General features: G+C 70.6%; 55 protein-coding genes (1 of these 55 only partly in view). 28 read left to right on the plus strand and 27 right to left on the minus strand.

Going from position 1 to position 56,247, the window contains the following annotated elements:
- The 3 genes from ACYVIP_RS36775 to ACYVIP_RS36785 all read left to right on the plus strand — a co-directional run.
- Positions 1-333: phosphopantetheine-binding protein (locus tag ACYVIP_RS36775; protein WP_460404988.1), on the plus strand; the 333-nt coding region annotated here is incomplete at its 5' end.
- Positions 330-2,225, plus strand: a complete 1,896-nt coding sequence (locus ACYVIP_RS36780) for a hypothetical protein (protein WP_460404990.1) — start codon at positions 330-332, stop codon at positions 2,223-2,225. The genes ACYVIP_RS36775 and ACYVIP_RS36780, both read left to right, overlap by 4 nt.
- A complete protein-coding gene (locus ACYVIP_RS36785; protein WP_460404992.1) occupies positions 2,222-3,733 on the plus strand; it encodes a PfaD family polyunsaturated fatty acid/polyketide biosynthesis protein in 1,512 nt (503 codons plus the stop codon). Before ACYVIP_RS36780 ends, ACYVIP_RS36785 begins: the two co-directional genes overlap by 4 nt.
- Before the next feature lie 6 nt (positions 3,734-3,739).
- Here the strand turns inward: ACYVIP_RS36785 and ACYVIP_RS36790 are convergent, their stop codons facing one another.
- Entirely contained in the window at positions 3,740-3,997 is a 258-nt protein-coding gene (locus ACYVIP_RS36790; protein WP_460404995.1) for a helix-turn-helix domain-containing protein, read from the minus strand.
- Positions 3,998-4,475: 478 nt separating this feature from the next.
- Here ACYVIP_RS36790 and ACYVIP_RS36795 point away from each other — a divergent pair, with 478 nt between their 5' ends.
- On the plus strand, positions 4,476-6,674 hold the full coding sequence (locus tag ACYVIP_RS36795) for an alpha-L-rhamnosidase C-terminal domain-containing protein (protein WP_460404997.1): 2,199 nt from the start codon (positions 4,476-4,478) through the stop codon (positions 6,672-6,674).
- On the opposite strand, the gene ACYVIP_RS36800 is transcribed toward ACYVIP_RS36795, so the two are convergent.
- The 8 genes from ACYVIP_RS36800 to ACYVIP_RS36835 form a co-directional block, all read right to left on the minus strand.
- A complete protein-coding gene (locus ACYVIP_RS36800; protein ID WP_460404999.1) occupies positions 6,671-7,267 on the minus strand; it encodes a TetR/AcrR family transcriptional regulator in 597 nt (198 codons plus the stop codon). The two genes, ACYVIP_RS36795 and ACYVIP_RS36800, sit on opposite strands and share 4 nt — an antisense overlap.
- A gap of 33 nt (positions 7,268-7,300) precedes the next feature.
- Entirely contained in the window at positions 7,301-8,497 is a 1,197-nt protein-coding gene (locus tag ACYVIP_RS36805; protein WP_460405001.1) for a baeRF11 domain-containing protein, read from the minus strand.
- A gap of 64 nt (positions 8,498-8,561) precedes the next feature.
- Positions 8,562-9,062, minus strand: coding sequence for an SRPBCC family protein (locus ACYVIP_RS36810; RefSeq protein WP_460405003.1), 501 nt, complete (start codon positions 9,060-9,062; stop codon positions 8,562-8,564).
- Entirely contained in the window at positions 9,059-9,421 is a 363-nt protein-coding gene (locus tag ACYVIP_RS36815; protein WP_460405004.1) for a metalloregulator ArsR/SmtB family transcription factor, read from the minus strand. The genes ACYVIP_RS36810 and ACYVIP_RS36815 overlap by 4 nt, the downstream gene beginning before the upstream one ends.
- A 41-nt stretch (positions 9,422-9,462) precedes the next feature.
- Positions 9,463-10,470: an LLM class F420-dependent oxidoreductase gene (locus ACYVIP_RS36820; protein ID WP_460405207.1), complete on the minus strand. Its 1,008-nt coding sequence runs from the start codon at positions 10,468-10,470 to the stop codon at positions 9,463-9,465.
- 79 nt (positions 10,471-10,549) lie between these two features.
- On the minus strand, positions 10,550-13,717 hold the full coding sequence (locus ACYVIP_RS36825; protein ID WP_460405006.1) for a S8 family serine peptidase: 3,168 nt from the start codon (positions 13,715-13,717) through the stop codon (positions 10,550-10,552).
- A gap of 123 nt (positions 13,718-13,840) precedes the next feature.
- A complete protein-coding gene (locus ACYVIP_RS36830; RefSeq protein WP_460405008.1) occupies positions 13,841-14,713 on the minus strand; it encodes a phosphotransferase in 873 nt (290 codons plus the stop codon).
- Positions 14,710-16,050 carry a helix-turn-helix transcriptional regulator gene (locus tag ACYVIP_RS36835; protein WP_460405010.1) on the minus strand — a complete coding sequence of 447 codons (1,341 nt, stop codon included), beginning with the start codon at positions 16,048-16,050 and terminating at the stop codon, positions 14,710-14,712. Before ACYVIP_RS36835 ends, ACYVIP_RS36830 begins: the two co-directional genes overlap by 4 nt.
- A gap of 188 nt (positions 16,051-16,238) precedes the next feature.
- Between ACYVIP_RS36835 and ACYVIP_RS36840 the strand changes: the two genes are divergently transcribed.
- Entirely contained in the window at positions 16,239-16,688 is a 450-nt protein-coding gene (locus ACYVIP_RS36840) for a hypothetical protein (protein WP_460405012.1), read from the plus strand.
- Positions 16,685-17,164 (plus strand): hypothetical protein, encoded by a 480-nt coding sequence (locus ACYVIP_RS36845; protein WP_460405014.1) that lies wholly within the window; start codon positions 16,685-16,687, stop codon positions 17,162-17,164. The genes ACYVIP_RS36840 and ACYVIP_RS36845 overlap by 4 nt, the downstream gene beginning before the upstream one ends.
- Before the next feature lie 296 nt (positions 17,165-17,460).
- Here the strand turns inward: ACYVIP_RS36845 and ACYVIP_RS36850 are convergent, their stop codons facing one another.
- Genes ACYVIP_RS36850 through ACYVIP_RS36865 form a run of 4 tightly spaced genes read right to left on the minus strand, consistent with a single transcriptional unit; the run spans position 17,461 to position 20,661 of the window.
- Complete coding sequence (locus ACYVIP_RS36850) at positions 17,461-18,213, minus strand: HpcH/HpaI aldolase family protein (protein WP_460405016.1); 753 nt, start codon at positions 18,211-18,213, stop codon at positions 17,461-17,463.
- Positions 18,210-19,052 (minus strand): ABC transporter permease, encoded by an 843-nt coding sequence (locus tag ACYVIP_RS36855; RefSeq protein WP_460405018.1) that lies wholly within the window; start codon positions 19,050-19,052, stop codon positions 18,210-18,212. Before ACYVIP_RS36855 ends, ACYVIP_RS36850 begins: the two co-directional genes overlap by 4 nt.
- A gap of 21 nt (positions 19,053-19,073) precedes the next feature.
- Positions 19,074-19,877 carry an ABC transporter ATP-binding protein gene (locus ACYVIP_RS36860; RefSeq protein WP_460405020.1) on the minus strand — a complete coding sequence of 268 codons (804 nt, stop codon included), beginning with the start codon at positions 19,875-19,877 and terminating at the stop codon, positions 19,074-19,076.
- A complete protein-coding gene (locus ACYVIP_RS36865) occupies positions 19,870-20,661 on the minus strand; it encodes an IclR family transcriptional regulator (RefSeq protein WP_460405022.1) in 792 nt (263 codons plus the stop codon). The genes ACYVIP_RS36860 and ACYVIP_RS36865 overlap by 8 nt, the downstream gene beginning before the upstream one ends.
- Positions 20,662-20,827: 166 nt before the next feature.
- Here ACYVIP_RS36865 and ACYVIP_RS36870 point away from each other — a divergent pair, with 166 nt between their 5' ends.
- Genes ACYVIP_RS36870 through ACYVIP_RS36900 form a run of 7 tightly spaced genes read left to right on the plus strand, consistent with a single transcriptional unit; the run spans position 20,828 to position 27,147 of the window.
- The gene (locus ACYVIP_RS36870; protein WP_460405024.1) at positions 20,828-21,718 is read left to right on the plus strand and encodes a DUF6282 family protein; all 891 of its coding nucleotides are present in this window, start codon (positions 20,828-20,830) and stop codon (positions 21,716-21,718) included.
- A gap of 38 nt (positions 21,719-21,756) precedes the next feature.
- Positions 21,757-22,659: a cupin domain-containing protein gene (locus tag ACYVIP_RS36875; RefSeq protein WP_460405026.1), complete on the plus strand. Its 903-nt coding sequence runs from the start codon at positions 21,757-21,759 to the stop codon at positions 22,657-22,659.
- A gap of 26 nt (positions 22,660-22,685) precedes the next feature.
- Positions 22,686-23,768 (plus strand): ABC transporter substrate-binding protein, encoded by a 1,083-nt coding sequence (locus tag ACYVIP_RS36880; RefSeq protein ID WP_460405028.1) that lies wholly within the window; start codon positions 22,686-22,688, stop codon positions 23,766-23,768.
- Positions 23,765-24,643 (plus strand): LLM class flavin-dependent oxidoreductase, encoded by an 879-nt coding sequence (locus ACYVIP_RS36885; protein WP_460405030.1) that lies wholly within the window; start codon positions 23,765-23,767, stop codon positions 24,641-24,643. The genes ACYVIP_RS36880 and ACYVIP_RS36885 overlap by 4 nt, the downstream gene beginning before the upstream one ends.
- A 13-nt stretch (positions 24,644-24,656) precedes the next feature.
- Positions 24,657-25,838 (plus strand): thiolase family protein, encoded by a 1,182-nt coding sequence (locus ACYVIP_RS36890; RefSeq protein WP_460405032.1) that lies wholly within the window; start codon positions 24,657-24,659, stop codon positions 25,836-25,838.
- Positions 25,838-26,497 carry a 3-oxoacid CoA-transferase subunit A gene (locus ACYVIP_RS36895; protein ID WP_460405034.1) on the plus strand — a complete coding sequence of 220 codons (660 nt, stop codon included), beginning with the start codon at positions 25,838-25,840 and terminating at the stop codon, positions 26,495-26,497. The genes ACYVIP_RS36890 and ACYVIP_RS36895 overlap by 1 nt, the downstream gene beginning before the upstream one ends.
- The gene (locus tag ACYVIP_RS36900; RefSeq protein WP_460405036.1) at positions 26,494-27,147 is read left to right on the plus strand and encodes a 3-oxoacid CoA-transferase subunit B; all 654 of its coding nucleotides are present in this window, start codon (positions 26,494-26,496) and stop codon (positions 27,145-27,147) included. Before ACYVIP_RS36895 ends, ACYVIP_RS36900 begins: the two co-directional genes overlap by 4 nt.
- 63 nt (positions 27,148-27,210) lie before the next feature.
- Here the strand turns inward: ACYVIP_RS36900 and ACYVIP_RS36905 are convergent, their stop codons facing one another.
- A complete protein-coding gene (locus tag ACYVIP_RS36905) occupies positions 27,211-28,767 on the minus strand; it encodes a FadD3 family acyl-CoA ligase (protein WP_460405038.1) in 1,557 nt (518 codons plus the stop codon).
- 96 nt (positions 28,768-28,863) lie between these two features.
- Here ACYVIP_RS36905 and ACYVIP_RS36910 point away from each other — a divergent pair, with 96 nt between their 5' ends.
- Positions 28,864-29,664 carry a FadR/GntR family transcriptional regulator gene (locus ACYVIP_RS36910; RefSeq protein WP_460405040.1) on the plus strand — a complete coding sequence of 267 codons (801 nt, stop codon included), beginning with the start codon at positions 28,864-28,866 and terminating at the stop codon, positions 29,662-29,664.
- A gap of 8 nt (positions 29,665-29,672) precedes the next feature.
- On the opposite strand, the gene ACYVIP_RS36915 is transcribed toward ACYVIP_RS36910, so the two are convergent.
- Both ACYVIP_RS36915 and ACYVIP_RS36920 read right to left on the minus strand, forming a co-directional pair.
- Positions 29,673-30,677, minus strand: coding sequence for an LLM class flavin-dependent oxidoreductase (locus tag ACYVIP_RS36915; RefSeq protein ID WP_460405042.1), 1,005 nt, complete (start codon positions 30,675-30,677; stop codon positions 29,673-29,675).
- Positions 30,678-30,704: 27 nt separating this feature from the next.
- Complete coding sequence (locus ACYVIP_RS36920) at positions 30,705-31,556, minus strand: SMP-30/gluconolactonase/LRE family protein (RefSeq protein ID WP_460405044.1); 852 nt, start codon at positions 31,554-31,556, stop codon at positions 30,705-30,707.
- Positions 31,557-31,605: 49 nt separating this feature from the next.
- Here ACYVIP_RS36920 and ACYVIP_RS36925 point away from each other — a divergent pair, with 49 nt between their 5' ends.
- The 3 genes from ACYVIP_RS36925 to ACYVIP_RS36935 are packed head-to-tail and all read left to right on the plus strand — an operon-like array spanning position 31,606 to position 35,320.
- Positions 31,606-33,183, plus strand: coding sequence for an AMP-binding protein (locus ACYVIP_RS36925; RefSeq protein WP_460405045.1), 1,578 nt, complete (start codon positions 31,606-31,608; stop codon positions 33,181-33,183).
- A gap of 47 nt (positions 33,184-33,230) precedes the next feature.
- On the plus strand, positions 33,231-34,238 hold the full coding sequence (locus ACYVIP_RS36930) for an acyl-CoA dehydrogenase family protein (RefSeq protein ID WP_460405047.1): 1,008 nt from the start codon (positions 33,231-33,233) through the stop codon (positions 34,236-34,238).
- On the plus strand, positions 34,235-35,320 hold the full coding sequence (locus tag ACYVIP_RS36935; protein ID WP_460405049.1) for an acyl-CoA dehydrogenase family protein: 1,086 nt from the start codon (positions 34,235-34,237) through the stop codon (positions 35,318-35,320). Before ACYVIP_RS36930 ends, ACYVIP_RS36935 begins: the two co-directional genes overlap by 4 nt.
- Positions 35,321-35,365: 45 nt before the next feature.
- Here ACYVIP_RS36935 and ACYVIP_RS36940 read toward each other — a convergent pair whose 3' ends face one another.
- Positions 35,366-36,061 carry a TetR/AcrR family transcriptional regulator gene (locus ACYVIP_RS36940; RefSeq protein WP_460405051.1) on the minus strand — a complete coding sequence of 232 codons (696 nt, stop codon included), beginning with the start codon at positions 36,059-36,061 and terminating at the stop codon, positions 35,366-35,368.
- A 261-nt stretch (positions 36,062-36,322) separates the two neighbouring features.
- Between ACYVIP_RS36940 and ACYVIP_RS36945 the strand changes: the two genes are divergently transcribed.
- The 8 genes from ACYVIP_RS36945 to ACYVIP_RS36980 all read left to right on the plus strand — a co-directional run bounded on the left by ACYVIP_RS36945 (position 36,323) and on the right by ACYVIP_RS36980 (position 43,696).
- Entirely contained in the window at positions 36,323-37,756 is a 1,434-nt protein-coding gene (locus tag ACYVIP_RS36945) for a hypothetical protein (protein ID WP_460405053.1), read from the plus strand.
- Positions 37,753-38,166 (plus strand): FixH family protein, encoded by a 414-nt coding sequence (locus tag ACYVIP_RS36950; protein WP_460405055.1) that lies wholly within the window; start codon positions 37,753-37,755, stop codon positions 38,164-38,166. The genes ACYVIP_RS36945 and ACYVIP_RS36950 overlap by 4 nt, the downstream gene beginning before the upstream one ends.
- 43 nt (positions 38,167-38,209) lie before the next feature.
- A complete protein-coding gene (locus tag ACYVIP_RS36955) occupies positions 38,210-39,340 on the plus strand; it encodes a hypothetical protein (protein WP_460405057.1) in 1,131 nt (376 codons plus the stop codon).
- Positions 39,337-39,873 (plus strand): hypothetical protein, encoded by a 537-nt coding sequence (locus ACYVIP_RS36960; RefSeq protein WP_460405059.1) that lies wholly within the window; start codon positions 39,337-39,339, stop codon positions 39,871-39,873. The genes ACYVIP_RS36955 and ACYVIP_RS36960 overlap by 4 nt, the downstream gene beginning before the upstream one ends.
- 78 nt (positions 39,874-39,951) lie before the next feature.
- Positions 39,952-40,743, plus strand: a complete 792-nt coding sequence (locus ACYVIP_RS36965; RefSeq protein ID WP_460405061.1) for an enoyl-CoA hydratase/isomerase family protein — start codon at positions 39,952-39,954, stop codon at positions 40,741-40,743.
- A 210-nt stretch (positions 40,744-40,953) separates the two neighbouring features.
- Positions 40,954-41,496: a hypothetical protein gene (locus ACYVIP_RS36970; RefSeq protein WP_460405063.1), complete on the plus strand. Its 543-nt coding sequence runs from the start codon at positions 40,954-40,956 to the stop codon at positions 41,494-41,496.
- Positions 41,480-43,036 carry a pentapeptide repeat-containing protein gene (locus tag ACYVIP_RS36975; RefSeq protein WP_460405065.1) on the plus strand — a complete coding sequence of 519 codons (1,557 nt, stop codon included), beginning with the start codon at positions 41,480-41,482 and terminating at the stop codon, positions 43,034-43,036. Before ACYVIP_RS36970 ends, ACYVIP_RS36975 begins: the two co-directional genes overlap by 17 nt.
- Positions 43,037-43,066: 30 nt before the next feature.
- Positions 43,067-43,696, plus strand: coding sequence for a DUF1345 domain-containing protein (locus ACYVIP_RS36980; RefSeq protein ID WP_460405067.1), 630 nt, complete (start codon positions 43,067-43,069; stop codon positions 43,694-43,696).
- Here ACYVIP_RS36980 and ACYVIP_RS36985 read toward each other — a convergent pair.
- Entirely contained in the window at positions 43,693-44,274 is a 582-nt protein-coding gene (locus ACYVIP_RS36985) for a hypothetical protein (protein WP_460405069.1), read from the minus strand. The genes ACYVIP_RS36980 and ACYVIP_RS36985 overlap by 4 nt on opposite strands.
- A 61-nt stretch (positions 44,275-44,335) precedes the next feature.
- Positions 44,336-44,731 (minus strand): PPOX class F420-dependent oxidoreductase, encoded by a 396-nt coding sequence (locus ACYVIP_RS36990; RefSeq protein ID WP_460405071.1) that lies wholly within the window; start codon positions 44,729-44,731, stop codon positions 44,336-44,338.
- Positions 44,732-44,808: 77 nt separating this feature from the next.
- On the opposite strand from ACYVIP_RS36990, the gene ACYVIP_RS36995 reads away from it, so the two are divergent.
- Together ACYVIP_RS36995 and ACYVIP_RS37000 are read left to right on the plus strand one after the other, a co-directional pair.
- Positions 44,809-45,171 carry a winged helix-turn-helix transcriptional regulator gene (locus tag ACYVIP_RS36995; RefSeq protein WP_460405073.1) on the plus strand — a complete coding sequence of 121 codons (363 nt, stop codon included), beginning with the start codon at positions 44,809-44,811 and terminating at the stop codon, positions 45,169-45,171.
- Between the two features lie 14 nt (positions 45,172-45,185).
- The gene (locus ACYVIP_RS37000) at positions 45,186-45,491 is read left to right on the plus strand and encodes an antibiotic biosynthesis monooxygenase family protein (RefSeq protein ID WP_460405075.1); all 306 of its coding nucleotides are present in this window, start codon (positions 45,186-45,188) and stop codon (positions 45,489-45,491) included.
- Here ACYVIP_RS37000 and ACYVIP_RS37005 read toward each other — a convergent pair whose 3' ends face one another.
- From ACYVIP_RS37005 to ACYVIP_RS37020, 4 genes are all read right to left on the minus strand, one after another.
- Positions 45,492-46,025: a YbaB/EbfC family nucleoid-associated protein gene (locus ACYVIP_RS37005; RefSeq protein WP_460405077.1), complete on the minus strand. Its 534-nt coding sequence runs from the start codon at positions 46,023-46,025 to the stop codon at positions 45,492-45,494.
- Between the two features lie 39 nt (positions 46,026-46,064).
- Positions 46,065-47,246 (minus strand): hypothetical protein, encoded by a 1,182-nt coding sequence (locus ACYVIP_RS37010; protein ID WP_460405079.1) that lies wholly within the window; start codon positions 47,244-47,246, stop codon positions 46,065-46,067.
- Positions 47,247-47,457: 211 nt separating this feature from the next.
- Positions 47,458-48,474 (minus strand): NAD(P)/FAD-dependent oxidoreductase, encoded by a 1,017-nt coding sequence (locus ACYVIP_RS37015; RefSeq protein ID WP_460405081.1) that lies wholly within the window; start codon positions 48,472-48,474, stop codon positions 47,458-47,460.
- A complete protein-coding gene (locus tag ACYVIP_RS37020; protein WP_460405083.1) occupies positions 48,474-49,265 on the minus strand; it encodes a methyltransferase domain-containing protein in 792 nt (263 codons plus the stop codon). The genes ACYVIP_RS37015 and ACYVIP_RS37020 overlap by 1 nt, the downstream gene beginning before the upstream one ends.
- A 41-nt stretch (positions 49,266-49,306) precedes the next feature.
- Here ACYVIP_RS37020 and ACYVIP_RS37025 point away from each other — a divergent pair, with 41 nt between their 5' ends.
- On the plus strand, positions 49,307-49,573 hold the full coding sequence (locus ACYVIP_RS37025) for a hypothetical protein (protein ID WP_460405085.1): 267 nt from the start codon (positions 49,307-49,309) through the stop codon (positions 49,571-49,573).
- Here the strand turns inward: ACYVIP_RS37025 and ACYVIP_RS37030 are convergent.
- The 4 genes from ACYVIP_RS37030 to ACYVIP_RS37045 form a co-directional block, all read right to left on the minus strand.
- A complete protein-coding gene (locus ACYVIP_RS37030) occupies positions 49,570-51,105 on the minus strand; it encodes an RICIN domain-containing protein (protein WP_460405087.1) in 1,536 nt (511 codons plus the stop codon). The genes ACYVIP_RS37025 and ACYVIP_RS37030 overlap by 4 nt on opposite strands.
- Positions 51,087-52,526: a pectinesterase family protein gene (locus tag ACYVIP_RS37035; RefSeq protein WP_460405089.1), complete on the minus strand. Its 1,440-nt coding sequence runs from the start codon at positions 52,524-52,526 to the stop codon at positions 51,087-51,089. Before ACYVIP_RS37035 ends, ACYVIP_RS37030 begins: the two co-directional genes overlap by 19 nt.
- A 37-nt stretch (positions 52,527-52,563) precedes the next feature.
- Positions 52,564-54,249, minus strand: a complete 1,686-nt coding sequence (locus ACYVIP_RS37040; RefSeq protein WP_460405091.1) for a glycoside hydrolase family 43 protein — start codon at positions 54,247-54,249, stop codon at positions 52,564-52,566.
- Positions 54,250-54,533: 284 nt separating this feature from the next.
- Positions 54,534-56,247 carry the 3' portion of a DUF6807 family protein gene (locus ACYVIP_RS37045; RefSeq protein WP_460405093.1) on the minus strand. 254 nt of this gene lie beyond the right edge of the window, so the window shows 1,714 of its 1,968 coding nt (coding positions 255-1,968); the start codon falls outside the window, past its right edge — the gene reads right to left on this strand; it ends in the stop codon at positions 54,534-54,536.

Here is a 56,247-nt window from a genome sequence, read left to right on the forward strand (position 1 = left end):
CTGGCCGGTCGGGACCGGCCGGCCGCCCCGGTGCCCGACGCCGCGCCGCGCCCGGTGCCACGCCCGGTGCCGCGCCCGGTGCCACGGCCGAGGACCGCGGGCGAGGTCGCCGTCGCGAGCGCGCTGTTGGAGATCGTGGCCGAGAAGACCGGGTACTCGCCCCATGCACTCGACCCGGCCATGGACCTGGAGACCGATCTCGGCATCGACTCGGTCAAGCGGGTGGAGATCGTGGCCGCGTTGCGGGAACGGTTCCCGGCCGCGCCGGACCTCGGGTCGGCCGCGGAGCTCCGCACGATCGGCCAGCTCACCACCCTGCTGGGCACCAGATGAGGATCATCGGGGTCGGCACCCGGCTGACCGACCTGCGGCACGCGCTGTGGACCGACTCGCCGCCGACCAGGAACCCCCTGTTCGACCCGGTGCTGGCGGCCATGACCGACGCCGGCGTGTCCACCGTGGACAAGATGCTGCCGGTCGACTGCCTGGACGAGGTGCCCGCCATGGTGGCCACCGGCGGCACCCTGGTGCTGCACGACGACGAGTCCGCGGTGGTGTTCAGCGCGGACGCGCCGGACGGGCACGCGGCACTCGGCGACGCCGAGGCCGACGAGGTCGAGCACACCGAACAGGGCGACTCGCTGACCGACCTGGTCACCGCCGTGATCCGGTTGCGCCACCGGATCCTGCCAGGCCCCCGGCCGTGGGTGACCCGAACGGCTGACCGCCGCCGGGTCGCCGCGGTCGGTCCGTTGACGCTGGTCGCCGACTCCGCCGCGGACGCGGGCGGCGCGGTGGCCTGGCATCCCGACCGGGACGCGCTGCTGGTCCCGTTGTCCGCCGACGACCCCGCCGGCCTGGCGGCGCGCGCCCGCGAGGTCGCCGAGCTGATCGACGCCGGCGGTCATCCTCGGGAGCTGCCCCGCTCCCCCGGCGCGGGCCGGCTGACCGCCGTGGTGGTCGGCCGCCACCTGCGGCAATTGCGCGCCGAGCTGGACACCGCGGCCCGTGACCTGCCCGCGCTGGCGTCCACCTGGTCCACTCCGGCCGGCAGCTACTGCACCGCGCGACCACTCGGCCGCACCGGGCGGGTCGCGTTCGTCTATCCGGGCGGCTTCTCCGCCTACCCGGGCGCCTGCGGCGACCTGTTCCGGCTGTTCCCGTTCCTGCAGGCGGGTTTCGAGGCCGAGACGGCCGCGCCCGCCGACCGGTTCCGGCTCGCGCAGCTGTATCCGATCACCCCCGACCGGGGTCGCACGCTGCGCGAGGACGCGGTCACGTTGCTGACCGCCGGCCTGAACTCCGCCGTGCTCGGCACCCGGCTGCTGCGTGACCTGCTCGGCATCCGGCCGGACGGCGCCATCGCCTACAGCTTCGGCGAGCTCACCTCGCTGTTCGCGCTCGACGTGCTCGACCTCGCCGACTGGTCCGACCGCGCGCTGCGCGACAGTCCGGTGTGGACAGACAGGCTCAGCGGCCGCCGGTCCGCTGCCCGCGACGCCTGGCGCAGGCCAGCCGGTCCGGTGTGGGCGACCCACGTCGTGCTCGCCGGCGAGCACGAGGTGCGGGCGGCGTCGCGCGGTCTGGACAAGGTCTTCCTCACCCACGTCAACACGCCGACCGAGACGGTGCTGGCTGGCGATCCCGCGCAGTGCGCCGAGGTGCTCGCGCGGATCGGCCGCCCGGCGGCGCCGTCGCCGGCCAACCACATCGTGCACTGCCCGCTGCTGGCCGACACGGTCGCCGACTTGGCCGCGCTGCACGACCACCCACGACGGCGGCCCTCGCCCGTCGAGCTGTTCTCCTCGGCACCGGCAGGCGAGCGGGTCGGCCACACGGTCGCCACCGCGCTGTCCGCGCCGCTGGACTTCCCCCGCATGGTGGAGGCCGCCTACCGGCGCGGGTTCCGGTACTTCGTGGAGGTCGGGCCGGCGGCCGGCTGCACCCGGTGGATCCGGGAGATCCTCGGCACCCGCGACCACCTTGCCCACTCGCTGGACCAGCGCGGGGCGTCGACCGACCGGACGCTGGTCCGGCTGCTCGCCGGACTGGTCAGTCACGGCGTGCCGGTCGACCTCGACCGGCTGTTCCCGCCCGCGCCGCTGCTGGTCGCCCAGGAGCTCGTGCTGGCCAACCGGGAGGTGGTGCGCGCCGCCACCGCCGCCCAGCGCGCGGCGCTCACCCGGCTGGCCGCGGCCAACCACGACCGGAACGGAACACCATGACCGAGCAGCCCACCGTGCTGGTGCCGGCACGCGCCGACCACACCGCGTTGGCCGCCCTGGAGCTGCCCTGCTACGCGGTCCGGCACAACGGCGTGATCCGGCTGACCAACCGCAGGCCGGCCGGCCGGGTGGTGGCCGAGGTGGCGCCGTTGCCGCCGGAACGGCTCGGCTCGGCGCGGTTCCGTCGCCGCCACCGGGTCCGGCTGGCCTACCACGCGGGCGCGATGGCCGCCGGCATCGCGTCCACCGACTTGGTCGGCGCGCTGGCTCGGGTCGGCTGTCTGGCCTCGTTCGGCGCGGCCGGGCTGCCGCCGGAGGCCGTCGAGGCCGCGCTGGGCCGGCTGGGCGCGGAGATCCCCGGGCTGCCGTTCGCCGGCAACCTGGTGCGTGGTCCGGCGGAGGCGCGGACGGTGGACCTGTACCTGCGGGCCGGGGTGCGCTGCGTGGAGGCGTCGGGCTTCCTGGAGGTGACCCCGGATCTGGTCCGCTACCGGCTCACCGGGCTGTACACCGACCACGACGGCCGGGTGGCGGCCGACAACCGGGTGATCGCCAAGGTGTCCCGGCCGGAGGTGGCCGCGCGGTTCTTCGCGCCGCCGCCGGCCGAGCTGGTGGCCGCGCTGGTGGACACCGGCCAGGTGACCGTGGCCCAGGCCCGGCTGGCGCGGCACGCGCCGCTGGCCGACGACGTGACCGTGGAGGCCGACTCCGGCGGGTACACCGACCGCAGGCCGCTGTCGGCGCTGTTGCCGGCCGTGCTCCGGCTGCGCAACGCGCTCGGGTCGGCGGTGGGGGTCGGCGCGGCGGGAGGCATCGGCACGCCGGACGCGGTGGCCGGCGCGTTCGCCACCGGGGCGGACTACGTGGTGACCGGCTCGGTGAACCAGTCCTGCCACGAGGCCGGCACCTCCCCGGCCGTGCGCCGGCTGCTCGCGCTGGCCGGGATCACCGACTTCGTCACCGCGCCCGCGGCCGACCGGTTCGAGCACGGCGCGGAGATCCAGGTGCTGCGCACGGGTTTCCCGGCCCGCGCGCGCCGGCTCTACGAGCTGTACCGGACCCATCCCGGCGTGGAGGCCATCCCCGCCGACGAACGGGCGGAGCTGGAGCGGGAGGTGCTTCGCCGGCCGGTCGAGCACGTGTGGCGGGACGTGGTCGCGTTCTTCGCCCGCCGCGACCAGCGGGTGCTCGACCAGGCGGCGCGGGACCCGAAGTTGCGGATGGCCCTGGTGTTCCGGTGGTATCTCGGCATGGCGACCCGCTGGGCGACCACCGGCGACCGCGACCGGGCCGATGACTACCAGGTGTGGTGCGGTCCGGCGGTCGGCGGCTTCAACGACTGGGCGCACGGGACGTACCTGGCCGATCCCGACCGGCGCGGCGTGGTCGACGTGGCCAACCACCTCATGGCGGGGGCGGCGTTCGCGACCAGGGTGTGGCAGTTTCAGTTGGCCGGCGTGGCGTTGCCGGCGGAATGCCGTGAGTACCGGCCGCGCGCGGCGGCCTGAGCGGGGTCACTCCTCGGAGAACGACCGGGGGTCCACCTCGAGGAGTTCGGCCAGCGCGATGATGTCGCGATGCCGGTTCAGCCTGCGCTTTCCGTTTTCCACCATCGAGAGAAAGCCCTGGGACAGGCCGACCAGTTCGGCGGCGGTCCGCTGGCTCAACCCCCGGCGGCGGCGACTGGCCCGCAACCGGCGGCCGAATTCGACAGAGCCCGGCAGGACGTCGTCGTCGTCCTGGTCCGACGGCAGCGCCAGCCGGTGGGACAACGTGCGACAACCTGAATTACCACATTGCGAACAGTACATCGAGGCCCCGTTGATCACAGGTCCACCCTTCCGTTCCCCGCGCCATGGTACCGACCTGACCACGGTATAGGCCGGACACCGAAATCACGGGGCGACCGGGGGTCGATTCACGCGGAAAACACCGACCAGTCACCCGGTCACGGGAAAACGGCACGACTATCGGTCACGTAATCGCGCGCGTGGGCGATCAACACTCCCCACAATTGCCAACTACCCAGTGTTCACCAGCAGCCCGAAGTGGTTAATTGGCGCATCGCGCCGAACAACAGAAACGCTATTCCGGCGAATCCCCAGACAATCCGCGACACCCGAGGGTAGGGCTGGCCCCACCGACAGCAGGGGGGCTAGCCCCGTTCTGCGCGCGGTGCCCGCGGCACGACTATTGGTCACCCAAACAGGTCACGTGACCAACTTGGTCGATGTGCTGGAGGAACACGGAATGACAGTGCGAAAATCCAACCGAACGCGGTGGCTGGCCGCGGCCTGCGTCGCCTGCGCGGTCGGCCTCGCGGTCGGGCTACCCGCGGGCGCCGAGGAGGCCGCCGACTGCCGGCACCCCGGGGCGGGGGCGCCTGCCCTGTCCTGCGAGCCGGTCGCGGCCGACCGCGGGTGGCGTGCTCGGCTGCTCAACCAGCCGGGCGAGTTCGCGCGCCCGGCGTCGGTGCGCGTCGACGGCGCCCACGCCCAGGTCAGCAATCCGCGCGGACTGCTCACCGAGGGCCAGGGCGCCGCGACGCTCACCACGACCGAGGACGACGACACCCGCCTGGTGATCGACTTCGGCGTGCCGGTGAGCGGCTACGTCGAGATCGGCGTGGACCAGGTGGCCGGGGCGCCGCTGCGCGCCTCCTACGCCGAGTACGCGGACTACCTCGGCCGCGAAGGCGACGCGTCCACCCAGCCGGACGACTTCTTCTACCTCGGTCGCACACTCGGTACCGACGACGATCCCGACAGCCGGGCCGACGTGTTCGCCGCGACCGCGAACAGGACCGTGCTGCGCAGCCCCGGGCTGCGGGGTTCGCAGCGGTACGTCGCGGTGACCCTCGACGGGCCGGGCACCGCGCGGATCGACTTCGTGCGGGTGCGGCAGACCAACTTCCCGGGCACCGCGGACGGGTACTTCCTGTCCAACGACGAGGCGCTCAACCGCGCCTGGTTCGCCAGCGCCTACGGGGTGGACCTGTCCACGGTCCGGGACACCCGGCGTAACCCGGACGGGCGGTGGGTCATCGTCGACGGCCCCAAGCGTGACCGGGTCGCCTACGCGGGCGACCTGCGGATCGCCGCGTTGTCGGCCTACCACCAGGGGTCCGGCTACCGCGACGTCGTGCGGGACACGATCAACCTGTTCGCCTGCCAGCAGGCGCCGGACGGCTCGTTCCCGGCGGCCAGCCTGGTCGACGTGCCGTGCGCGCCGGACGACCCGGGACCGCCGGACGGCTCCCCCGCCGGCTACGAGCCACCGGAGGAGGCCGGGCTCGCGCGGATCGACAGCTTCACCGCGTGGTGGGTGATCGACGTCGCCGACTACCTGCGCCACTCGGGTGACCGCGAGTTCGCCGAGGCGATGCTGCCGGTCGCGCGTCGGGCCGTGGCGTTCTTCACCGAGCGCACCCCGGACGGCGTGCTGTTCCGGACCGACGACTACCACGGCAAACCCGCCTACAACTGGCACCCGCCGGACCGGGCCGTCGGCGTCGACGCGTACACCAACGAGGCGTACTACGGCGCCCTGCGGTCACTTGCCCAGCTGGAACGGTCGGTCGGCGTCGCGCAACACGCCCCGGCGCTCGACGACCGGGCCGAGCGGGTGCGCACCGCACTGCTGGACACGCTGTGGGACCAGGACGCGGGCGCGATGCTGCTCAACCGCGACGACCCCAGGCGAGACCACTCGGCCGACGCCAACGCGGGCGCGCTGGTGTTCGGCCTGCTCGACGAGGACCAGGCACGGCGCGCGCGGGCGTTCCTCGACGACCGGCTCGCCACCCCGTGGGGCACGGCGACCAGCGAGTTCCCCGACAACCCGTACATGAGCCGGTACGTCTCGCCGTACCTGCTGGCCCAGGAGTCGCTCGGCCGCTTCCGGTACGGCGACGGCGCCGGGGCACTGCGGCTGATCCGGACCGCCTGGACATACATGCTGGACACCGGTTCGGGCGCGCCGTGGGAGGAGATCGGCGTGGACGGCACGCCGGCCAACCCCCGCCCCGGCACCCCGCTCGACGACGGCTCGTTCGTCGACCTGGTGCACGCGTGGAGCACCGCGGTGCCCGCGCTGTCGACCGGGGTGCTCGGCGTCTCCCCGACCGCCGACGGGTACCAGCGGTGGACGGTGGCGCCCGACCCGGTCGACCTGACCTGGGCACAGGGGGACGTGCCGGTGCCCGGTGGCACGATCTCCGTGCGGTGGCACCGGCCCGCCGGTTCCTTCGTGCTCACCGTGGGTGCGCCGAGGCACACCACCGGCAGCGTCGCGGTTCCGTTGCTCGGCGCGGAGCGGACCATCGCCATGGACGGCCGGATCGTGTGGCGGGACGGCCGCCCGGCCGGCGGGGCCGACGCGCACCGCGACGGTGACCGGGTCGTGTTCGACGGCGTGCGCGGCGAGCACACCTTCGCCTGGGCGCGCTAGCGCGGTAGGCACAGCAGGACGAGCGCGTCGGCCAGCAGGTCGGCCTGCCGCTGGCAGGCGCGCTCGTCCAGGCTGGCGGCGTACTCGACGATCATGCCGTCGAAGCGGTGGGTGATGAACCGGGAGATCTCGGCGACCGGGATCGCCGGGACCACCGGCTCGGCCTCGGCGGCCATGGTCAGGTTCCGGTTGAGCAGCTCGATGCCGAACCGGTCGTACATGGCGTACGCGCCGCCGGTGACGCCGTCGCGACGGATCCTGCGCATGCCGAGTTCGAGCAGTGCCAGCTGCAGGCCGATGTGCTGGCGGACCCATCGCCAGTACGCCGCGACGCTGTCCCGGATCGTGGCTTCCAGGCCACGGCCAGGGTCGATGTCGTCGAACGCGGCGAGGAAGGTGTTCGCGCCCCGTTCGGCGACCAGCTCGATCAGCTCGTCCTTGTCGCGGAAGCAGTAGTGCAACGCACCGAGTGGCGCGTTCGCGTGCTCGGCGATCCGGCGGGTGGTCGCGCCCGCCAGTCCCTCGGCGGCGATCACCTCCACCGCCGCGTCGATGATCGTGCGGCGGCGTTCATCGGCGGACAGGTACACCACGTCTGGAGAATGCCATGGTGGCGGGCCGGCTGGTCAGTCGGAGTGTCCGGTGGTCGCGAGCGTCGCGCGGCGGCGGTCAACGCGTCCCGACTCGTGCTCCCGGACCAGCCGATGGAGCCAGTTGGTGCCCCGCAACGCGGCGGGTGTGGCGCGCAGGATCGCGGCGGTCTCGCCGCCGCCGGGGATCTCCTCGCGGCGGACCGCGAAGATCCGCCCGTCGGTGAGCCAGACCCGGCGGCTGATCTCGTCGACCACGCCGTAGTCGGTCGCGTCGCCGGTCTCCCGGAACTCGATCGCGCCGGTCCGCTCGTCGATCAGGCCGGAGATCCTCGCGTCGATGTCGACGAACAACGTGTCGATCGCGCCCGCGGTGGCCAACCGCGCGATGTCGGCGAGGTCGGTGGCCGTGCGCGCCTGCGCGGTGCGCTGCTCGAACAGCCCCCAGGCGTCGCGGAGTTGTTCGACGTGCAGGTCGTCGAGGACCTGCCGGGCGCTGGTGACCAGCGCGATGTCGTCCGGGTCGGGGGCGATCGTGGTGGCCGCGAGGTGCGGATAGCTGCACACCGACCGGAAGATGCCGGCCAGCGGCTCGACGGCGGCGAGGATGAGCGGCAGGTCCTGGCCGGCGAGGATCGGCCGCATCGCCCGGTCGACCTGGCGGGCGTACTGGCGCTGCCGGAGCTTCTGGGCCTCGCTGCCCGGTGACCTGCGCGGCGCGCCAACCGCGCTGGCCAGGTCGGTCGGCATGGCGGGCACGGTCACCTCCATCGGGCGCAGTTCCGGCACGACCTCCAGCAACCGCACCGAACCCTGCGCGAGCTCCAGCACGAACGCCGTCTTGGTGAAGGTCAGCGAGCGCAGCAGCGGCGTGACGTGGAACCGGTCGGAGACCTCGACCATGCCGCTGAGCTGGTTGGGCAGCCGGAAGGTCATCAGCGCGGCCGGCGTGACGAACACCGCCAGCGTGCCGGCAAGGTAGCGCCAGAACTCGTCGTCCTCGGTCAGGTCGGCCAGTTGTTCCGCGACCGAGGCCACCATCTCGGGGTCGGTGCCGGCGTCGCGGAGTTGGCCGACCGCCGTCACGGTGAGGTCGGTCAGCGCGATCCGTTCCGCGTCACCGGCACTCACCGACCGGGTCGGCAGGTAGAGCGAGATCGCGACCGGTGATCTGGTCGTCAGCAGCCGGGTGATCTGTGCGCGGCTGGGGATGTCGGTGTGCAGGCTGGTCACGTAACGGCTCCTCCCGCTCACCGTCCAATGTAGAACCGATGCGCTGGTCCCGCCACGGCAGCGGTCACCGATCGGTGGTCGTGGCCAGTTCGTCGAAGTAGGGCTTCATCGCCGGGTAGTAGTCGTCGAAGTCCGGCCGCGGTGCGCCATCGCGGGCGGCGGTGAGCATGTCCAGGTAGTACTCCCAGCCGGGGCCGACCTCGCCGATCGTGTCCACTGTGTCCAGATGGTGCACGAGACGCAGTTCGGTCGAGCCCCGCTGTTCGGACAGCAGCAGCTCCAGCCCCCAGGTGCCGAACTCGTCGGCCATGGAGACGGCCAGCCGGTGTGGTGGTTCGCAGGCGTCGATCCGCAGGTCACACCATGGTGTCTGGTCCTCGAACGCCAGCTGCACCTGGATCGTCCGGCCGGGTGCCGCGTCGCCCTTCCACGGACCGAACCAGCGGGCGGTGCGCTCGGGTTCGGTGATGCTGGCCCACACGTCGGTCGCCGGTGCGCGGAAGGTGCGGGGCAGCACCAGGTCGGCGCCGATGGCGGTGCGCAACAGCCTGGCGGTGGGGGTCATGCGGTGTGTTCCTCTCGATGTTCGGCGGACTCACGGGCGCGGCGGTCGCGGCGCGTGCGCTGCACCTCGGTCTCCAAGGCGTCCAGGCGTTGTTGCCAGCCGGCGGGGCGGACGAACTGGGCCAGCCAGTCGACCAGTTCGGCGAACCGGTGGCTGTCGAGTACGTAGAACCGTTGCCGGCCAACGAGTTCGTCGTGCACCAGACCGCTGTCGCGCAGTACGCGCAGATGTCGGGAGACCGCCGGCCTGCTGATCGCGAAGCCGTCGGCGAGCTGCCCGGCGGAGAGCCGCTGCTGGCGCAACCTGACGAGGATTTCCCGGCGCACCGGGTCGGCTATCGCGCCCGCGATCTGATCCACCCGGGAAGGGTAACCATGTGGTTACGCGTAATGCAAGCGCGCTACTCGCCGACGAGGCGGGCGATGGTGGTCAGGGTGGCCTGGTCGCCGGAGACCAGCATGGTGGTCACCAGCGACTCCTCCCACACGGTCAACTCGTCGGCGATCTTGGACGGCGGGCCGACCAGCGCCACCCGCTCGACCATCGGCAGGGTCACCGCCGCGGCGGCGTCGGCCTCGCGGCCGGCCAGGTAGTGGTCCTGGACGCGCGCGCACTCGGCCGCGAAACCCATCCTGGCGAACACGTCACGGTGGGTGGTCGAGCCGAGCCCGCCGATGTGGCGGGCCAGCGCCGGTCGCACGCGGTCGGCGGCGACCTCCGGATCGTCGTCGATCGCCACGTGGACCCGGCAGGCGACCTCGAAGTCGAGGACCGAGCGTCGCGCACCCCGGCGGGAGAACCCCTCCGCGAGCGCCTCCCGGTAGGGCTCCTCGACCCAGGGCGAGTACATCATCGCCAGCCAGCCGTCGGCGATCTCCGCGGCCAGGGCCACGTTCTCGTGTCCTTCGGCCGCCAGGTAGATCGGCAGGTCGGCGCGCAGCGGGCGCAGGGTGGAGCGCAGCGGCCCGGTCCCGTCTGCGGCCGGCAGCTGGTAGTGCGCACCGGCGAACTCGGCGGTCTCGCGCCGGATGATCCGCCGCAGGATCTCGACGTACTCACGGGTGCGCGCGAGCGGCTGCGGATACGACTGGCCGTACCAGCCCTCGCCGACCTGCGGGCCGGAGGCACCGAGACCGAGCACGAATCGGCCGCCGGTGAGGTGGTCCATGGTCATCGCCGCCATCGCGGTGGCCGCGGGCGTGCGTGCGGACAGCTGCATGATCGAGGTGCCGAGCTTGATCCGGGACGTGCGGCTGCCGTGCCAGGCCAGCGGGGTCAGCGCGTCCGAGCCGAACGCCTCGGCCGCCCACACCGAGTCATAGCCGAGCACCTCGGCGACCCTGATCCGGGCGGCGAGGTCCGGCGGCGGGCCGGGACCCCAGTAACCATGTGCCAGGCCGAGCTTCAATGTCCTCACCCGTTCGCTTGCTTTCATATCTATCATACATAGTTTAGATACCCAGCGACGGGCGTGCGTAAACCTGGCATCACGTCAACTTGTAGGCCCGGATCATGGTCTGGTCGACCGTGTTGCCGTCCCGGTCGGCCGCCGACGCACGCAGGGACACCGAGGTCGCGCCCGCCGGATGCTCGAGTACGGCTACCTGGCGCGACGAAACCGGCACCCGGTGCCACGACGTGCCCTCGTCGTAGGAGGCCTCGACCGTGAGCCGCACCGGGTGATCGAGGACACCCCGCTCATCCCGTACCTGCACCGGGACGAGTGCCGGCCTCCCGGCCGGGGCCGCGCCGGCGGCGTCGAGCCGAGGCAGGAACCGCACCGTGTTCAACGGCAACGCCCGCTCACCGTCCACATGGGAGGATCGGAACGTCCACTCGGCACTGATCGAGGTGGTCAGGTCGAAGGCCGCGGCCCTGGTCGCCTCCGTGGTGAGCCGGTAGTCGCCATCGGCCGCCGGCAGGCCCGCGAAGACCCCGCCACCGGCCTGCGGTGACTCGCCGAGCAACTCCTCGCCACGGTACAGCTTCGTCGAGCCGGACTCGGTGTCGGTGAACCCGGCGTTGCCCGCGCCGTCGGTGAACAGCGGGATGTCGGCCACGACCTCGTCGGCCGAGCGGTAGGCCCACGGAGTCGACGCCGCTGGCAGACCGGGCCCGAACACCGGGTGGTTGAACCGGTCGCGATAGGTGCGGCCGGCCCGCAAAGCCCGCAGCGGCGCGGTGAAAGTGGCCACGGGGTAGTAGCCGTCGAGGTAGACCCACAGGCTCGGCTCCCAGCGCACACCCTCGGTGGTGACGTAGGTCGTGGTGGACTCGGGAAGTGTGATCTGGTTGCCGCTGACCCCCGCCCACAGCGAACCGGACGCCGGCTGGGGTTGCCAGTAGTGGATGGCGAAGTCGCTCAACGCGTTCGGACCGAGGTCCGCGTGCACCGTCGCCAACTCCTCCTGGCGCACCACCTTGGTGAATCCCGCCGGGTACCGGTCGAGGAACCAGATCAGGGCGTACAACTCGCCACCGGCGCCCCACCAGTCGCCGTTCAGCCATGCGGCGAACTCCTGATCCGGCAACGGATCCCCGAGCTGCGCGGTCCGCATGCCAGTCAGGTCACCGGACAGGAGTCCGCTGACCAGCGCGGTGTCACCACTGCCGTGCTGGTACATGATTTCGGCGAGGCCCAAGGTGACCCCCTGAGGCGGGGTGACGCTGATCGGCTTCGCGTCGGCGAAGTCGACCTCGATCGTCTGGTCGCGATCCAGCACGACTCCTGGTCGCACGATCTTCGCGTAACTCGTGCCGTCCTCGGTGAGCGCCTCGAAGTCGAGCAGGTACGGGCCAGCGGGCAGGCGAAGAGTGACCGAGCCGTCCACGACGACGGCCTGGTGCCAGGTGTACTCGGTCAACCCGACCGCGGTGACGAGATACAGGTCGGCCGGATTGGCCGGGTCCTCGGTGAAGTTCAGGGTGAGGTCGTAGCTCTCCTCCTCACGCGTGATCCCCACCGGGGTGCGGATGACCGCGTCGCCGGCGGTCGCCACGACCACGCCGGAGTACGCGCCGTCGGCCGGGCCGGAGCGGGGATCACCGGTGACCGTCACCTCGGCCGTGCCGCCGGCGGGGACGGTGATCTCGTTGGCGCTCAACGAGAACACGTCCGTCGGGTCGCCATTCGGATCCGTCGCCGCCAGGGAGAGCGTGTGCGTGCTGTCGGTGTCGCCGAGGTTGCGGTAGGTGAGGGTCCTGGTGACCGGCTCGTCGTCCTCGCGCGGCCACGGCTGGATGCCCAGGCTGAGGCTGGACGGCTCGGCGACCACGGTCGCGTCGATGGCTCGCGCCAGGTCGACCCGGCCGCTGCCCTGTTCGAACACCGTGAGCTCCGGTGTGGGGACGGCCGAGCCGGCCAGTGCGGCCTTGAGCCGCTGTCCCGGCCAGTCGGGGTGTTGCTGCGCGAGAAGCGCCGCGGCGCCGGCCACGTGCGGGGCGGCCATCGAGGTGCCGGACAACGCGGTGTAGCCCTCGTCCACGGGTGGGCCGATCGTGCCAGCGGCGTGCAGCGCGGCCACGATGTCCACGCCCGGCGCGGTGAGGTCCGGCTTGATGCCGGCATCCCCGACCGTCGGACCAGTCAGCGAGAACGGGGCCAGCAAGTCGTCCCGATCGACCGCGCCGACGGTCAGCGCCGCCGGAACGCTGCCAGGGGAGGCCACGGGATCGCTGTTCCGGGGCCCGTTACCGGCCGCGATCACGAACAGCACGTCATGTTCGGCGGTCAGCGACTCGACCGCCTGCTCCAGCGGGTCGACCTCGGGGGTGTCCCGGCCGCCGAGGCTCATGTTGATGATGTCGGCGTCCTGCTCGGCCGCCCACTCCATCCCGGCGATGATCTCCGAGTCGAGACCGAACCCCGTGTCGTCGAGCACCTTCCCGTCCAGGATCTCGGCGCCACTGGCGATCCCCCGGTACTTCGCACCGGTGCCGGCCACGATCGACGCGACGTGCGTACCGTGCCCGGCATTGTCGACGTTGTCGGGCGAGGCGCTGAAGTTCTGCTCGGCGATCTCCCGGTCGGCGAGGTCCGGGTGGGTCTGGTCGACACCGGTGTCAAGCACCGCGACCCGCACCCCCTCCCCGGTCAACCCGGACTCCCAGGCGGCGGGGGCACCGATCTGCGCCGCGCTGCGGTCCAGGACTGCCTGCCGTTTGCCATTCAGCCAGACCCGGCGCACCCCGCTGGCGGCGGTGCGCACGCCGATGCCGTCGGTCAGCGCCTCCCAGGTCGTGGTGTCCTTGGCCGCGGCCACCGCGACCCCGTCGACACTCGGTAACGCACGGACGGTCCCCGCCAACCGAGGGGCCGCCGCGCCCGCCGCATGCGTGACGATCAACGGCACGGTGTCACGGCGTGCGTCGTCGTAACCGAACTCGATCAGCGTGGTGATGTCGAACAGTCGCCGGTCCAGTTGTCCCGTAGCGACCAGCTTCTTGGCATCGTTCGGGACGACATGGACGTGTCCGCCCAGGGTGGACCGCGTGAAGGTGACGTTCTCGCGGTTATGGCCCGGCTTGACCGAGACGCCGCGTTCGCCGATCAGGGTGACCTGGTCGCCCGTGACCAGGGTGACCGTGGTGCCACCGGATCTCGCGGCTTCGGCCGACCCGCCCGGCGCGGCGGACGCCTGCATAGTGCTGAACACCAGTCCGACAATGGCGACGCCGATCCCAAGCTTTCCGCCGATGCGCACCTGAACCTCCGCATTGTCCGCTTCGCGGAAGCATGATCGCACGGCGACGTTGGCTTCAGGTAAGGATTCGCGGCCTCAGAGTGCGTTCCAGGTCCATGGCCGGGGATGCCGGCCGCGGAGGCAGGCGATTCGGTGATGGACTTCGCGAGCGGCGGTCGCGCTGGTAGCGGCCTTCCGAAGTGCGAAGCAGGTCCACCGCAACTCGGCGATGTCGGCCAGGGTTCGGTAGTCACGATGGTGGGTGATGTCGAACCCGCCGTACCCGTCGACGAACGACCGGTACTCGTGGTCCGAGATGCGTGCGAAGTCGGTGTAGTCGGCGGCGATGAGCACCAGATCCCACACCTGCCACCCGAGAGAGACGTTCTCCAGGTCCAGGAGTATTGCCCGGCCGGTTTCGGTGACCGCGATATTGCCTTGCCAGGCGTCACCATGAAGCAGTTTTGCTTCGCCCGGTGGCCGGTACCGGGCGCGAAGCTGATCGATGCGGCGCACGAGCCATAACCGTTCGGCTTCGTCAAGAATTCCTGCTTTTTCCTGAACACAGTCGTCGAACCCGGCGAACGGGTCATGCGACGGCAATATCACATTACCGGGCGGCGAAAGCGCATGAAAATTGCGCAGCACCTGAGCGAGTTCCGCAGGAGTGGCCGCGCGATGGTCCGGCAGGTTGACCCACCAGGTGACCGGTCGATTGCCGATGACGAGGTGCTGCGGAACATCCGGAGCGGTCTCGACAACAGGGATTCCTTCGGCGAACAACCACCGGGATAACGCAACTTCCCGTGCGGCGCGATCAATCAGGCCAGGTTGCCCTATTCTGGCAACCACACCATGAGGAAGCCGATAGAGGAGATTCGACCCGTCACGAATAAGGGCGGCACCCGCAGCTTCGATACCCGCCTGACTTGTGGCAGCAAGGAGCACCGGATCGATGGCGCGGTTCACTGCCGCGCTTTCGCTGGTATCAGCTCCAACAGGTCATGTCGCAAGTCGTTCACATCACCGATCCTGGCATATCTGGTGGAGGCATGCGCGAGCCCGTGAAGCTCGCGGGTGATGCGATCAGACCGCAGCAGCGCGGCTTCATCGAGCACCTGACGGCCTATCGTGACGGCGTCGTTCGGACCACCGATGCGCATGACCAAAGTAGCCAGTCGAGTGCGCGAAAATACCCGCGATCGCGGATAGTTCTTGCCATGCAACGCGACAGCATTACGAAGCCTGGGGGCCGCGATCTCCGGATCATGTTCCGCGTGTGCAAGCGGAATCAACGCCTTTCCGATACTGCCGTGATGTTCGGCCTGGTCATAGTAGGTCAACCACGGCGGAGTCGACTCGTCAGCGCTGTCGTGAAAATAGGCGTCGGCCTTGGCGATTTCTGACCGCGCTTCGCCGTGCCGACTGGTCACTGCGAGCAGGCGCGCGCGAAGAGTATGGAGCATCGCTCGTGCCGTGTTGACCAACCGGTCGGCGCGCACCTGGGCGAACTCGATCATCGAGAGTGCATCGTCGAACTCACCAAGATATGCGGCCTTGCGGGACATCTCTGCGAGAGTATTCGCACGCAGACCCCACGATCCACTGTGGTCAGCACACCACAACGCGAAGCGGAAACACTGATCCGCCGCCGTGTTGGCGGAAATATCGAACGCCGCGTACGCGACCACGCTGGCGAGGTTCCCGACAGCCTCAACCATCGCACGTCGGACATCGTCATCAGCACGTGCGTCCAACAGCTTCCCGGCCCACCGAAGCTGTGTCACCGCGGCTTCGCACGACAGCCCACCCCCGAAAACATTCTCCGCTGTCGCAACGGCCCGAGTCGTGGAACGGACATGTTCCACGTCGCTCCAACTGATCCGATCAGGCACCGGTGTGTCAACCGAAATCTGGCGCAAGAACTCGCCCGGCTCGCTGCCGAGCCCCGCCGACGCGAACGCGCAGGGAACCGGACCCCTGAGTTGGCGGTGACTCCCTCCGTCGCGAAGCTGATCGGCCTGTGCCTGCGCGTCTGTGAGGACCGCATCGCGACTGTGGCGCTCATGCCGTTCACGAGCGTTCACCAGCTCGAGATAGGTCTGAAGCAACACTCCACACGCGTCGAGGGCGGTGTCGAGTGCCTTCCACATGTCCATGTTGCCCAGACCGCGCCCTCGCTCCAGGTGCGCGATGGTGGTGCGGTCCACAAACACCCTGGTCGCCAGCTGACCTTGCGTGAGGTTTGCGGCCGCACGGAAGGTCGCGAGCCTTTCGCCCAGTACGCGACGCTGATCCGTGAGCACGCGTGGGTCCTGCCCCGTACGCCTCTCCACCGCCACAAACTACCTCAACTGAGGGTGCTCGTCTTGTGACGGCCCGTGTGACCGATCCGGCCACTCGCTACCCCACCTCGACGGCCACCAGCGACGGTCAGGTCAGACGCGCCTGACCATGGCGCGACCGAAGGCGGGGAGTGGATGCGGTGGCGAGCGTGACCGAACTGGACATCCTCATCGAGGAAGCCGGCAGGCGCGGCTACCTGTGGCACCAGTTTCGACCAGACCACCATGGTCCGGAGGTTCTGGCCGGTGTCTTCCAGTGGGACCGATGTGCTGACGTGGTGGTGCTCACCGATGAGAAGGGCACGCACGCATACCGCACGCCGACCGATCCCGCCATCGACGTGTTCGCGCCCGCGCACGTCCACTGGTGGTACGGCCGAAGCGACGACACCGTGAAACTACCCACGGTCGGCGCGATCTTGCCTGGGGTCTGCATGGTCTGGATCCTCCGTGCGTTGCTGACCCTCCCCATGCCAGCCGAGCCCGGTGGCTCGCCATCGCTCATCCCCGCCCCGAAGGGAACGGGGGTACCCGGCGAACGGGTTCCTGTTCGCATACGAAGGCGGGTTGGCCGTGACAGGTTGGGAGTGTTCGCATGAGTGGATCTCGTCACTACCTGGCCGCGCTCAAAGCGCTACACGAACTGTTCGTCAACTATCCGGTCCGCGCGAAGATGTCCTCGATCCATATCGCAACGGACTCGACGGGACGGATCTCGATCTTGGCTTACCTGGACAAGACTGATCCTGTGGTGTCGGCCGCTGGAACAGTCGAATGGACACGCACTCTTACCAAGAGTAAGAGCTGGGCGTGGCGCACACCCAACAGTAATGAGTTCTACGTTGCGACCGTCGGCTACGCGCCCGAGTGCGCCGAGATGCAGATCGCCGTCCTGGCCGGACCGGTTCCACACGACTGCTATCTCGACTTCGACCTCGAGCCGGACTTCTCAGAAGAGTTGAGCGCTAACGTGGTGTACCGATGGCTCGGTGACGAGATCGCGAACAACTGGCCCTTCGAGCCGCTCCCCACCGGCTGGAACCAACTCACGACACATACTGGAGCGAAATTGTGACAGCTACACCGTTTGCCCTGGTCAGTGCGGAAGATCGGGACAAGATATTCGCGTACGGGCTGGATATCGACCTACCGTCCGGCCGCGAGGTGATCACGTTTCGTCGCGACCCCACTGGACAGTGCCTGTTCGGCGTCCATCGGACCGTGGAAGCGGCGCGACAGCGATTCAGCACCGTCACGCCTGTGGAACTCGTCTGGGAACCTGGTTGTCATTGTTGCCTGTGTGTCACCGGAAACGAGGACTGCGATCTCGACGGCGCCTGCGCAAGCCATATCAGCTGACACCGTGGCTACTTACGCGCCTCGGCGGGTGTTGGCTACCAGGGTGGTCGCGGCCGTGGCCAGCATTGAGGAGTCGTTGCTCATGATCAGGAAACCGAAGCCCCGAGCGGCCAGTTCCCGGGCCCGCGCCGCGTCCGCGCCGAGAGCGAAGCCGCAGGGCTTGCCCCTGCTGGTGGCGACCGCGAGCACCGAGTCGATCAACTCGGTCACCTTCGGGTCGGTCGCGGCGACACCCATCTCCATGGACAGGTCGGCGGCGCCGATCAGGACTCCGTCCACGCCGTCCAGCGCGAGGATCTGGTCCGCGGCGCGCATCGCCGTCTCGCTTTCCAGTTGTGGCAGGCACAGCGCGCGTTTGTTGCCGAACTCCAGGTACTCCGCGCGCGGCAGTCCGCCCCAGCGGCCCGCCCGGCTGGTACCACCGGAACCACGTGTCCCCGCCGGGGGGAACCTCGTCGCGCGCGCGACGGCGGTCGCCTGTTCCGGAGTGTCCACATGGGGCACGAGCACTCCCCCGGCACCCGCGTCCAGCACCCGCTGGATCATCGACGCGCCATGGTCGGGAACCCGCACCAGCGGCGTCACGCCATGCGCCGACGTGATCGCGATGAGCGTGTACACCGTCTCCAGGCTCAGCAGGGTGTGTTCCAGGTCGATGACCACGAAGTCGAACCCCGCGGCGGCCGCGATCTCCGCGGTGTCGGGCGCGGGGATCTTCAGCCACGTCCCGATCGGCGGGAGGTCGCCGGTCCTGTCGAACATCATGCCTGCTCCGTAACGGTTCGGTGCTCTGCGGACCAGAAAACGATCTTTCGGTTGCACACCACGACGATCGCGTGCAACGCCAGGCCGATCGCGGACAGGATCACCAGGACGGCGAACGTGCGTGACACGTCCAGGGTGAAGTTCGTCGCCTGGATGACATAGCCGAGGCCGGCGTTCGCGCCGACGAACTCGGCCACGATGGCGCCGGTGACCGACAGTACGACCGCGACGTCCAGGCCGGCGAAGATGTGTGGCAGTGCCGAGGGAATCTGCAGGCGCCGCAACACGTCCAGCCGGCTCGCGCCGAACGATCGGAGCATGTCGATCTGGTCGGGATCGGCCGAGCGCAGCCCGAGGATCGCGTTGATCAGCAGTGGGAAGAACGCGATGAGGGCGGTGGTCAGCACCTTCGACGTCATCTCGGTGCCGAACCAGACGACCAGCAGCGGCGCCATCGCCACCTTCGGAATAGTCTGGGTCATCACGATCAGCGGGAACAACGCCTTGTCGAGCGTCCGCGACTGGGTGACCAGGAACGCGCACAGCAACGCCGCGGCGACCGCGAGACCGAAGCCGAGCAGGATCTCCTGCAGTGTCACCCAGGCGTGCTCGATCAGCGAACCATCGCCCAGACCGTCCACAAGCGACGCCACGACGTCGGTTGGTGCGGGCACGAGCACGATGGGCACGTCGAACACCCGCACGGCGACCTGCCAGGCGACCAGGACGAACGCCAGCACCGAAGTACTGAGCACCACCCCGGGCACCGGCCCTCGGGTCTTCTCCGGCGGTGGCTCCAGGTCCTGTTCGATGTCGGCGGGGCCAGCTGATCTGGTCATGGGTCCTCCCACGAGCGCGGCCTAGTGGGCGCTGTTCTCGGAATTGAGTAGCACCCGGATACGACGGACGATCGCGCCGAACTCGGGTGTGTTGATGTTCTCCAGCCCACGCGGGCGCGGCAGGTCGACGTCGATGATGTCGGCGATCCGTCCCGGCCGCGGCGTCATCACCACGACGCGGTCGGACAGCAGCACGGACTCGGGGATGCTGTGGGTGACGAACAGGACGGTCTTGCGGTCCCGCTCCCAGATGTTCAGCAGGTCCATGCCCATCTGGTCGCGGGTCATCGCGTCCAGCGCGCCGAAGGGCTCGTCCATGAGCAGGATCTCCGGGTCGTGCATGAGCGCGCGCCCGATGCCGACCCGCTGCTGCATCCCACCGGACAGCTCGCCGGGATAGCGGTCGGCGAACTCCGACAACCCCAACATGGTCAGCATCTCGGCGGCCCGGTCCTGGGCCTCCCTCGGCGTCAGCCGGCGGTTGATGTCCTGCGATATCAACAGGTTCTTGGTCACCGTGCGCCACGGCAGCAGCAACGGCTGCTGGAACACCGTGCCGAGCCGGTGCTGGTGGTCGTCGACCTCGCCGGAGGTGCGCTTCGTGAGTCCCAGTAGGACCTTCAGCAGCGTGCTCTTGCCGCACCCGCTCGGGCCGACGATCGAGACGAACTCACCTCGGGCCACCGAAAGACTCACGTCGTGCAGGGCGTTCACCACGCGCGCGGGACCGCGCCTGGTCCGCCGGGTGGTGTATCGCTTGTGGACATGCCGCAACTCGACGGCACAGTCGATCTGCGCGACGGTGGTGCCAACGGTGTCAGCCATGGTGTCCCTCCTCGGTGGTGCCGCCACCCATCTCGGCGGTGACCCTGGCGGCGGCCTCGGCGAGCAACGCCGTCTCCTTGACGCTCCCGTCCGGCGGCAGCAGATGTGCGGTGCCGACGAAGGCGAGCGTGGCGCAGATCGCCGACTTGTCGAAGACCGGCGCGGCGATCACGCTGATCCCCCGCGCGTTGATGATGGGCTCGGTCAGCCCTCGGTCGCGGATCCCGTCGATCTGCTCCCGAACATGCATCCGCTGGTCGGCCGGGAGTGTCCCGAGTAGCCGGTCGGCGGCGAGCTGGTCGGGCAGGAACGCCAGGAAGACCAGCGCCTGCGCGGCGTTCAGCGGCAGCTGGGAGCCCATCCGAACCGTGACGATGGTGCCATGTGAGTCGTCATCCTCCACATGGGACACTACCGGACCCGACGGGCCCCACAGGCTCAGCACGACGGTGAGGCCGGTGACCCTGGTGAGGTCGCGCATGTGTGTCGCGGCCACCTGGATGACCTTGCGACGGCCGATGGCGAACGCGCCGAGCTGCAGCAGCAGCCGCCCGGGGGTGAACACCGAGTTGCGTTCCTCGGTGCGCTCCAGCAGGCCGGCGGCCTCCAACGAGGCGAAGTACCGGTGCAGCGTGGTGCGGTTGAGACCGAGCCGCTCGGCCGCCTCGGCGACGGTGATCTCCGGGGTCTCCGGCGCGAACAACGTCAGGATCTGCGCCGTGCGGGACACCGCCTGAATGTCCCCGTTCGACGCGGTACCCGTCTCGGGTCCACCTGACGTCATCGTCGTCCTCACCTTCGCCGTCATGTCCATCAGCCGAACATGATGTGCGGAAACATAGAGCATCTTCCCGGAGTCGGCAACGGATCGCGGCAAATTCGGGGGTTGACATCTCTCATGGTGAACATGAAGTGTGCATAGTGAACATTACGAAGGGGGTTCACCCGCAATGTCTCCACCCGACGCCCTGGTCCGCGTACTCCGTGGCTCCGTCGACCTGCACTGCCACTCCGGCCCAAGCCCGTTTCCCCGCGAGCTCGACCACGCGGAGGCCGCCGCCGACGGCGACCGGATCCAGTTACGCGCGATCCTGGTGAAGTCCCACCACCACAGCACGGTCATGGACCTGCTCGCGATGCGCGACCGGCTCGCCGAGACCACCACCGCCGCCTACGGCGGGATCGCGCTCAATAGCCAGGTCGGCGGCATCAACCCGTACGCGGTGGCGATGGCGCTGCGGATGGGCGGGCGCGCGGTCTGGTTCCCGACCTTCTCCTCCGGCCGGCACATCGAGTGCCATCCCGAAGGCGACGGCTTCCCCACCACGGCGGTGCCCGTGCCCTCAACGCAGGTGGACTTCGTCGACGCCGCGGGCGAGTTGCTGCCCGAGGTCTACGAGGTGCTCGACTACATCATCGAGGCCGGCGCGCTGCTGTCGGGCGGACACAACCACCCGGACCTGATCACCCAGCTGTTCACCGCGGCCAAGGCGCGCGGCGTGCGCCGGATGGTGATCAACCACCCCAACTTCGTCATCGGCGCCGACCCGGCACAGTGCCGTGAGCTGGTGGGCCTCGGCGCCTACGTCGAACACGAGTGGGGCATGTACGACCCGGAGGGCTACCGCAAGTGGGACCCCAAACAGCTCATGGACTGGATCGAGCAGATCGGGCCGGAGCACACGGTGCTGGCCTCCGACCTCGGCCAGGCCGGCAGGCCGCGTCCGGTCGACGCGCTGCTCCGGGTCGCCGCGACCCTGCTTGACCTCGGCCTGCCAGAGCGGGACCTGCAGCGGATGACCCGCGACAACCCGGCGTTCCTCCTCGGCCTCGACGACTAGCGAGACGACCAGCGAGACGACCAGCGAAAGGCGGATCCATGTACGACAAGAGCGACGCCCGCGCGAGCCTCGCCACCGCACCCGGCCCGACGCCACAGGGCAGGGTCGCCGCCCCGGAGTTGCTCGACTTCGACCGGCAGGAGCCGCAGGAGACCACGGCCGCCGGCAGCCGGTCGTGGCTGGGGCGCGGGCAGAACTTCGTGCTCGCCTACACCTCGGCCCGTGCCGGTGACCCGTTCGTCCGCAGTGGACAGCCCGACGAGTACGTCGTCGTGCTGCCCCACGACGAGTCCAGCGTCGAGGTCACCGCGGGTGGCGAGACCGTGACGGCGACCGGCCGCACGATCGTCGTCGTACCACCAGGTGACAGCACGGTCACCGCGACCGTCGACTGCGACCTGGTCCGGCTGTTGACCGTCCGTGCCGACGACCTCGCGCAACGTTGCGGCAACGCGGAATCCTATGTGGAGGACCACCCGCACGTGCCGCCGTTCGTCGCGTGGCCGGACCCGCCTGCCGGCTTCCGGATCCGGACCTACCCGGTCGCGGACCTCGAGCGGTCGCCGGACCGGTTCGGCCGGATCTTCCGGTGCAGCACGTTCATGGTGAACTTCCTGTTCCCCCACGAGGGCCCTCGGGACACCACCAAGCTCTCCCCGCACCACCACGACGACTTCGAGCAGTGCTCGCTCGCGGTGCGCGGTGAGTTCGTCCACCACATCCGTACCCCGTGGACGACCAGGCTCGACGACTGGCGCGAGGACGTGCACCATGCGTGTGGGAGCCCGTCGGTCGCGGTGATCCCGCCGCCGACCGTGCACACGACACAGGCGACCGGCAGGGGAACCAACCAGCTCATCGACATCTTCTGTCCGCCACGGGCGGACTTCTCAGCCAAGCCAGGCTGGGTGCTCAACGCCGAGGAATATCCGGCACCCTGAGTTTCTGGGCGTTCAAGGAGGAACACATGCCCAAGCCCTCGTACAGAGTCCTCATCGGACTGCTCGCCGCCATGCTCGTCGCCACCCTCACCGCCTGCGGTGGGGCCGCGAGCGGCGGCGACTCGACGAAACTGAAGGTCGCCGTCACCACCCCGACCTGGAACGCCGGCTTCGCCACGTTCCTGCTCTCCCAGGCAGAAGGCTACTTCGCCGACGAGGGCATCGAGGTCGAGTTCACCCTGCCGCCATCTGGCACGCAGGCCGCACAGCAGGTGATCGCGGGCGGCGCCGACATCGCCCTGGTCACCCCGGAACCGGTGATCATCGGCGCGACCAAGGGCACCGACCTCACCTACTTCGCCTCCTACTACGGCGACTGGATCTACGGTCTGGCCGCGCTCGACGGCTCGGGCATCAGCAAGGTCAGCGACCTCAAGGGCAAGCGCATCGGCGTGACCAACGTGAGCAGCTCCGGCGCGACCTTCGCCAGGGTCGCCCTGCAGCTGGCCGGCCTCAGCGAGGACGACGCGACGCTGGTGCCGATCGGGGTCGGCGCGCAGCAGGTCACCGCCATCAACGACGGCCAGGTCGACGCGCTCGCGCTGTGGGACACCCAGTACCAGCTCGTCAAGAACGCCGGGATCACCATCACCGAGCTGCCGGTGGCGGAGATGACCGACATGTTCGGCGGCGGTTTCGTCGCCCGCAAGAGCAGGCTCGCCGAGGACTCCGAGGCGTTCGTCAAGTTCGGTCGCGCGTTCGCCAAGGGCGTGGTGTACGCCCAGGCCAACCCGGAGGCCGCCATCGACGCCATGTGGGAGTCCCAGCCGGACACCCGGCCAGGGGCCGACGTCCCCGAGGCCGAGGCCCGTGCCCAGCAGGTGAAGGTGCTGCAGGTCCGGATGGACGGCCTCGGTGTCCCGGAAGGACAGCAGGACTGGGGCACCATCGACCCCGAGCGGGTGCAGCGTGCCATCGACTTCGCGCAGACGGCCGCCCTCATCGAGGGGACCGTTGAGGTCGACAAGATCCTCGACACCAGCCTGCTCGAACAGATCAACGACTTCTCCCGTGACGAGGTCATGAAACAAGCCTCGGCGAAGAAGTGAGGCTCGGCCTGGCACTCGACCTCGGCTCGGCGGCTCCGGTCGCCGAGCAGGTCGCCGCGGCCCTGCCGCTGCTACGCACCGCCGAGGAGTCCGGTGTGGACACGGTGTGGCTCGGTGAGAGCTACCACCGGAAACCGGAGCCGTTCCACCTGCCGGCAACGCTGATCGTGCTCGCCCACCTCGCGGCGCACACCTCGTTGCGGCTGGGCACCGGGGTGCTGCTGCTGCGCGCCTACGACCCGGCGCGCCTCGGCTACGAGACCGCGCTGGTCGACCAGCTCTGCGGCGGGCGGCTGTCGGTCGGTGTCGGGCTCGGGCCGGCCGAGCTGGGCACCCGGTTCGCCGGCGGCACCGACATGGACGCCGCACTGCGCGCGCTGCGGGCGGCCTGGGACGGCGGGGTGGTTCCCGGGCCGGTCTCCCCCGGCGGGCCGCGGCTGCTGGTCGGCGGCGGGACCACCGCGTCGGTCCGGCGGGCAGCGGAGCTTGGCGACGGCTACTACGCGGCGACGAACTACTCCGATCGCCTGCTGGCGCGCCAGGCCATGGCCTACCGGGAGCGCGGCGCGGAGGGTGAGGTGGTGGCCAACCGGATGTGCCTCATCCATCCGGACGCGGACACCGCCCGCACGCTCGCCGCACGCCACCTGTCCCCCGTGCTCGACTACTACTCCAGCCGTGGCCTGTGGAAGTCCACACCGGACGATCCCACGCCGGAGATCCCGTCGCTCATCGGCACTCCGGCCGACGTCGCGTCCGCGCTGCGCCGGTATGCCGACCTCGGGGTCACGACCGTCAACCTTCGGGTCACGCCGCACGGCACGCCGCCGGACGTGGCCCGCCGCACCATCGAACTGGCCGCCGCCCTGAACTGAAATGTGAGAGCCGATGCCATCCTCTTTCGTCTACGCCGCGGTGCGCACCCCGTTCGGCCGCTACGGCGGCGCACTGTCGGGGGTGCGGACCGACGACCTCGCCGCCACCGTCCTGTCCGGACTCCTCGCCAGGACACCTGAGCTTGACCCGGCGCGGATCTCCGATGTCGTGTACGGCAACGCCAACGGCGCCGGCGAGGACAACCGCAACGTCGGCCGGATGGCGGTGCTGCTGGCCGGTCTGCCGGTCAGCGTGCCGGCCACGACGGTGAACCGGTTGTGCGGGTCCAGTCTGGACGCGGCCATGATGGCCTCGCGGGCGGTGGAAACCGGGGACGCGGACATCGTGGTGGCCGGCGGCGTCGAGTCGATGAGCCGCTCGCCGTGGGTGATGTCCAAGCCGGTCAAGGGTTTCCCGGCGGGCGACGCGACACTGGTGTCAACCGCGCTCGGCTGGCGGCTGGTGAACCCGCTGATGAATCCGGAGTGGACGGTGTCCAACGGGGAGGCCAACGAGCAGCTGGCCGACCGGTTCGGCGTCACCCGCGAACAGCAGGACGCGTTCGCGCAGCGGTCACACCGGCTCGCCGACCAGGCCTGGCACGACGGCTTCTACGACGACCTGGTCGTGGCCGTGCCGGGCACGGACCTGAAGCGGGACGAGGGAATCCGGGCGGACAGCACGATCGAGAAGCTCGCCACCCTCAAGCCCGCGTTCCGGCAGGGCGGACGGATCACCGCGGGCAACGCGTCCCCGCTGTCCGACGGCGCGTCCGCGGTGCTGATCGGCTCGGCGGACGCCTCGGCCACGATCGGCGCCGACCCGATCGCCAGGATCGCCGGGCGCGGCGCGGTCGGCACCGAACCACAGGCCTTCGGTTACGCGCCGGTCGCCGCCGCCGAGCGCGCGCTCGCCGCGGCCGGGATCACCTGGGCGGACGTGGGCGCGGTGGAGCTGAACGAGGCGTTCGCGGCGCAGTCGTTGGCCTGCGTCAACGCCTGGCCGATCGACCCCGAGCTGGTCAACACCCGGGGCGGCGCGATCGCTCTTGGCCATCCCCTCGGCGCGTCCGGCGGCCGGATCCTCAGCACGCTCACCGCGGTCCTGCGCGAGCGCCGCGCGCGGTGGGGCGTGGCCGCCATCTGTATCGGCGTCGGCCAGGGCCTCGCGGTCGTCCTCGAGAACACGGACTGATGGTCGAGATCTCACCGGACACCGACACGGCCGTCCGCGGCGTCGCCGACGGTTCGACCGTGCTGATCGGCGGCTTCGGCCCGGCCGGGCAGCCCTACGCCATCATCGACGCGTTGCGGCGCACCGGGGCCAGGGACCTGACGGTGGTGAACAACAACGCGGGCAACGGATCCACCGGGCTGGCCGCGCTGCTCGCCACCGGCCAGGTACGCAAGATCATCTGCTCGTTCCCCCGGCAGACGGACTCGTTCGTGTTCGAGGAGCTGTACCGCGACGGCCGGATCGAGCTGGAGGTCGCGCCGCAGGGCAACCTGGCCGAACGCATCCGCGCGGCCGGCGCCGGGATCGGCGCCTTCTACACCCCGACGGGCGCGGGCACCTGGCTCGCCGAAGGCAAGGAGGCCCGCGTCATCGACGGCCGAGAGTACGTGTTGGAGTACCCGATCCACGCCGACGTCGCGTTGATCCGCGCGCACACCGCCGACGAGGCGGGCAACCTCGTGTACCGCAAGACCGGCCGCAACTTCGGCCCGATCATGGCGACCGCGGCCCGGCTCACCGTCGCGGAGGTGACCAGGGTCGTCCCGATCGGCGACCTGGACCCGGAAACCGTGGTGACACCGGGAATCTTCGTGAACCGGGTGGTGATCGCGCCATGACCGTCGAGCACGCCGACCGCGGCCCGCTCGACCGGGCCGAGCTGGCCGGCATGGTGGCCAGGGACATCCCGCCCGGCTCCTATGTGAACCTCGGCATCGGGCAGCCGACGGCGGTGGCCGACCACCTGGACCCGGCGGGCGGCATCGTGCTGCACACCGAGAACGGCATGCTGGGCATGGGCCCGCGCGCCACCGGCGACGAGGTGGACCCGGATCTGCTCAACGCCGGCAAGATCCCGGTGACCGAACTGCCTGGCGCGGCGTACTTCGACCACGCGCAGTCCTTCGCGATGATGCGCGGCGGGCACCTCGACGTGTGCGTGCTCGGCGCGTTCCAGGTCGCGGCGGACGGCACGCTGGCCAACTGGCACACCGGCGCGAAGGACGCGATCCCGGCCGTGGGCGGCGCGATGGACCTGGCCGTCGGCGCGAAGGCGGTCTTCGTGATGATGACCCTGTTCGACAAGACCGGCGCACCGAAACTGGTGCCGGAGTGCGGCTATCCGATCACCGGCCGCCGCTGTGTCAGTCGCGTCTACACCGAACAGGCGGTCTTCCACCTCACCGGCGGCCAGATCGTGGTCACCGAGACCTTCGGCACCACCCTGCCCGACCTGCGCGCCCGCCTCGACGTCCCGCTGACCGGCTAGCACTCCCGCCCCGGGTCAACTGCTCTGAATGCCCCATTCAGGACGGTGAACGTCGCCAATGCCTCATTCAGGGCATCGCAGGGCGCGGCGTAGCACCTTGCCGCTGGCGTTGCGCGGCAGCTCGTCGACCACCGCCACCGTTCTCGGTACCTTGAAGTTCGCCAGCCGCTCGCGGGTCCAGGCGATCAGCTCGGCCGGCACGAGCTCGACGCCGAGGCGCGGGATCACGAACGCCTTGGGCACCTCGCCGAGGCGCTCGTCGGGCACGCCGATCACGGCGACCTCGGCCACCGCCGGATGGTGGGCGATGGTCTGCTCCACCTCGGCCGGTGACACGTTGAACCCGCCGACGATGAACAGGTCCTTGAGCCGGTCGGTGATCGTCAGGTTGCCCTCCGCGTCCAGCGTCCCGACATCGCCGGACCGCAGCCACCCCGCGGCGTCGATGGCGGCCGAGGTGGCCTCGGGGTCCTGCCAGTAGCCAGGGGTCACGTTCGCGCCTCGGATGAGCACCTCCCCCGGCTCGCCGGGGGCGACGTCCCGGCCGTCGGGGTCCACCACCCGCAGCTCGACGCCCGGCACGGCCCGCCCGCTGGTGCGCGCGATCGTCGCCGGCGGGTCGCCCGCCCGGCACATGGTCGCCGTGCCACAGCACTCGGTCATGCCGTAGGCGGTGACGAACCGGTCGAACGGCAGTTCGGTGCGGGCCCGTTCGACCAGGGCGACCGGGACGACGGCCGCGCCGGTGGCGGCGACCCGCAGCGAGCTGAGGTCGTGGTCGCGCCGGTGTGGACTCTCCAGCAGCGAGTAGTACAGGGTCGGCGGTCCGTTCATCACCGAGATCCGCTCGCGCTCGATCAGGCGCAGCGCCTCGGCCGGGTCGAACACCGCCAGCGGCACGATGGTCAGGCCGTGCATGAGGCTGGTGAGCATGCCCGCCTTGTTGCCGCCGGTGTGGAAGAACGGCAGCGTCACCAGGTAGCGGTCGCCCGCGCGCAGCCCCCACACCTCGGCGTAGGCGCGGTAGAGGTCAAGGCCGGGGCCGTGTGGGAGGGTCACGCCCTTCGGCGTGCCGGTGGTGCCCGAGGTGAAGATGATCTCCGCGAGGTCGTCCGGCCGGACGGCGTCGGCGGCCGCGCGCACCGCCTCGGCCGGCACCTCGGCGCCACCGGCGAGCAGGTCGGCCCACCCGAGCACGCCGGGCGCGGCCCGGTCGGCGAGGTCGACCACGGTCAGGCCGGCGAGCAGGCCGGGTGCGCGCAGCGCGCCGGCGTAGTCGTAGCCGAGGAAGCCGTCCTCCACCAGAGCAGCGACCGCGCCGACCCTGGCCAGGATCTCGCGCGCCTCCTGGCCGCGGTACCGGGTGTTCAGCGGCACCACGATCGCGCCCGCGTGCTGCAGTGCCAGCGAGGCGACCACCCAGCGCAGCGAGTTCGGCGCCCACAGGCCCACCCGGTCGCCCCGGCCGACGCCAAGGCCCAGCACCCCGCGGGCGGCCTCGTGCACGGCCGACGCGAGTGCGGCGTAGGTGAGCTCGGTGTCACCATCGCGCACCGCCACCGAGCCGGCGAAGCGCCGCGCGCTGGCGGCCAGCATCGCCGGGATCGTCCGTTCGGTCACTGACCCTCCCTAATGATGCTGTCTTAGGTGTCTTGACAATGATGAACACCGATCGGCGCTACGCTGGGTCCGGACCGGCACCCGAAGGAGAACGGCATGCGACAGCTGCGCCAACCGCGCCTGGCGGAGATCGTGGCGGCGCGGCTGCGCGATGACATCCTCACCGGCAAGCTCAAGGAGGGCGACAGTCTTCCTCGGCAGGAACACCTGTTCACCGACTTCCGGGTGAGTCTGCCGGCCGTGCGCGAGGCGATGCGGATCCTGGAGACCGAAGGGCTTATCACGGTGCGGCGCGGCAACGTCGGCGGCGCCGTGGTGCACCTGCCGACACCGGAGCGCATCGCCCGCACGATCACCATGGTCCTGCAGACCCGCGACACCACCATGGGCGACGTCAGCGGCGCGCTGCTGCACCTGGAGCCGGCGTGTGCCGCGTTGTGCGCCACCCGGCCCGACCGCGCGGACACGGTGGTGCCGGCGCTGCGCGCGGTGCTCGCCGAGCAGGAGGCGACCTTCGACGACCCGGAGCAGTTCCCGGCCCACGCCAGGAAGTTCCACGAGACCCTGGTGCGCCACTGCGGGAACGAGACGATGATCGTCCTCGTCGGCTCGCTGGAGACCATCTGGACCGCGCACGAGTCGACCGTGTGGTCCGACGCGTCCATGGTGGACAGTGCGCCCGACCAGACCTCGCCGCTGGCGCGCAGGTCCCGCCGGGCCGCGCTGCGCGATCACGAGAAGCTGGTCGACGCGATCGCCGCCGGCGACGAGAAGCGCACGGTGGCCCTGGCCAGTGCCCACCTCGCGGCCACCAGGAAGTCCAGCCTCGAGTCGGCCAAGAACGACACGGTGAACACCAACCTGTTGGACGACATCGACTTCTCCACTCGCCGATAGTCCAGCGATCACCACCCGTGCAGTTCCGGCAGGACGCGGTCGGCGAACCGTTTCAGGTCGGCGTACGCCTCGTCCCGAATGGACACCCCAGCGGTGGGTCCTGAGTGGACGATGTCGGTCAGCGGCAGCGTGTCGGTGACCGCGCGCAGCGTGCCGAGCACGGTGTCCGCGTCGCCGATCAGCTCGAAGTCCCGGTAGGCGTCCGGGCCGGGGGCCAGACCGTAGTCGAGGTCGGGGTCGCCCATCTCGAGCCGGATCTGCCGGTAGAAGTCCCACCGCTGGAAGTACAGCTCCTTGTTGCGCTCCCACACCGCGTCCGGCGGCTCGTCGGTCACGGTCATCGACCACGGGTTGGAGATCCGCCTGGTGGCCGGGTCGACCCCCGCCTGCGCGAGCCCGTCGAGATAGGCGGCGTGGAAGGCCGGGTCGACGCTCGCGCCATGGAGGTTCGCGCCGTGGCGGCCGGCACGGGCCGCGGCCGGCGGGGCGGTGGCCGCCACCCACAGCGGCGGATGCGGCCGCTGCAACGGCTCCGGGGTGACCGTGATGTCCGTGAGGTCGTAGTACCTGCCGGTGAAGGAGAACGGCCGCTCGGTCCAGGCCTTGCGCAGGACCTGAAGCCCCTCCTCCATCCGCGACGGGCGGGTCTTCGGCGAGTGTCCGAACGCGACGTACTCCAGCGCCCGGTGACCGCTGCCGACGGTGACGTCGAGCCGGCCGTCGCTCAGGTGGTCGATCACCGCCAGTTCCTGGGCGAGCCGGGCGGCGTGGTGCAGCGGCAGAATCTGGCAGTAGGAACCGATCCGCGCGGTCGAGGTGCGTTCGGCCAGCAGGGTGAGGAACACCGTGACCGACGGGGCGTAGCCGTCCTTGGTGAAGAAGTGCTCCTGCACCATCAGGTAGTCGAAGCCCATCGCCTCGGCCTCACCGAACAGCCACAGCCGGTCCTCCCAGAACTGCCGCCACGGCTCGCCGTTCGGGTTGCGCAGGTCCATGGTGAAGCCGACCTTCATCGGACACTCCTTGGTATCGAACGGATCTCACGGCCGGCCGGCGCCCGGCACGTCGACCTCGACCACCTCGACCGCGCCGTGGAACTCGCCCCTGGCGAGCATCTCCGGTGAGGTCCGGGCGGTCAGCACGAACAGGTCCCGACGCGCCGGGCCGCCGAGCACGCAGGCCGTTGCCCATCTGCCGGGCGTGCGGACACGGGCGGTCTCCCGGCCGCCGGCCGCGACCCGGACCACGGCCTCGGCGTCCAGGCACGCGACCCACACCTGGCCGTCGGCGTCCAGGCACATGCCGTCCGGGCGCAGGTCGCCGAGGTCGGCGAAGACCCGCCGGCCGCTGAGCGTGCCGTCCGGCGCCCGGTCGAACGCGGTGATCACGTTGCCCTCGGTCTCGCTGACCAGCAGGGTGCGCTCGTCGTCGGTGAGCACCACCGCGTTGGGGAAGCGCAGGCCGTCGGCCACGACCCGCACGGCGCCGTCGGGCTCGACCATGACCAGTGGCGCCGGTTCGAGCGGGGCGCCCGCGCCGAGGTCGAAGCCGAAGCTCGACACGTAGGCCCGGCCCGCGCTGTCCAACACGATGTCGTTGGCGTCGTGGCGCGCCCGGCCGGCGAGGTCGGCGTAGGTGGAGACCGCACCCGACGGGGTGCGCCGCAGGATCTTCTGGTCACGCTGTGACACCACGAGCAGTGACCCGTCTGGCTGGAACTCCAACCCGGACGGGCCAGCCTGGACCTGGAGCACCCGTTCGAGCCGGCCCGCGTGGTCCACTGTGTACACATAGCCGCCGTACAGGTCGGAGAACCACAACGCGTCGTCGAACCAGCGCGGGCCATCACACAGCACGAGCCCACTGTCGACGAGCACCCTCGTGTCGGCCATGCGCCACCTCCGGTCAAACACTCATATTATTGCTATATTAGAGAGAACAATGAATTCTGGCGCGACGTGGCGATCGCTCGCCGACCTGCTCGCCGCCGCCGCGGCCGACGCCGCGACCACCGTCGCCCTGCGCTGCGGCCAGGACCAGCTGACCTACGCACAACTCGCCGACACCGTCGGTCGGGGCGCCGCGGCCTGGCACGCCCTCGGCCTGACCACCGGCCAGCGGGTGGCGGTGATCGCGGTCAACACGCTCGACTGCGCGGTGGCGATGCTGTCGGTCGTGGTCGCCGGTGGCGTGCTGGTGCCGCTGAACCCGCGCTACCCCACCGCCGAGACCGCCGCGATCCTCGCCCGCGCCGACTGCCGGTTCCTGGTCGCGCAGGACACCTTCCGCGACCGTCCACTCGCGACCGACGCGGCGGCGCTCGTGCCGCCGGCGCGGCTGGTCCGCCTCGACGGCGCGGCCGGCGGGCCGGGCGTGCGGTGGCCGGACCTGCTGGCCACCGCGACCGGCCACGGTCGGGCCACGCCGGCCGAGTACGCGCTCGTCCAGTTCACCTCCGGCACCACCGGCGCGCCCAAGGGCGCGGTGCTGGCGCAGGCACCGCTGATGGCGACCGCGCGGACGTGGGCGGCCAACGTCGGCCTGCGCCGAGGTGAGGTGTTCCCGGTGACCTATCCGCTCGCCCACGTCGGCGGGTTCAAGACCGGGCTCGTCTCGCCGTTCCACGCCCGCGCGACGGCCGTGCTGCTCCCCCACGTGTCCCGCGCGAGCGTGGTGGCGTTGGTCGGCGGCGGCGAGGTCACCGTGCTGAACGCGCCGCCGACCGTCCACGGGTACGTGGTCGACGCGCTGCGGGCCGGTGACCTGCCGGCGCGGCCGGGAGTGCGCACCGCGGTGGTCGGTTCGGCCGTGGTGCCGCCGGATCTGGTCCACGCGCTGCTCGACGACCTCGGCGTGCTGGACGTGGTGATCGGCTACGGGCTGACCGAGGCCACCGGGGTGTGCACGATGACCCGGCTCGGCGACCCGAGGGAGCTGGTCTCCGCGTCGGTCGGGGCGCCGGTCGAGGGCGTCGAGGTGCGCATCGCCGGCCAGCCGGCCGGCCGGGGCCCCGAGCATGTCGGTGAGCTGGAAGTGCGTGGCGCCAACGTGATGGCCGGCTACCTCGCCGACCCGGCGGCCACCGAGGCGGTGCTCCACGACGGCTGGCTGGCCACCGGCGACCTGGCCTGGCTCGGCGCCGACGGCTACGTCCGGCTCGTCGGCCGCGTTCGTGAGCTGATCATCGTCGGCGGGTTCAACGTCCACCCCGCCGAGGTCGAGCACGTGTTGCGGGAGCACCCGGCGGTGCGCGACGCGGCGGTGGTCGGGGTCGCGCACGCGCGGCTGGGCGAGCTGCCGGCGGCGTTCGTGGTGGCCGACGGTGAGCCGGCGCTGCGTGCCTGGGTCATGGGCCGGCTCGCGGACTTCAAGGTGCCGCGCCACGTGTGGTTCGTCGGCGCGTTGCCCCGGGACGAGGCCGGCAAGGTGGCCAGGTCGGACCTGGCCCGGCTCGCCGAGGACCGCCTGTCCACTGTGGACGACGAGCGGACGGACGAGCGGACGGACGAGCGGACGTAGGCGGCCACGAGTTGCCCGACCAGCACGCCGTTGAGACGGTGATGGTCATGCGGATCGGTCTCGACCAGGACCAGCGTGCCTTCGCCGACGCGTGCGCGCGGCTCGCCGGTGACCTCGCCGGCCGCTGGTCGCCCGGTCGCGGCCCCGACGACGTCGCGCCGGTCGAGCCGGACGCCACGGCCTGGGCCCGCGTGTGCGCCGCGGGCTGGCTCACGGTCGGACTCGCCGAGGACGTGCCCGCGTCGGTCGTCGACCTGGCCGTGCTGGTCGAGCAACTCGGCTACCACACCGTGCCGGTGCCGGTGCTCGGCGCGCTGCTGGGCGCCGAACGGCTGCGCGCGGGCGGGGCGGACCCTGCGGTGCTGGCCCGCGTCGGCGCGGGCGAGCTGCGGGTGGCGCCGCTGCTGCGCGCCGATCTCACCGGGTTCGCGACCGACACCGACGCGGTGGCCTGGGACAGCGCGGGCGCCGAGGTCGCCTTCGCCGCCGACGGCACGGCACACCGCCTTGGCGACCCGCTGCCCGGCGCGGACCTCACCCGCCACACCCGCGCGGTCGGCACCGCCACGACCGGCATCCCGCTGGCCGATCCCGGTCAGCACGGGCGGTCGCGGCTGGCCGCGTTCGGCCGGGTGCTCGCCACCGCCGACCTGCTCGGGGTCATGCGGGCCGCGCTCGACGACGCGGTGGCCCACGCGCGGACCAGGACCCAGTTCGGCAGGCCCATCGGCGCGTTCCAGGCGATCCAGCAGCTCGCCGCCGAGAGCCTGGTGTCGGTGGAGGCCAGCCGCAGCGCGCTGTACCACGCCGCGTGGGCCGTGGACGCGCTGTCGCCGCCGGCCGCCCTGGCCGCGGCCAGCACCGCGAAGGCGTTCGTCGCGCCCGCCGCCGTCGAGGTGTGCGAGACGGCCATCCAGATCCTCGGCGGCGTCGGCCTGACCTGGGAGTCCCGCGCGCACGTCCGGCTGCGCCGCGCGCACACCTCCCGCGCGCTGTTCGGCGACGAACACCACCAGCTCCGCGCGCTCACCGACCACCTCCTAGGCGCGCGATGACCATGGACTTCGCCGACAGCCCCGAGGTCGCCGAGTTCCGCGCCGGCCTGCGGGCCTGGCTCGCCCGACGCCGGGACGACGCCGGCTGTTGGCACCGGGCGCTGGCCGAGGCGGGCTATGTCGCGGTGTCCCTGCCGGCCGAGTACGGCGGGCGCGGGCTCCCGGCCGACTACGAGGCGGTGATCGACGAGGAGCTGGCGCGGGCCGGGGCACCGCCGCCGCCACCCATCGGCCACCTCGCGCACGCCATCGCGGACTTCGGCTCGGCGCGGCTCCGGGCGCGGATGCTGCCCGGCCTGCTCGGCGGCACCGAGTCGTGGTGTCAGGGGTTCAGCGAGCCGGGCGCCGGCTCGGACCTCGCGAGCCTGACGACCACCGGGCGCCTGGCCGGCGACCACTACGTCGTCGACGGGCAGAAGACCTGGACCAGCGGGGCGATGCGGGCGAACCGGTGTCTGCTGCTGGCGCGCACCGAGCCGGACCGGCCCCGCCACCACGGGCTGTCGCTGCTGGTCGTCGACCTTGACTCGCCGGGCGTCGAGCGCCAGGAGATCACCCTCGCCGACGGCGGCCGGGAGCTCGCCGAGGTGTTCTTCGACGGCGTGCGCGTGCCGGTGGCCAACGTCGTCGGGGAGCCGGGACAGGGCTGGCGGATCGCGATGCACATGCTGACCTACGAACGCGGCCCGGCCGACATGGGCTGGGTCGGGCGGCTCGGGCAGGTGCTGGCCTCGGCGGTGGCCGACGTGCGCGCCGGACGCCGGGTGGCCGACGAGCCGTTGCGCAGGCGGCTCGCCGCGTGCGCGGTCAACCTGGACGTGCTGCGCTGGCAGGTGGCCAGGTCGCTGGCCAACCGGGACACCGCCGACGGCGCGGCCGGTTCGGTGGACAAGCTGCTGACCACCAGGGTCGAGCAGGAGCTGCACCACGTGGTGGCCGACCTCGCCGGTGCCGGCCTCGTACTGGGCGGGACGGACGCGTATGGCGAGTACCTGTGGTCACGGGCTCAGTCGATCTACGGCGGCACCCAACAGATCCAGCGGCAGATCGTCGCCAACCGGCTGCTCGGTCTGCCGCGCTGAGGTCGACCACCGCGCGGGCCAGCGCGCTCGCGGAGGCGGCGGCCGTCAGTCCGGGTGGTGCGTCCGTCCTCGCGAGAGGATGCCGAGGACGAGGACGTCGACCGACCAGGCGAACCGCTCGTCGCCGGTGCCGGACATGAGCTGATCCCTGGCGGCGTGCACGTGCGGGTACTCGTTCGCCGGCGCCCGGTTGATCGCCTGGGCGACCGGGCCGTCCGGCGCGGCCGGGTGCGGACCACCCGTATGTTCGGCCGCGACCGCGGCCACGAACATCGTCAGCAGGTCGATGGCCCAGGCCGCGGTCGTCGGCTCGACGCCGGCTTCGGCAAGCAGCTCGAGGAGGGCTTCGGCGATCCGCAACGCGTTGGGCCCCACGGCGGTGGTCTGGACAGCCAGTTGGGCAAGAGCGGGGCTGGTCGACAGGACTTCCGCATAGGCGCGAAGAAGCCCTTCGAGGCGATCGCGCCACGGGTCGCCGACATCGCCGATGGTGACGGCGTCCAGTGCACGATCCAGCACCAGTGCCTGTAGTTCGCTCATGTCGTCGATGTAGGCGTAGAGCGAAGCCGGGCCCGTGTCGAGTGCCGCCGCGATCCTGCGCAGGCTCATGCCGACACCGTCCTTCGCGGTGACCTGACGCAGCGCCTCCGTGACGATCGCGTCGCGGCTCAGCGGCGACTTCGCCGGCCTGTTGCGACGGCTCTCCACATGTGAGGAGCGGAACGGATCACGCGGTGCCATGGGCAAACGGTATTCGTTACGAATTTTGTTCGTCAATCCCGGTGGCGGAGGCGATCCGTCGAGGTCAGAGAGGTCCTGAGCACTCGACGACGAACGGTGCGCTTGACAAACGGTGTTCGTGACGAATAGCGTTCGCCTCATGCGCCCCCCGCGACGCCGACAATCCGAGTTCCGGTCGGAGACCGAGTCGCTCGCGACCACGCGCGTACCCGACCCGTCGGGAAACCTGCCGCGTCGCACGGCAAGTACGACCCCCGCGGCGTGAAGGGAACCGCCGGTGCCGTGCTACTGACGGTGGCCGCGCTCCTGTCGCTGAACGTGTCCGCCGCGAGCGCCGACGGCGCATCGGCGGGCGCCGACATCCATGTCGCGCAGAGCCTCGGCGAACGAGAGTTGACGGTTGTACTGCGCCGGGTCGACGGGGTGCCGGGCCCGCTTCGGGTCGACGTGGTGACACACGCGGGAAGCGCACCGGGGCTACTGCGACTGCGACTGACGCCGACCGACGTGACCACGGCCCGCGTCGGCGCGCGCGAGACCACGGTGCGGCTGGGTGCGGTGCCGGGGGCCTACGGCGGCACGGTGCGGGTGGAGCGGCCGGGGCCGCAGGAACTCGTTCTCGACGACGGGTCGTCCGTCGCGTCGATCCCCTTCGTGGTGCCGGTCACCGTGATGTCCCCGGCGGAGGGGCTGGCCTACCTCGGATTCGCGGCGGCCGGTCTGCTGCTGGCCGTGGCACTGGCGGCGGCGGTGCTGGCACGGCGGACCTGGCTGGTCATGGCGCCGGCGGTCGCGGTCGTCGCCGCACTGGCCGTCGCGGTGACCGCGGGGGCCCTGTCCGCGTCCACGCCCGCGCCGCCGGTACCCGGTGAGGACGTCGACGCGACGGTGGCGGCGGTCCTCGACCCGTACTCGGTGACACATCCGACACCGGCGCAGGCGACGCGTCCGCCGGTGACCATGCTGGTGCGTCCACAACAGACCGAAGACGGCGCCGTGGATCTCACGCTGTGGTTCACCGACAGCGGCAGCGGACGCCCGGTCGACGACTTCCTGGTACACGACGGCGCGTTCGTGCACCTGCTCGTGGTCACGCCGTCCATGGCGTTGCGACACCTTCATCCGGTCCGCGTGGCTCCAGGGGAGTACCGGGTGCGCCTGGCCGATGCCGAGCAGGGGCACCACGCCCTGACGGCGGAGGTGGCAAGGCGCGGCGGCGGTGTGCAGTCACTGCGCTCGCCGACCGGCTTCGACGTCGCCGCCGCACCGAGGCCGACCGTCGGTGGGATCCGGGAACTCGCCGGCACACAGGTCGACGTGTCGGTGACCGGCGTGCGTGCCGGCGAGCCGACCACGATCGTCGCGTGTTTCGGCGACCAGGCCGATCTCCAGCCCTGGCTGGGCATGGTGGGACACCTGATCGCCGTCGGTCCGCTGACCGACGACGGGTCCACGACCGCGGTGGAACGCGCGCCGGTGTGGGCACACGTGCACGCGATGACGCCGCGACCGCGCGGAACGCCAACGGAGCGGCCGGACGAGACGGTGGCCGCGTACGGGCCCTCGGTGTCGTTCACCCACACGTTCCCGTTGCCCGGCCGGTACCAGGTGTGGGTACAGGCGCAACGCCGCTACACGCTGCTGACCGAGCCGGTGCTGCTCGATATCGTCCCGGGACCGGTGAGCGGGCGATGACGACTCGTGGACGGCTCATCCTCGCGGCCGTGGCGGCGGTCGTCGTCACCGGCACCTCGCTGCTACTGCCGCGCACCGAAACCGCCGACGGGCAGACGGTGCTGCACGGCAGCACCGCCCGGCACACCGTCCGGGTGGTCGTCGACCCGGCCGAGGTCGGCACCAGCGCGGTGCACATCGAGGTAAGTGCGCCGGGCGGAGTGACCGGGGTCCGCCTCGAACCAGCGATGCCGCACATGGGCCACGCGTTCGCCCCCGTCACGGCCAAACCCGTTGCGGGCAACGAGATCCCCGGCCGGTACCGCGTCAGCACGCGCTTCGACATGCCGGGCACCTGGGAGCTGACCGTCGTCGTCGACGACGGCCAAGGCGCGCAGCGGGTCGTGTTACCGCTGGTCGTGACCGGTTGACCGAAGCCTGCGGAACGCGCGCCGTTCCGCGGAAAGGAAGACGATGCAACAGACCAGGGGTCTTCTCCCCGCGGCCGCGGTGCTCGCCGGGGCGTTGCTGTCACTGGTGGGCTGGAGCTGGGACATCCAGTGGCACTCCGATGTCGGACCCGACACCTTCTTCACCGCGCCGCACCTGTTTCTCTACACGGGCAGCGCGCTGTGCGGCATCACCGCGCTCACCGTCGTACTTCGCACCACGGCGGCACAGCGAGCGGGGCGACCGATCGAGCCGGCCGTTGGCGGGCGATCCGTCGGGGTGTTCGGCGGCACGTTCACCGCGCCCGTCGCCTATCTGGTGACCGGATCGGCCGCGGCGACGTTCCTGCTCTACGGACTGTGGGACCAGTGGTGGCATGGCCGGTACGGCTTCGACGCCATGCTCGACTCGCCGCCGCATATCGGCCTGCTGTTCGGCAACGTCACCACGATGCTCGGCGCGTTGATGACGTTCGCCGCCGTCCGCCACGAGCGTTGGGGCCGGATCGGGGTCTTCGTCTCCCTGGCCATGATGGTGGCCTTCATTCCCGTGCTGTCGGACGCGGTCCAGCGGGTCAGCGGTGCCATCGACCTGGTCACCGTGTGCGTCGCGGGCCTGACGGTGTCACTGCTGTTGACCGCGATGGCGCTGTTCCGGCGGCCGGGTGCCGCGCTCATGGTTGCCGTGACGGTGGTTGTCGGGCAAGCCGCGCTGTGGCTGTTCACGCCATGGGCGACCGAGACCTACGCGAGCGCGGTGGGACTGCCGATGCGTGACTTCCTGTTTCCCCATCCGATCATGCCGAGCTGGATCCCGACGGGAGTGGTCGTCGTCGCGTTGCTCCTCGAGGGAGCCCGCGTGCTCGCCCGTTCCCGCCGTTGGTCGGCTCGCGTCGTCGCACCGGTCTGGGGGGCCGTCGCCTCCGCGATCCTCGCCGTACTGATCCCGTTGCAACAGCTGATGCTCTACCGCGACCTGATCCCCGCGGGCGAGGACAACGGCCAGCAGGTCCTGTTCACCTGCCTGCTGGCGGCCGTCCTCGGCGCGCTCGGCGGCGTCGCGGGCTGGCGCCTCGGACTGCTACTGCGCGTGCTCGACCGTCCCACCACGACCGTGACCGAACCCCGGACGACCACGTTGGGAGCCACCGCATGAAACGCGCCCTGACCACCCTGCTCGCCGTGGCCATGCTTCTGCTCGCGAGCGCGACTCCCTCATGGGCCTACGAGCCCGTCACCATCGTGCACACCGAGCGGGTCGAGGCCGGCCCGTACGGCATCACCGTCGGTTTCAGCCGGTGGCCGATCCGTGCGATGCAGTCGCTCGACTTCACGTTCACCGTCGACGGGGGATACGACGGCAAGGCCGGCACTGTGGAAGCCGCCCTGCCGGACGGCTCCGCGAGCGAGCAGTGGCACCTCGCCCGCCACCCGCGCAAACGCGAGGTGTGGGGCCTGGACGTCCAGGCACTCGGCGCCGAGGGACCATGGACGTTCCGCTTCGTCATCGACGGTCCCGCAGGACCGGGCCACGGCGAACTGACCGCCGTCCCCGTCCTCGCCCAACCCGGACCGCCACTTCCCCTGAGCTGGTCCGTCGCCGGTGCCCCCGCGCTGATCCTGCTCGCCGTGCTCGCCGTCGCGTGGCGGCGCGTCCGCGTCCAGCGGCAGGAGCTGGCGTTGCTGTAACTCGGTGGGTGTGGGTTTCGTCTCGACGGCGGACCGTCCGGCGCGCGCGCCGGGCGGTCCGAAGAGGACACTTGGCGGGTGAGTACCTACGACACCCTGCTCATCGAGCGGCACGGGCCGGTCGGCTGGCTGGTGCTCAACCGCCCGGAGGCGTTGAACGCCATGAACGCCCGCATGCGCGACGAGCTCGCCGACGCGTGGCGGGCGCTGGACGACGACCCGGCCGTGCGGGTGATCGTCCAGACCGGCGCCGGGCGTGCCTTCCAGACCGGGGCCGACCTGCGCGAGGTGGCCGCCGAGGGCATGCGCCGCTACCAGGACGACCTCGCGACCTTCGACCTGCACTTCACCGCCTGGCAGCAAAAGGTGGCCACTCCGGTGATCGCCGCGGTCAACGGCGTGTGCGCGGGCGGCGGGCTGCACTTCGTGGCCGACGCGGACATCGTGCTGGCCGCGTCGGACGCCGAGTTCCTCGACCCCCACGTGAGCGTCGGCCAGGTCTCCGCGATCGAGGTCATCGGGCTGGCCAGGAAGATCCCGTTCGGCGCGGTCATGCGGATGGCGCTGGTCGGCGCGCACGAGCGGATGACCGCCACGCGCGCCTACGAGCTCGGGCTGGTGAGCGAGGTGGTCGACCCACCGGCGCGGTTGCGCGCGGCCGCGCAGGAGCTGGCGGAGAAGATCGCCCGCAACTCCCCCTCGGCCATGGCGGCGACCAAGAAGTCCCTGCACGCCGCGCTGGAGCTCGGCCTCACCGACGCCTGCCGGATCGGCTCGCGCCACCTGCTCGACCACTGGAACCACCCCGACCACACCGAAGGCCCCCAAGCGTTCATCCAAAAACGCCCCCCACAGTGGACCCCCCGGTAGGCCCACCGCAGCGAAGGGCTCCTTCGCTGCGTCCGGCGCAGTGAAGGAGCCCTTCGCTGCACGGCACGGGCCGGCTCCGCAAGGCGGCGGCGCAGGTTCGTCGCGTGCGCAAAGGACTGCCGACGGACGGGCGACGTTTGACAACTGTGCGCCTCAGCGGATGGATACGATCCGTTGGATCACCTGCCATTGGCGAACGGACTCCCCCGCATGATCACACCCCAGGCCGGCCCCGCGCTGGCCGTGCCGGTCGTCGGCACGGTCCGGGCACGGGGCACCACGCTCGTCCGGCGGCTGGTGGTGTCCACGGTCGCGGCGGCCGTCGTCGGTGGGCTCGCCGCCGGGCTGATGCCCTGGGGCCTGACCGTGCCGTGGCTGACCGCGACCAGCGCGCTCGTGCTCGCCGGCACGTTCACCGTCGGCCTGCGCCGCGACCTGCGGTCGGTCGGACAACTGTGGGTCACCACCGCCCCCAGCCGTCAGTTGGTGCTGCGCGGACCGTGGGTGACCCGGGAACACGACCTGGACCAGGTCCTGGCCGTACAGGTGTGGTGTGGCTGCGGCCCCGGCGGACGCAAGTCCGTCGCACCGCACCGCGACGGGCTGGAGGTGGTCCTGCGCGGCGGGCGGGCGGTACAGCTCGCGTCGGGCACCGTGTTCGCCCCGGACGTGGCCATGACGCTGAGTGAACTGCTGGGACCCGCCGGAGTGAAGGTCGTGGATTGGGGTGAGACCGATGTCCTCCCTTCGTAGGATCCTCGCCGCGGCCGCCGTTGGCGTCGCGGTGAGCCTGGCCGTGTTCGTACCGGCGTCGGCAGCCGCGGCGGGCGCCCAGTGCACCACGCGCACCCCGGCACCGGCCGTGCCGGCGGGCGACGCGCCGCCGCTGGACCGGCTGGCGTGCGCCGACCTGCGCGGACTTGACCTCAGTCAGGAGCGGCTGGCCGGCGCGGACCTGCACGGCGCGGATCTCACCGGAACGGTGCTCCTGCAGGCCGACCTGACCGGCGCCGACCTGACCGGCGCCAACCTCACCGGTGCCGACCTGCGGCAGGCCACGATGGTCGGGGCGAACCTGCGCGGCGCGAACCTCACCGACGCGCGGGCCAGCCAGGCCGACCTGACGAAGGCCGACCTGCGCGGCGCCGACCTCACCAGGACCGAGCTCATCCAGACCACCCTGGTCGAGGCCGACCTGACCGGTACCGACCTCAGCACCGCCAACACGATCCAGACGACGTTCGATGGCGCCATCGGCCTACCCGACGACGAGCCAACGGTCGGCCTCCCGCCCGCTACAGAAGAACTCCAGCCCGTCGCGGACGACCCGGCCCCGGCCAAGCAGCCGGCCGGGGACAGCGCGCAGCTCGCGTACACGCTGTTCTGGCCGGCCATCGCGATCGCGCTCGGCTGGTCGCGCACGCGGATCGGACACCTGCTGCGCCACCGCCACACCACTCCCCTGCGCCCGGCCGACCTGATCGGCGCCACCGTCGGCATCGTCCTGGTCGTCACCGCGCTGTACCTGATCCCCGTCGGCGTCAGCCGCGGCCTGGCCCACCTCTCCGGTGGCGCCGACTGGGCGGTCGACCCCGGCCCGCTCGGCTGGCTGGCCGCCGAGCCGCACTGGCAGCTCCTGGTCGCCGCGGTCGCGTTGGTGCTCGGCGGCATCGACCTGGGGCTGGCCAGGCGGCGACCGCCGAGACAACCGGCAACGACCGTGGGCCAGGTCGCCATCGGGCAGCCGACGCCCGGCCGGATCGGGCCCGAGTTCGGCCCGCCGGTGCGCATGCTGGCGCTGCTGCTGGTGATCGCCGCGGTCGTCGACGGGGTGGTGGTCCTGGTGCTGCTGATCCTCGGCACGCTCCCGGCGACCGGGCTGTGGCAGGAGGACACCGTGGTCGGCCACCTGGTGTTCGTCGTGGTCGCCATCGCGGTACTGGCCAGGTTCGCCGCGAACGTGCGTTACGGCGAGGGGATCGAGTCCCCGTCGGGCGCGGTGCTGGTCGGTGGGGCCCGCGAGCCGTTCCTGTGGTTGTCCGGGAAGTCGCCCAACGATCGGCCGGTGAGCACGGCCCTGCCATGGGAGTCACTCGAACAGGTGCACCTCATCCGAGTGCTCGGCACCGCGCACCCGACCTCGGCGATGATCACCATCCGCCATCCGGGGGCGGACCGGCCGAGTGAGTACCCGAAGGAACTGCCGCTGTCGCGCGACCAGGCCGCCGGCCTGCACACGGTCCTGCCCGCCGAGATGATCACCGAGCACACCAGGGCGCCGTCGTCGAACTGACGACGGTCCGCGCGGCTATCGTGATGATCGATGAACGCCTGGTTGGGGTTGTCCGCGACCACCCGGCTCACCGTCGCCGTGCTCGCCGGCGCGGTGATCGGCGTGGTGGTCTCGACGGTCGCGGACGCGCCGCTCGGGGTGCTCACCGGCATCGCCGCCCTGGAGACGATCTTCGTGGTGGCCGGCTGGCTCGTGCTGTGGCCGATGGACGCCACCGCGACCCGGCACAACACTCGGCGGGAGGATTTCCGGCCGGTCGCCGAGGAACTGCTCGTCGTCACGGTCGCGATGTTCGGCCTGGTCGGGATCGTGCTGCTGCTCCTGCTCGGCGACACCGGCTCCCGCCACGTCGTGGCCGCGACCGCGCTCGCCGGGGTGTTCATGGCATGGGCGGCGCTGCACCTGATGTACGCCACCCGTTACGCGCACCTGTACTACTCGGCCGACGGCGGGATCGACTTCCACTCCGACGAGCCACCGGCCTACCGGGACTTCCTCTACTTCAGCTACAACCTCGGCATGACCTACCAGGTGTCGGACAACGACGTGTCCAGCTCCACGATCCGCGCGGTGGTGTTGCGGCACAACCTGCTGTCCTATGTGTTCGGTACCAGCATCCTGGCGACCACCATCAACCTGGTCCTCGGCGCGGTGGACTAACAGCCGATCGACAGCTGACGCGCCGGCCGTCCGGTCGAGGCGTCCAGGGCGATCTCGACCGGGCCGTGCCGCTCCAGGCGCACCCGCAGCCCGTCCGGACCGGTCCACGCCACACCGGTGAGCGTTTCCTGGTCGGAGTTGACACACCCGAGGTCCCACTCGCGCGCGGTGAACCCGCTGCCCGACCGCAGGCGCAGTTCCCAGGTCGGGTCGATGACGTTCGACCCCCGGTAGACGCGCAGTTCCCCGGAGCCGTCCGGCGACCGATGGCGGGACAGCTCGGCCAGGTCGGCGCGCAGCGCCACGGCGAACCAGCCGAGCCCGGCCCAGCCGATGGCGAACACCACCAGCAGACAGGTCACGACCAGCCGTCGCACCGGGTCACGCAGGGCCAACCAGCCGGCCAACGCCAACAGGACCGCCGCCACCGTGCCGAACAGGAACGGCCGATCCAGCCAGCCAAGCACCACGAACCCGCCCGGCCGCAGCACACCGAGCCCGGCGGCGACGATCAGCAGGGCGGCCAGGCCCGCCGCCGCGAGCCACCAACGGGTGGTGACCGTGCCGCGCTCGTTCATCGGGCCAGGCTAGCCACCGCTTTCCGGTGAGGTGCCCGTTTCCGCGCGAACGCCGCGTGACTCAGGCCGAGAACCCGTGGACGACCTGCGGGATCACCCGGACGACCACGCGTCGCGTTCCGTCGGGATCGCGCGGTGAGTCCTCGCCGAGGTATTTGTGCGAGACCGCGCGCTGCACCGCCCGGTCGTGGTCATCGACCACCTCGGCGGTGCCGCGGATCTCCACCGTGCGGTACGGGTTCGCGGTGTCGAAGACGGTCAGGCTGACCCGGGGATCCCGGGTCAGGTTGCGGGCCTTCTGCCGGCCGGCGGTGCTGGAGAACACCACGGTGTCCGCATCGCGCAGGATCCACACCACCGACGTCTGCGGACCGCCGTCGGGGTTCAGCGTGGCCACCGTGGCGAAGTTCTTCCCGTCGAGCAGTTCTCTGGTCGCGTCGTCGAACGTGATCGGCATCCGGTGCCCGCCTCCCTCGATGTTGTTACCGTCGCCATGATTGGCGATCGTCGGCGCGTGGGGAAGAAGGCACATCCATGTCACAGCGCGACACCTGTGTTCCCGACCAGGTCGAGAACGCGGAGACCTGCACGGTCCTCACCGTGCTCGGCCGGGTGAGTGGCAAGTGGACCATCGCCGTGCTGCGGCAGGCGAGCGGCCGGCCCGTGCGCTTCACCGAGCTGGAACGCGCGCTCCCGGGCATCAGCAGGCGGATGCTGACGTTGACCCTGCGCAACCTGGAGCGGGAGGGCATGCTCGTGCGCACCGTCTATCCGACGGTGCCGCCCAAGGTCGAGTACCTGGCCACCGACATGGCCCGCGAGCTGTACGAACACCTGCGTGGCCTGACCGAGTGGGACGCCCGCCACCGTGCGGCCGGCACCGACCCGCGACCATGAGCGAGGATGGGCCCATGAGCATTGTGAAGATCAACGCGCTGACCGTGCCCGAGGAGATGCGGGAGACGCTGGAGAAGCGGTTCGGCAGCCGCGCCGGCCTGGTGGAGAGCTCCGACGGGTTCGAGTGGTTCGAGCTGCTGCGGCCGATCGCCGGCACCGACCAGTACCTGGTGTACACCCGGTGGCGCAGCGAGCAGGACTTCGAGAACTGGATGGCGGGCACCGGAGCGGGCCACGGTGGCGGCGGCCAGCCGGCGGCGACCGGATCGTCGGCGTGGACCTTCGAGATCATCCAGCAGACCGGGCCCAAGACCGACTGACTACCGGTCGAACACCGACTCCCCGCCGAAGTCCCCGTCCTCGCCGTCCCTGCCGGGGGCGGCGGGCGGCCGGCGGACCGGCGGCGGTTGATCGCCGGCTTCGAGGTCGTCCTCGATGTCATCCTCGATGTCGTCGAAGGACATCGGCTGCTCGGTCGGCTCGTCCTCGACCGGCTCCGGGAAACTCCGCTGCGCGGTGGCCACGACGTGTTGGCCGGCCGGGTCGTCCCCGACGGTCTCGGCCACGATCTCGGCGAGCCGCTGCGGATATCTCGACTGGGCCTTGCGGATGGCCGCCATCACGTTCGCGGCGATCTCGTCCGGCGACATCTCGCGCACCTTCTCGGTCATCGCGATGTCCGTCGGCAGCCCGTTGTTGCCGACGGTCGCGCTGACCGCGCCGCCGGCGACCGACTCGGTGATCGACACCTCCGCCGCCCGGTCGGCCATCGCCTGGAACCGAGCCGCCTTGCCGGCGGCGTCGCGCTCCCAGTTGTCGAGCATCCGCAGGGTTTCCGCCATCGGGTCCGTCACGCCGACTCCCAGACATCGTTGGTCCGCTCGCCGTCAACCCTACGACCCCTGGAAGACGGCCACGCGATGCCAGGCGAAGTACTTCTCCGACAGCTCGCTGTGGGCCGGGCACGACAACCCGACTAATCGTTGGACCCGGTCACGAAACGCATCGGGCAACCCGTCGAGCTCCGCCACCATGATGCGTCCGTTGGTGTCGACAGTGATCCAGCCGGCCTCGTAGAGCACGTCGCAGCCGAGAGCGCACGCCAGCATCGCCACGTTCCTCAGGTCACGACGTTCGTCGTCGGAACAGACGGCTCGTTTCTTGACATGCGCGGCGATCAGGAACGACGTGGGGAAATCCTGCCCGCACAGCGCGCAGGACGCGACCTCGCGGTCGCCGATCAGCCGCCTTCTCAGGTGTGCCTGCTCCTTGCGGTACTTGAGCTGTGCCGCACCGTCCAGCTCGCCGAACACCGGGTCGACAGCCAACTCGTCGCCGGTCGGCTTCGCCAGGGTGACCACCGCAGGTGTGGTTGTCATCCGCGCGTCGGGCACAGTGGCCAGTACCGCACCGACAAACGCGCTTCGGTGACCCAACTCCGCCACGCTCACCCGAACGCTTCCACGGGCCGCCAGCAGATCAAGACCACGCTGCACATCGCTCACCGGCACCGGTTGGCCGTCGGGTGAACGATCCGTACGCACCAGCACCCTCCCGCCGGTCACCCCCAACACCGTGTTCGCGTACCCCGACGCGGTGCGGATCTCCACCCCGACGAGTGGCCGCAGCACGTCGTGGGCGGCCCACCCCGTCGCGGGCACCTCGGCTAACTCGGTGCCGTCATCATCCAGCGGACGCATGACACCCAGCCTGCCGAAAAATCCTGGCGGGACCAAATTCGGGGCGACCGCCCGCGAAGCCGGTGCGTCACCGTGACCTGACAGCGTCCGCGCGGGGACCGCGCCCGTGTCGTCCACCACCTCCGCGCCGGCGGTGATCCGCAGGCCGCCGAAGGTGAACGTGATCCCGCAGGTGATGCCGTAGGCCCCGAACGGCCCGTACGCGATCGTGTTGGCCCAGTTGGTTTCGGCACCATGAGGCCCTCGGTCGAGCGGCCGTCCTTGACTTTGGTCACCTGCCGGATCCGGTACTCGTCGCGCAGCAGATGCGTGACCTTGGCTTCGAAGATCTGCCACGCGAACTGGTGCGGCTGCTCGAGAATCCGCCTGCCGCAACGGGCATAGGTGTAGTTACGGAAGTCCGTTGACCATGACGCCGAACAGATAACTGTGCTTCTGGAACCCGTCCCCCACCGCAAGATCGCCGAACTCGGGCGTGGAAACCACCGGCCGCTAGCTAAGGATCGACGTGGACAGCGCAACACCCGGGTTCACCGACTCGGGCCCCTGGTCCGCGCTCAAGGTGCACGACCTGACCCGTGCCCGCTCAGCTGGCGAACCGGGCGAGCCGGCAGCCTTCCAGCGCCGGCTCGACGGTGCCCTCGACCAGTTCCCGCGCGACCAACTGGCCGACGGCCGGGGCGAGCGTGACCGCCGAGTGCATCACCGCCATGTACAGGCCGGGCGCCTCGGGGACCGGGCCGATGATCGGCTCGCCGTCGGCCGGCATGGGACGCAGGCCGACCCGGGTGCTGAGCAGTTCGACGTTCGCGGCGCCACGGAAGGCGGACCGGACGGCGGCAAGCGTCCGTTCTGGCGAGTCCGCGGCGGCATGGAGCCGGTCCGGGGCGACCTGCCGGAGATCACAGTCCCGGTTGTGCACCACGGTGCGGACAAGACCAGCCGTGGCCCGGAGACGGAGCAGCGTCGACGGTGACGGCTCCACCGGGACGCGAACACCCAGCGGCGCGGCCAGCGCGGCCGTGGCCACACCGGCGGTGAGCACCACCGTCGTGGCGGCGAGGGGCCCCGCGGTCGTCTCGACCCCGGCGACCCGCCCCTCGGCGTCCCGGCGGACCGCGATGACCGGGGTGTCGGGATGTGTGCGGGCGCCGTGGTCGCGGGCGCCCGTGACCAGCCGTTCGGTCACGCCCACCGGGTCCGCAGCGCCGTCGCCAGGGGCCCAGACGGCCCATTCCGGAGGCGTGCGCAGGGCGGGCTCGAGCGTCGCCACGGTGGCCGCGTCCACGATCTTCTGCCCTGGCCCGGCCTCCGGCAGGGTGTCCGCCGCGCCCCAGGACAGCGAGCCCGACCAGGTCACGGGGAGGCCTGGCAGTTCGGCCTCGAGCCGCCGGTACTCCGCCGTCGCGGTCAACCGCAGCCCGGCGGAGGGACCGGTGCGTACGCGAGCCGTCCCGATCCAGGCGAAGGAGTCGGCTGTCACGCCGGCGCCCGGCCGCCCGCCGTCGACCAGCGTCACGCCGGCACCCGCCTTGGCGGCGTGATAAGCCACCGAGGCACCGACGATGCCGGCGCCGACGACCACCAGGTTCCCGGGGCTCATCACTGGTCCGGCTTGCGGCCCCACGCGGTGATCATCGGTGCGAGCATGAGGTCCAGGTCGCCGCTGGCGAGGTTGTCGAGGTGGGTCTCGATCTCCGCCGGTGTCGCCAGTTCCACGGCCAGCAGCTCATCGCGGACGTGGTGGACCGTGGCCGCCTCCAGGATCGAGCACGCGGGTGCCGCGACCGGGAAGTAGGCCTCCGCGCGCACGTCCGTCAGGTCGGCCGCGCGCAGCAGCCGGGGCAGCGTGCGACCGTAGGCGAGGTCCGCGCCGCGCTCGGCCATCAGGGTGCGGATCCGGGTGCGCAGGCGGTTCGCCAGCTCTTCGGCGGGGCCGCGCTCGTCCGGGCAGGCGAGCGGCTGCAGTGCGGGGTCCGCGTCCTCGATCACCAGCCAGCCGCCCGGCCGCAGCGCGTCGACCATGACCCGCAGCGCGGCCGCCCGGTCCGCGAGGTGGACCAACACCAGCCGCGCGTGCACCAGGTCGAACGTCTCGGCCGGCGGCGGGTCGCTGAGCACGTCATGGCGGCGCACCTCGAGGACACCGTCGGCCGAGGACTCGACCCACGACACGTCGATGTCGGTGGCCAGCACCCGCCCGCTCGTGCCAACGCGCTCGGCCAGGCCTTGCGGCACGGAGACGCCGCCGGCGCCCACCTCCCAGCACCGCCACCCGTCGCCGAGCCCGAGGTCGTCGAGGTGGCGGAAGGTCCAGGGATCGAACAGCTCGGCGAGCGCCACGAACCGCTCGCCCGCCTCCGGGCGGCGGTTGTCGAGCAGGTAGTGGTTCACGACACCAGCATGGCCCGGCCAACCTGCCGCGGATACCGACGTTGACGAACATCACGGGCTACCCGTCGCGCCGGTATGGCGGGACGGACGTGCGGATCACGTTGGTCAACGCGAGTGAGCGGTTCGCCGAGCGGTTGCGGCTGCATCAAGTCGCCTCCGGTCAGCGGTTGGCCGACCTCCAGATCCCGGAGTTACTCGCGAACACCGGCCGCATCACCATCCTGCACAACGTCGCCAACCCCGACAAACTGCGCACCGTCGCCACTGGAACCATCCACCGGATCGGCCCCTCACCATTTTCGTCCTAGGACGGAGTGCCGATGTTGGCCTGCGGGCCCGCATAGGTCCGCAGCAGCGACGGCACGTCGGCGGCCGGATCGAGGGTGTAGGAGTAGAAGGAGGACGGCGTGAAGGCCGAGCCGCCGGTCTCCCGCTGGCCGGTCGAGTTGACCACGACGCTTCCGGACTCCCGCAGCTGGGCGGCGTCGTCCTTGTAGTAGGGGTCCTTCACGTTGTCGAAGTAGCTGTTCTCCAGGACCATCTTCGTCGCGCCCCTGGCGTAGTTGCCGTACGAGGTGACGTTCTGCAGGTGGTTGTTGTACAGGTGCGCGTAGGCGACGTTGTCGGTGCTCGGGTTGCGCTGGTTGGTGTCGCGGATCCAGTTGTGGTGGATGGTCATCCGCGAGGTCACGTTGCTCGTCCACCCGATGCCGAACGACTTGTTGTTCTGCGCCAACACGTTCCACGACACGGTCAGGTAGGTGGTGTCCAGCCTGCTGTCGATCAGGCCGTCGTTCATCCTGGTGATCGTGTTGTGGTCGATCCAGACGTGGTGGGCGTTGTCCAGCTGGATGCCGTCGTAGTCGAAGTCCTTGTCGTCCGGGTCGTCGGAGGCCATCAGGGTGTCGCGGATCGTCAGGTTGCGGATGATCACGTTGTGCACACCGTCACCGAGGAAGAACCCGCCGTTGACGATGTGGCCTCGAGTGCCGACGCCGACAATGGTCTTGTCCGAGGTGACGCGGAGCTCGGTGCCGTAGGGCGTTGCGGTGACCGCGGCGTCGACCCGGATCACGTACGGCCCGCTGGCCGTGGCGTACCGGACCAGGTCCGCATAGGTGGTCACGGTGACCGTCGGGCCGCCCGCGCCGCCAGTCGTGCCGCCGCCAGTGCCGGCGAAACCATCGGCCACGTCCGACCACGCGCGACCGGCCGGCGTGAACAGCCATTGCTTGTTCGTGTTGGCGGAGCAAACCTCCTGCACGATCGGCACTCCCGATCCGGTGCCCGCGTTCTGGTTGGCCAGACAGAGACCGCTGGCGACGTTGATGATCTGGTACGTGCCGGAGCCGGACGGAGTCAGCCGCCACTGCTGGTAGGTGGAACCGTTGCAGTTCCACTGTTGAAGTTGGATGCCCGATTCGATCGTGCCGTAGGGGATGTCGAGACACTTGCCGCTGTTGACATTGGTAAGGGTGTGGTACGCGCCGGACACGCCAAGAACGAACTGCTGCCAGCTGTCCCCCGAACAGCTCCACTGCTGAACAAGGCCGCCATTCGCCGTCGTGCCCGCCACCAGGTCGAGACACCTGCCGCTGTTGGTCGCACTGATCTGATAGGTGTTTCCGTTCCCCGGAACGGCCGCGGCAGCCGGTAGGCCACCAGTCACCGTCGCGGAGAGGCCGATGACGACCGCGCACACGGCTCGCATCCAGGTCGAGGTGAATCGCGTCGAGGTGAATCGCGTCGAGGTGAATCGCGTCGAGGTGAATCGCGTCGAGGTGAATCGCNGTGAATCGCATGGTGTCCTTCCCTTCCAGATCAGTCGACGGGGTTCCATCCGTCGGCGCCGGCGAGGTATTTCTGGGGCGTGTGGTTCGCGGCCTGCGCGTCAGTGAGCTGCGGGCGGTTGGCACCCGTGCCCGAGCCGGCGCCGTTGTTGCGGTACTCGGAGAACCGAGCGTTCTGCCATAGGTTGCCGGACATGTCCGTCCATGGCTGAGTTGTCCTCACCACGGCATCCAAAGTGGACTCTCGGTACAGCACTTGGGCGTCCGGACGCCACGGTCGGCCGAGGGTCGTGGTCCCGGCCGCCGCGGCACCGCGGATACGCGACTTGTGAAACAAGAACCCGTACGTCTTGGTCGCCGGGGTGCTCGCAGCCGTGATCGGACCACCTGTCGACCGCTTCTCGTAGATGTCGCAGTCGTCCAGGACTATCGTGCCGCCGCCGAAAATGAAGTCGACCGTGCCCTCGACATAGGTGTCCACTATGTACGCCCGCGCGGAGTCGTTTGCCAGGAACGTGTCCTGGTCACCCAGCAACCGCACGTTCCGCAGCACCGCGCGGTCGGCGGAGAGGTTCAGGGCCACCGCCTGGTGACCGCTTGGTGTTGAGCTCTCGTCGAAGTCGTTCGAGATCGTCAGGTTCGTCGCCACGAAGTCCCGACCACTGACGAACGCCGTCGCACTGCCCGAGGTGCCGTGGGTGTAGGCGGAGTTGTCATACACGATCAGCACCTGCGAGGGCGAGGAACCCAGGCCTTGCAACGTGATCATCGACTTGTTCGACGGAACTGTCACGACCTCCCGATAGGTTCCCGCCTTGATCGTGATCGTCACGCGGCTCGTGTTCCCGGCCGGCACCGCGTCGATCGCCTCCTGCACGGTCCGGTAAGTCCCGCTCCCGTCCGCCGCGACCGTCGGCCTCGCCACCGAGACCGGGGTGAACAGCCACTGCTTGTTCGTACTGGCGGAGCAGGCTTCCTGCACGATCGCCACCCCGGACCCGGTACCCGCGTCCTGACTGGCCAGGCACAGCCCACTGGCGACGTTGACGATCTGGTAGGTACCAGTGCCCGACGTCACGAGCCGCCACTGCTGGTAGGTCGACCCGTTACAGTTCCACTGCTGGAGCTGGACGCCGGGTTCGGTCGTTCCGTACGGGATGTCCAGGCATTTACCGCTGTTGACATTGGTCAGGGTCTGATACGAACCGGAAACGCCGAGAACGAACTGCTGCCAGGTGTCGCCTGAGCAGCTCCATTGCTGGACGAGCCCACCGTTCTCCGTCGTGCCCGCCACCATGTCCAGACACCTGCCGCTGTTGGTACCGGTGACCTGATAGGTGGTTCCGTTCTCCGGTACCGCCGCGTTCGCCGTCGAAGGAATCCACAGGGCCGCAGTCACGACCATCGCCAGCACAACCGCGATATTCACCGCTGTGCCGACAAGTCGAACCATCCGTGACGGGATTGCCATACTGGTCCTCCTCTTTGAGGGCTGATGGAAGTTGGCGTTACTCGCCGGGCCGCACCCGGAACCAGTCGAACTCGGCCGTCCCATGCTGACCGGCACTCTCCGGTGCGGTGGCGAACAACCCGACGGTCGCGCCGATCCACTTGCCTGGGGTCGCCGGGAACGGTGCGCCGACCGGGACGTACCCGACACCGTCCACATCGGCCGCAAACTGGCACACCGCGCCCGGAGTGACCGACACCTTGAGCCGTACCGACGTGTGCTGTCGCTCAAGCGGCACGGACGCGGCGGCGTCGATCTCGACGCCACCCGCGGCCGCGGTGCGACACGCCAGCACGAGTTGCTCACCGTCGTGCCACAGGCCGAGCCAGGCGTAGGTGGCGCCCAGCACCACCAGCCCGGCCCGACTGCCCGGGGCCGTGGTGGTCAGGGTCATCGAGGTCGTCGCCGTGCAGGACTCGGCGGGAAGGCGTTGTCCCAGCACATTTCCCAGTAGTCGCAGGTCATGGGTAACCGGGCTGGGCGAGCAGTCCAGCGTGAGCCGGTTCCGGCGCAGGCGCCACCACGCCGGGTCGGCATTCGCCTGCCATACCCACTGCTCGCTCAACCCGGGTGCGGTGAACTCGTCGCTGGTCGCCGGAGCGGTCACCCGCTCAGGGCGGTCGACCCGTGGCTTGGTATGCACCAGGACCGGGCTGCCGAGGCCGTTGCCGTCGTCGGTGCCCATGACCGGCCAGCCGTCGTCGCGCCATCGCATCGGCTGTAGGTGCACCACACGCCCGTACGCCTCCTGGTCCTGGAAGTGCACGAACCAGTCCTCGCCGGCCTCAGTGGTCACCCAGGCGCCCTGGTGCGGTCCGTTGATCGGCGTGTTTCCCTGGGCGAGCACGATACGGTCCTCGTACGGGCCCCAGATGGTGCGGGAGCGGAACGCCGACTGCCAGCCCCGCTTGACTCCCCCGGCCGGGGCGAAGATCCAGTACCAACCGTCGCGCTTGTAGAGCTTCGGCCCCTCAAGGGTGGTATAGCCGGGGATCTCGTCGCCGTTGACCACGGTGGTGCCCTCGTCGAGCAGACTTGTGCCGTCCGGGTTCATTCGGTGCAGCGTCAGTAGGTTGTTGATGCCGGCGCGGCTCTTCGCCCACGCGTGGATCAGGTAGGCCTGCCCGTCGTCGTCCCACAGCGGACACGGATCGATGAACCCCAGACCCGGCTTGAGCGGGTGCGGCGCCGTCCACGGGCCGCGCGGATCGGTCGCGGTCGTCACGAAGATCCCGAAGTCCGGATCCGGGTAGAAGATCCAGAACTTGCCGTCATGGTGACGGATCGCCGGCGCCCACACCCCGTTACCGTGCTGCGGCACGCTGAAATGGTCCCTGGGCGCCAACTCGGTCAACGCGTGCCCGACGACCGTCCAGTTGACCAGGTCGGTCGACCGGAGGATCGGCAGCCCGGGAATGCGGTTGAACGTGGAAGCGACCAGGTAGAAGTACCTCCCGACCCGCACCGCATCGGGATCGGACCAGTCCGCGTAGAGCACGGGGTTGCGGTAGCGACCGTCACCCAGGTCCGCCACCCACGGGAGTCGTTCCGGCCCCGACGCGCCGGCGGCCGGCATCCCGCCCAGCGCCAACGAGCCGGCGACGACACCGACACCCGCACGCAACACCTGCCGGCGACCGCGTTCGCTCGGTGTCCGGTCGTTCTCCTCGCCAGCTACGCTCACTGCCACTCCTGACGTCGATTGCCTCAGGTAAGCGTTTTCCTGGTCCTCCACGATCCGTCGCCGAGAATTCGGCGATGGACGGGAAGTCTCGGTTTGCCCCCGTGCCGGGAAGCATGCGAAGAGCAGGGCAGGCCGGCCGACACCAGCGGAGAAACCGGTTTCTCTCCTTCACCGTACTGCGCATCGCTCCACCAAGACAAGGCTCGTTCAGGTGGAGGATTCAGTCGAGAAACCGGTTCCCGCACCAAGGACGGCGGCTTCGTACCCCGCTGGTGCGGGTCGGGTCACGTCGCTTCGCGGCGGGCCGTCGCGACCCGTGCAAGCGCCAGGCAGGCGAGGTCGGACGCGTCCTCGGCCGTCAGCCGCCGATCAACGACCAGCGCGACCAACCCGGTGTCCAGGCTCTCCCCCGCGTCGATGACGCACGGCGCGTCCCAGGCCAGCGACGGACCGGCACCGACATAGTCCGCGACTCGCACAAACCACGGAAGAGGCTCAGCGGCGGTGTCCTGCACCAGAACCACGGACGTCCACTCTCTGCCATACCGTCCACCGAACGCGACCCATGGCGAGTGGGAGCCATGCGCGAGCGGCCCTGCCACCGCGTCCGCGGCAAGCACTTCCGTCGAGTCGGCCGAGACCAGTCGCCAGAAGACGCCGCCGTAACCGGCGCCTGGTCGGCCTTTGAGCGCCGGGCTCGAGATCGTGGCACCGGTGGACGCGGTCAGCCGGCTGTGCCAGCCCAGTGCCCACGCCTCCGCCTCGGCGAGGATCACCCCGGTCAGTTCGCGCTCCTCCACCAGTTGCTGGCGATCGTGCTGGTCGGCCCAGGTGAGCGACTCGCGCAGGCGCGCCCCGCTCGCGTCGATGTCGATCCCCGTGCTGACCTGGCGCCCGTGGTTGCCAAGCAGCGTGGGCCCCTGACCTGGCAGGAACGTGCGACCGCCCCAGTAGGACGTGCCGTCGACGTCGGCCACGGCGAAGGAGACTCCGTAGTGGTTGCGGTGATCGACGGGGCTGACCTCGGTGAGGGCGCGCCCCGACAGGGAGCGCACCGGATGCAGGTACGGCCGCGGGCTGTGCACCTGCGGCATGGCGGTCCCGCCCGAGTACCGCGCAAGCGGCAGGTCGAGGCCTTCGAGTAGCGCACCGCCGGCGTCAGTCCGCCACCGCGCCCGGACGCCGTCGGCAACCCGCGTGCGCGCGGAGCCCACGGTGTCGGACGAGGGCACACCGAGCCGGCGAGCCGGGGGCACGGGCCCGCTGCTGGCTCGGAGCGTGAGCTCCGGCCGGATCAACTCCGGCTCCGTGGCGGCGTTCTGTCCCTCCCGTTCGATGACCTCCGCAAGTATCTCCCAGGCACGGCGTCCGAGATCGACCTGGGAGATGCTGGCCGTGGTCAGTGACGGCGTCGCGTAGCGGGCGAGCTCGATACCGTCGAACCCGGTCACCGAGATGTCGCCGGGAACGGCCACGCCGGTCTCGTTGAGCCTTGCGAGCAGGCCGAACGCGACGAGGTCGTTGAACGCCAGCACACCCGTCGCCCGGCTCGCCAGCACCTCGTCGCCGACCCGGTGGCCGTCCTCGATCGTGGATCCGGCCGCTACGGTTCGCACGCGCAGGAACGGGTGCCGCCGCACCGCGTCCGCCAGCGCCTGCGCGCGAATCTCGTTGGACCTCGCGCCCGGCGGCCCGGCAACATAGGTGAGATCCCGGTGGCCCTGGTCGACGAGATGGTCGACGATTGCCGTGATGCCGTGGGCGAAGTCAACGGCGAGCGTGGGCACACCGGCCACAGGCCGGTTCACCACGACGAGCGGCGTCACCTTGGGCAGCAGCGCGGTGAGTTCCGCCTCGGGCATCCGCGGACTGGCCAGAATGAGCGCGTCGCAGCGCAGCCGTGCCTCCAGCGCCACCTCCGCCTCATCGACCGCGTTCTCGGCGGTCTCGGCGACAAGGACGCGATAACCGCTCTCGACACCGGCCGCCATCGCCCCC

This window comes from Actinophytocola sediminis (genome assembly GCF_054779715.1).

Excerpts from the sequence above, each read along its gene's own strand:
- ACYVIP_RS36890 (WP_460405032.1), top strand. The coding sequence starts at position 24,657 with ATGCCATCCTCTTTCGTCTACGCCGCGGTGCGCACCCCGTTCGGCCGC.
- ACYVIP_RS36915 (WP_460405042.1), bottom strand. The coding sequence starts at position 30,677 with ATGAAGGTCGGCTTCACCATGGACCTGCGCAACCCGAACGGCGAGCCG.
- ACYVIP_RS36925 (WP_460405045.1), top strand. The coding sequence starts at position 31,606 with ATGAATTCTGGCGCGACGTGGCGATCGCTCGCCGACCTGCTCGCCGCC.
- ACYVIP_RS36875 (WP_460405026.1), top strand. The coding sequence starts at position 21,757 with ATGTACGACAAGAGCGACGCCCGCGCGAGCCTCGCCACCGCACCCGGC.
- ACYVIP_RS36985 (WP_460405069.1), bottom strand. The coding sequence starts at position 44,274 with ATGAACGAGCGCGGCACGGTCACCACCCGTTGGTGGCTCGCGGCGGCG.
- ACYVIP_RS36960 (WP_460405059.1), top strand. The coding sequence starts at position 39,337 with ATGAAACGCGCCCTGACCACCCTGCTCGCCGTGGCCATGCTTCTGCTC.
- ACYVIP_RS37035 (WP_460405089.1), bottom strand. The coding sequence starts at position 52,526 with ATGGCAATCCCGTCACGGATGGTTCGACTTGTCGGCACAGCGGTGAAT.
- ACYVIP_RS36910 (WP_460405040.1), top strand. The coding sequence starts at position 28,864 with ATGCGACAGCTGCGCCAACCGCGCCTGGCGGAGATCGTGGCGGCGCGG.
- ACYVIP_RS36860 (WP_460405020.1), bottom strand. The coding sequence starts at position 19,877 with ATGGCTGACACCGTTGGCACCACCGTCGCGCAGATCGACTGTGCCGTC.
- ACYVIP_RS36940 (WP_460405051.1), bottom strand. The coding sequence starts at position 36,061 with ATGGCACCGCGTGATCCGTTCCGCTCCTCACATGTGGAGAGCCGTCGC.
- ACYVIP_RS36785 (WP_460404992.1), top strand. The coding sequence starts at position 2,222 with ATGACCGAGCAGCCCACCGTGCTGGTGCCGGCACGCGCCGACCACACC.
- ACYVIP_RS36780 (WP_460404990.1), top strand. The coding sequence starts at position 330 with ATGAGGATCATCGGGGTCGGCACCCGGCTGACCGACCTGCGGCACGCG.
- ACYVIP_RS36895 (WP_460405034.1), top strand. The coding sequence starts at position 25,838 with ATGGTCGAGATCTCACCGGACACCGACACGGCCGTCCGCGGCGTCGCC.
- ACYVIP_RS36955 (WP_460405057.1), top strand. The coding sequence starts at position 38,210 with ATGCAACAGACCAGGGGTCTTCTCCCCGCGGCCGCGGTGCTCGCCGGG.
- ACYVIP_RS36850 (WP_460405016.1), bottom strand. The coding sequence starts at position 18,213 with ATGATGTTCGACAGGACCGGCGACCTCCCGCCGATCGGGACGTGGCTG.
- ACYVIP_RS36980 (WP_460405067.1), top strand. The coding sequence starts at position 43,067 with ATGAACGCCTGGTTGGGGTTGTCCGCGACCACCCGGCTCACCGTCGCC.
- ACYVIP_RS36795 (WP_460404997.1), top strand. The coding sequence starts at position 4,476 with ATGACAGTGCGAAAATCCAACCGAACGCGGTGGCTGGCCGCGGCCTGC.
- ACYVIP_RS36975 (WP_460405065.1), top strand. The coding sequence starts at position 41,480 with ATGTCCTCCCTTCGTAGGATCCTCGCCGCGGCCGCCGTTGGCGTCGCG.
- ACYVIP_RS37015 (WP_460405081.1), bottom strand. The coding sequence starts at position 48,474 with ATGAGCCCCGGGAACCTGGTGGTCGTCGGCGCCGGCATCGTCGGTGCC.
- ACYVIP_RS36880 (WP_460405028.1), top strand. The coding sequence starts at position 22,686 with ATGCCCAAGCCCTCGTACAGAGTCCTCATCGGACTGCTCGCCGCCATG.
- ACYVIP_RS36900 (WP_460405036.1), top strand. The coding sequence starts at position 26,494 with ATGACCGTCGAGCACGCCGACCGCGGCCCGCTCGACCGGGCCGAGCTG.
- ACYVIP_RS36845 (WP_460405014.1), top strand. The coding sequence starts at position 16,685 with ATGAGTGGATCTCGTCACTACCTGGCCGCGCTCAAAGCGCTACACGAA.
- ACYVIP_RS36935 (WP_460405049.1), top strand. The coding sequence starts at position 34,235 with ATGACCATGGACTTCGCCGACAGCCCCGAGGTCGCCGAGTTCCGCGCC.
- ACYVIP_RS36870 (WP_460405024.1), top strand. The coding sequence starts at position 20,828 with ATGTCTCCACCCGACGCCCTGGTCCGCGTACTCCGTGGCTCCGTCGAC.
- ACYVIP_RS36970 (WP_460405063.1), top strand. The coding sequence starts at position 40,954 with ATGATCACACCCCAGGCCGGCCCCGCGCTGGCCGTGCCGGTCGTCGGC.
- ACYVIP_RS36810 (WP_460405003.1), bottom strand. The coding sequence starts at position 9,062 with ATGACCCCCACCGCCAGGCTGTTGCGCACCGCCATCGGCGCCGACCTG.
- ACYVIP_RS36950 (WP_460405055.1), top strand. The coding sequence starts at position 37,753 with ATGACGACTCGTGGACGGCTCATCCTCGCGGCCGTGGCGGCGGTCGTC.
- ACYVIP_RS37000 (WP_460405075.1), top strand. The coding sequence starts at position 45,186 with ATGAGCATTGTGAAGATCAACGCGCTGACCGTGCCCGAGGAGATGCGG.
- ACYVIP_RS36920 (WP_460405044.1), bottom strand. The coding sequence starts at position 31,556 with ATGGCCGACACGAGGGTGCTCGTCGACAGTGGGCTCGTGCTGTGTGAT.
- ACYVIP_RS36995 (WP_460405073.1), top strand. The coding sequence starts at position 44,809 with ATGTCACAGCGCGACACCTGTGTTCCCGACCAGGTCGAGAACGCGGAG.
- ACYVIP_RS36990 (WP_460405071.1), bottom strand. The coding sequence starts at position 44,731 with ATGCCGATCACGTTCGACGACGCGACCAGAGAACTGCTCGACGGGAAG.
- ACYVIP_RS36865 (WP_460405022.1), bottom strand. The coding sequence starts at position 20,661 with ATGACGTCAGGTGGACCCGAGACGGGTACCGCGTCGAACGGGGACATT.
- ACYVIP_RS36930 (WP_460405047.1), top strand. The coding sequence starts at position 33,231 with ATGCGGATCGGTCTCGACCAGGACCAGCGTGCCTTCGCCGACGCGTGC.
- ACYVIP_RS36855 (WP_460405018.1), bottom strand. The coding sequence starts at position 19,052 with ATGACCAGATCAGCTGGCCCCGCCGACATCGAACAGGACCTGGAGCCA.